Origin of the sequence: Lactiplantibacillus dongliensis, from assembly GCF_005405105.1 — a bacterium.
GTDB lineage: Bacteria > Bacillota > Bacilli > Lactobacillales > Lactobacillaceae > Lactiplantibacillus > Lactiplantibacillus dongliensis.
In genome coordinates, this window is sequence record NZ_BJDK01000022.1 from 1 (window position 1) to 57,671 (window position 57,671).

A 57,671-nucleotide genomic window follows, 5' to 3' on the forward strand; every position below is an offset into this window, starting at 1 on the left:
TTCATGTCTATTTTTATACAGTAAAGTCCCGGCAAGCCGGGGCTTTACTGTACATTATTAACTTTCAACCTTTAGTTGGGTAATATGATCTACTAGCACCATCAGAATTGCGCTTTCAACACTGACAACAATGGCCACTTTTAGATTCATAATGCATTTCTGTACTAAATAGATCAAGATAATCGTAGTGGGCAACATCACCCAAAACCCGATTATTTTAAACAATATTCCCGCCAGTAATCCCCAAATAACTATCGCTAATGCTGACACTGAGATAGAAACATCTTGAACAATAATTTTAGCTGTGACGAATAAGAACACAATTTGGACAAAAATGATTATATTAATCATTACGCTTTAAATCTTCCGGTATTTTGGGTTCAAATGCGAGCCCCACACAATTCATCACCAATTGCTTACGACCAATACGCCTAAAAAAACTGATGAAAAATTTAACTAGTTTCGCTTTCATGTTAACTCCTCCTCCTTTTTAATGGCATTACCAATAAAAACACCATTAGTAGTGCTGCAAGTACAATACTTCCTAACTGATTGGTCAGGAGCCACTGAGTCATCAAAATACCTATTATTGTAACCCCAGTTCCAAACTTCAGCCGCTGACGCAACTGCCTGTTCGTAATCGGATGTTTACGCGTATCGGCTGGCGCAAAACAAACAATTACCGCCCCCAATATCATCGTGGCTACCAACCTGATCATTAATGATAAGCCTGCCGTCATCACCACCAGCTTGGGTACCATTAGGCCAACTACCAAAGTAATAACAGTACACCACCAATCCGATTGTAAGTGTCGACCATATGCAAAGAAACGTACCAATAAAACCGTACCGATAAAAATCACCACCGGAACAACAATCTTGAACCAATTGGCTAATAATAGTAAAAAGAACAATTTGGGAATCAAAATATAAAATGTCGTAATCCCCAATTGAACCAACAATTTATCGCGATGAGCAATTTGCGTATGACGTGTCAAAACTTTAAAAGTCCAATTACCCAGCTTTGAAAACAGATAGTTATTTTCCATAACATTATTCTAACGAAGATTACCGTCTTTTTGGTCAATTTTCGTAAACGGGTTGTTTTTCAGCATAATCTAATTAAAAAGCACCTTAAAATTAGGCCCAACCTAATTTAAGATGCTTAACAGAGTCACTATTCAGCTGTAAACGTCGCAATAATCTTATAAATCGGCCCAAATTGACTAAACTTCTGTTCATATTCCGTCTCAACATTATCTTCTGGTGTCGCGACTGCATGTAAATCCAGCCAAACTTGTTCAAACGTCATCCCAAAGTTATTCATACTCGTTAATGAGAATTCGAACAAGCCACGATTATCCGTCTTAAATTCAATCTGACCATTGGGCTTCAAGACTTCCTGATAACCGGCTAAAAACGATTTATACGTTAAGCGGCGTTTGGCATGTCGGGTTTTAGGCCAAGGATCCGAAAAGTTTAAATACAAACGATCAATTTCATTAGGTTCAAAAAACGCCGTCACTGCTTGGCCATCCGCATGGGCCAGCTGTAAGTTCGGTAAAGGTTCTTCGACTAACTTTCGTAAAATGATCGCAATCACGGAAGTTTGAATCTCAATCGCAATATAATTAATCTCTGGGTGCCGTTTGGCCATCTCGATGATGAATTGGCCCTTACCACTCCCGACTTCAATCTGCAGCGGCTGAGGGGTCTTAAAACGACTCTGCCACTTTCCCCGAAAATCAGTGGGGGTCTCGGTAATCAATTCCGGATGAGCATTAATTAATTTTGGTGCCCAGGGTTTATTTCTAACACGCATAAGTAAAGGGTACTCCTCTTCATTTTTTAAGTTAATCTGATTCAATCTCACAAAAACAGCCTCGAATTCCAACCGGAACTCAAGGCTATCGGTTTAGAGCTGATATTGACTCAACTCTTCTAAGAAAATAATTTCGTCATTCATATTATGGTACTGATTACGATAATAGTTATCTTTAATATTCAGCAACAAGTTGATCTTGGCATACCAGACGACCCGCCGCTGCATATCAGGCGTCATCGTCTCACCATATTCACTGAACCAACCTTGCCAGTCCGTTAACGGCACGTACTCACAGAGCAACATGCTAATATCTGAAGCCGGATCAGCAAACCGTGCTGAATCCCAGTCCACCAAGTATAATTGATGCTGGTCAGACAGTAACCAGTTCTTATGGTTCAAATCGCCATGACAAACGCGGTAATCGGCAGTTGGCAACGTCGGTAACGTGCCTTGCAAGTCCGTTAAGACCCTCGCCATCAATGGATGCTGCCGTAAATCATCTGGTAATTCACTCAAATACTGCTGAATAAACTCGTGTGGCCGGACAGTTTGGCCGCCGACCTTAGTTAACATGCGATGAAGCAACTTGGAATTGTGCACCCGTGCCAATAAATGCGCCACTTCAGGCGTGCGCATTTGTTGCTTCGTTAAAGTTTGACCATTCAGCCACTCTTGAGCAGTTAAAGTATCCCCGCTCGATATTCGTTTTGTCCAGATTAACCGCGGGGTAATTTCTTCCATTGAGAGCGCCGCTAGAAACGGCGATGCGTTCCGTTTTAAAAACAATCGCTGTTGATTTTTTTTGCCCATGAAAGCTTTATCGGTATTGCCGTAAATCGGATAGACATGCCAGCCGTCATCAAGTTCGAAATCCATCAGCCCCACTCCTCTCAAAATATTAATCATTTTATTGGCTTAATTATTATTGACCTAACAAACACATTCTAAAGACCAAACTGCGTCCCGTCAAGTCCTTTTTATCCGTTGTGCCACAAGCGTTTCAGGCTAATCTCATTTTGGCATACCATGCAACTAAGAGATAGATTTCAATGGCATTAACAACCAGCAAAATCCCGACTTGCGCTAACGGGGCGTTACTTAACCAAACGGCAATTAAAAAGATGATCCCGGTCGTACTTAAGATCACCGTTAACAAACGCTGGAAGTTTTTAAACTTCAATGGCGCGGCCAACGGATAAATGTGCGTAAAAACTATATTATCGTATCGCTTATAAAACGGCAACAATTGAAAACCAATCAGATAGATAAAAATCACATCTAGACCAATCGCCAACCAGCCATGACCGATAAAGTATAACAAGATGGCGCCAATCACCGTCAACCGCGTCACTAAACCACTGAACTCCGTGCCTCGCAACATGCCACGGGTAAACAAGTACCCGAAAGCATGGGTTTGATCGCGTGGTAACCATCGTAATAACCAATCCAAATATTTACGCCGTTTAACACTACCTTGCACCATTGGCACATCGGTAAATAAGTTAAAGAAGCGATAAATACCCAGCATCCGATTCGCTTCACTTTTAATATCTGCCTGCCAAGCGACGACCGTGTGGGGCCAAACTTGATTGTGCCACCAACGTTGACCACCGGCTAAGATTAAGGCTAATACGGCACCCAACCACGGTGATACTAATAAGCTAAGCGCCAAGATAACCAGTGCTAAACCAGCGTTCGCCATGCCTAACCAGCGGGCTGGCGCTTGCGGCAACCGATAAAGCCGGGTTACCCGGACAGTCAGTTCGCTATCTTTTAAGGCCAGCTGGGTAACTAATAACGCCAACAAGCTCACCCCTGACAACTGATCGACTAACATTAAGATGGGCACCGTCAAGCCAACAACAATTACTTGCACGGCTTGCGCCAACCACCAGCTATAATGCCAAGCATGCACCAAATAAGCGTGCAAATCATGCTCCCGTGGCAACAAAAAGACCGTGTCCGCTGGCTCCAGTAAAGTCGCAATCCGGCCAATCGCTAACCCCAGCCACAAGATCAGTCCCACCACTAAGATAATCCAAGTATCTCGTGGGCTCACTGTTTTCAGCCAGTTAGAATAGGCTAAGCCCAACCCACCGACGAAAAACATCAAAGCAATCACAAAATGATCGTTAAAAACTAACCGCAAGTAATGCAACATCTGCCGTAAATGGCGTTGTCGCCGTTGCCGATATAACTCATTCATCACGGGTCACCCCAGTCAAAGTGAGGTAAATATCGTTCAAGGAGTCCCCCGCATCCGGATAGTGCGCTTTAATTTCGTCAAACGTGCCTTGCGTCTGAATCTCGCCGGCATGTAGCAAGACGAAGCGGTCACAGAATTTTTCCGCAGTGTCCAACACATGGGTCGACATCAAGACAGACGCCCCTTGTTTTTTGACGGTTTCAATCAAATGCAATAAATCATGTACCGCTAAGGGGTCTAAACCTAGAAAGGGTTCATCAATAATGAATAACTTAGCGTTGGTCAGAAAAGCACAGACAATCATGACCTTTTGCTTCATCCCTTTAGAGAAGTTAGCTGGGAACCAATCTAGCTTGTTATCCAAACGGAAGATCGTCAATAATTCATGCGCCCGCTTCCAAGCGGCGGTTTGATCCAAACCATACGCCAGCATCGTCATTTCTAAATGTTCTTTTAAAGTTAATTCTTCATATAAAATCGGAGTTTCTGGAATATAAGCCAACTGTTGCTTATATTGTTGGGGGTCACTGGCTAACGTTACCCCATTCAACTTAATGGACCCTTTCATCGGCGTCAATAACCCAATAATATGGTTAATCGTAGTTGACTTACCGGCACCGTTTAGGCCGATCAACCCAACTAATTCACCTGGTTGTACGTCAAAACTAATATCTTTTAAAACGGGGATTTGGGAATAACCCCCAACTAAATGGCTAACTGCCAATGCCATAGTGCTAACCTCTTTCTGTTTCTAAATAAATTGTCCTTTACCACCCTGCCCGCATCGCCTGGCGTTAATTAGCGGCTGATAAATTAGTAAACATTCATTAACCCACTAACCTTTAGCCGAAAGGATGGTTGCTAAAACGCTTAGCCGTATCGTTGGCCTTAGTGCGTTTTAGCAACTAACCAGTAGGCGGCAAAGCCAACTGGTTTTCAACCGATTACCTTATTTTTTAAGTATAAATCGATCACGCGATTAAAATTAATTATAGCATAGCGCATTATCAGGCGTGACTTCTGGGCATGCAAAAACGGTCAACTAACTAAAGCGGCCAACCGTCATCATCTGATAAAGCGCCCTCATTTCCAATTTGAGTAGTGTATAATAGAACTAAATTTTAGAAAAGAAGGTTATCACATGACAGCTTTTGAACCTAAACTCGACGACGATTGTATTTTCTGCAAGATTATCAAAGGTGATATTCCGAGCTACACCGTTTATGAAGACGACATGGTTAAAGCCTTTTTAGATATTTCACAAGGCACTCCTGGTCATACCTTAGTTATTCCTAAGACCCATGTGCCAGATATCTTCGCCTATGACACTGATTTAGCCAGCGCAGTTTTTGCGCGCATTCCTAAGATTGCACGCGCAGTTAAGGCGTCCGATGATAAGATTATCGGGATGAATATCGTGAATAACAATGGTTCTGTGGCGTATCAATCCGTCTTCCATTCTCATTTCCACTTGATTCCGCGTTACAGTGACAAAGACGATTTTCGGATGATTTTTAAAGATAACTCTAAGAATTATGACGAAACCGACTACACTAAGTTACAAAACGCCATCAAAACCCATTTAACGGATTAGGAGGTTGCCGATGAAATTCATGCGTAAAACGCTGATTGGCTTGGGTTTGAGTGCCGCAGCGTATATGATTATCAATCGTAAGACCCCACAAGCCATGTATCATGATGCTAAAAGTTATGTACAAGACGTGTTAGATGCGGCCGACGATTTACAAACGGCGCGCGAAGACTTTAGTGATGCGCAAAGTAACTTGAGTGTCCAATTCAGTAACGCTGCCAAAGTCATCGATGAGATTCAAACCGAAGTCGATAAGTTTCAGTTTAAAATTGAACCCCACGTTAAGATTATGCAAGCACGCGCTGAACATTTACAGAAAACTTTAGACGATCTCGCACCTAAAGATTAAGCACCCTATCGTCGGGCTCATGACAGCTCGACGATTTTTTTGTGAGTTAATAAACCAACACCTTTCGTTTATTAAGGCATTAGTTTGGCGCTAGACTTTGTGAAGACCGTGTGAATTATCTGAAAATTTTGTAAAGATTCCAGTCACCATGCAGAACCCCGCTAACTTATGTTATAGTTATCTGGTAAGTCTGCTAGAGCAGAACTATTTTAGGAATAGGATGTGTTACAAGAATGAAAAAATGGCTTATTGCACTTGCCGGTATTTTATTAACGTTTACGCTTGCCGGTTGCGGTAGCAAGACAGTTGCATCGACTAACGGTGGTAAGATCACCGAAAGTCAGTATTACAGTAGTATGAAGGGCACTTCATCTGGGAAACAAGTTTTACAACAGATGATCTTGAACAAAGTGCTTGAAAAGGACTACGGTTCAAAAGTCTCAAAGAAAGCCGTTACGAAGCAATATAACACCTACAAGCAACAATACGGGACTTCATTCTCAACTGTATTGTCACAAAATGGGTTGACTACGGGAACATTCAAGGAACAAATCCGTTCGAACTTATTACTAAAAGAAGCGGTTAAAGACAAGGCTAAGATTACCAACGCTGATTTGAAGAAGCAATGGAAATCATACGAACCTAAAGTAACTGTTCAACATATCTTGGTTGCTAAGAAGGACACTTCAGACACTGTTTTGAAAGCTTTGAAGAAAGATTCTAGTGAATCAAACTTCTCCAAGCTAGCTAAGAAATACTCAACTGATACGACTTCTAAGAGCAACGGTGGTAAGTTAGCTGCCTTCGATAACACGAATACGAGCTATTCATCTAAATTCTTGAAGGCTGCTTTCGCATTGAAGAACGGTGCTTACACCACGTCTGCTGTGAAGACCTCTAACGGTTACGAAATCATCCGGATGGTCAAGAACCCTGGTAAAGGGAACATGTCTGATCACACTGCTGATTTGAAGAAACAAATTTGGGACAACGATATGAGCGACTCAACGGTCTTGCATAACGTGGTTGCCAAAGTCTTAAAGGCTGGGAATGTTAAGATCAAGGATAACGACTTGAAGAACATCTTATCTTCATACTTATCAACCTCATCTTCATCATCTAGCGCAAAATAATTTCTGTTATTAAAAGGACGACCAATTACTGGTCGTCCTTTTTTTGTTGGATTTAGAATGCCACTTTGGTTGGGTCAGCATCGGCTGGAACCAACCGGCAGGCGACAACTAGCACCAAACGTATATCCCTACTGATGATCAGTCGGCTTCACATCAGCTTTAGTCCCATCATGTTCTGGTCGGTAGAAGTTACGACCATCCATGGCGAAAATGCGTTCCGTATACGTCCCTGGTTCCGCATGCCCAATCGACGTCTGCATCATCTGAATTGAGGCATCCAGTTCATCTAAGTCATGTAAAATCTCAGCTTCCATGATATGTGGCCGCACCGGTGAACCATATTCTAATAAGCCGTGATGAGCTAAAATCATGTGTCGCAATACTAAAACCGCTTCGGATTGATCATCAATTTTTAATTGTTGGCAAGCTTTTACGATTTGTTCATCAATCAAGACAATGTGCCCAATTAAATTACCGGCTAATGTATACGTCGTAGAAACGGGGCCCGACATTTCAATCGTCTTCCCCATGTCATGCAAAATAGCGCCCGCATATAATAAAGCACGGTTAACATGTGGGTATTCATCAGCGACCGCTTTCGCTAGCCGTAAGATTGAGAGCGTATGGAATGCCAACCCACCAGCAAAAGCATGATGATTCTTTTTAGCGGCTGGGTAACTAAAGAAATCATCATGAAATTGCGTTAATAAATGCCGGACGATTCGATTCCAATTCGGTTCGGTAATCTCAAAAACAAACGTATTGAGTTCTTCTTCCATGGCCCCCGTGTTCATTGGCGCATGTTCGACAAATTGTTGCACATCTTGGGGTTCCCCTTGATGGGTCAACCGCATCTGAAGAATCTTAATCTGCGGGTTACCTTGATAATTTTCCCGCTTCCCTTTTAAATGAATGACTCGACCAGCTTGAAAATGGTCCACGTCTTGGTCACTGGCATCCCAGAACTTACCCGAAATTTCACCAGACGTATCTTGAAAATTAATCGCTAAGAATTTCTTACCATTCTTGGCAATGCGAACTTCGGAATCCTTTAATAGAAAATACCCTTCAACGGGTTCATCGACTTGATAATCAAATAATTTTTTTGCCATGTTGTTACCCCCAAATTAGGTTAAGTGGTGAACCGTGGCCGCTGGCATCTCAGTCAGAGCGGCTGATTCATTCGTAAAGTATAAAATCTGATGCTTGGCAGCGACCGTTGCCAGCAGCTGCCAAGCTTGTTGCCGACGATGGGTATCAAAATTAACGAAGCCATCGTCAATCATTAATGGCAGCTGTGCCTGCGGACCGAGCTGGGTGATCAATGTCAACCGTAATGCCAGATACAATTGCTCTTTAGTCGCCGTCGATAATTCAGCCACACTAAATTGTGGTCCGTTAACCGCTTGCACGACCAGCGTATCGCCGTTTAACTTAATCTCATTATACCGCGACCCGGTCAGTTGTGCGAAAGTCGTACCAGCCGCCGTCAGAATGGCTGGTAACTGCTGACTCGTTAACTGTTGCAAGGCAGTCTCAATCCAAGTTGCCCCTAATTGTCGGGTCACCCACTGCCGTGCCATCACCGTTAATTTGGTCTGCGCATCCGCCTGTTGCTGACGCAGGTCGGCATACCGACCATCGGCCACCAGTGCCTGTAACTGGGTTTGGGTGGTTGCCAATTGTTGGGTTTGCTCGGTAAGCTGTTGTTGCGTCGTTTGAATCGTAGCCCGATTCGTTTGAATCGCAGCCTGCAAAGCTGACAGCGTTGGATAAGCTTGTAACGCCGTTTGTTCTACAGGGGTTAACCGCGTCGTCAATTGATCGACACTCGTTTGGGTGGCCGTTCGCTGACTTTGTGTCGCCAACGCATCGGCCAAGGCCTCAACATCCGCTAAGCCATTTTGAGTAGCCAGTGCTTGCAACTGATCCGCGGTCGTTTGCAGTTGCGCGGTTAATTGTTTAACTTGGCGCTGAACATAGGCGAAGTCCGTCGATGCCAAGCTTTGATGTTGCATGGCCTGATGAACCTGGTCATAGAAGCCCGTGACTTTTTGAACACTGACGACTAACCGTTGCTCATCTAACAGTAGCCAATCACTGGCGAACTGATACGCTTGTAGTGCTTGCCAGACCGTCGCCGCTTGGGCCGCTGTCTGTTGTGATAAGGCCGTCACCTGTGCTTGACGACGTTGTAGCGCAGCTAGTTGATCCAGCTTAGTCAAAATTGCCGCTGAATCCAGATCTGGCGACCAACCTACCGCTGTTAGTAACGGCGCTAAAGTCCGGTCGGCCGTAGTTGGTCCCGCTGGTGCTAGTTGCTCCCAACCAAACCAACCTAACAGCCCCAATCCCACTAACATTAAGACCCATTTCAGCCCGCCAAGTGGTAGTACTACCCCGGCAACTAATCCAATCCCTCCGGCAATTAGCCGCCAATCGGCCCTAAATGCTGGTGTTGACTGGGATTGCCGGGATTGCCGCGACCCGGTCGTTGCCGTTGTTAATACCGCCGCTTTTAAGCTAGCCACGGCTGATTGTTTGGCCGGTGATAACGCCGCCATTAATTCTGGCTGAGCCGTTTGTTGTTGCTGATAGGATTGCTGTGCAGCCGTTGTCTGACTGGTTAAAGCTTGATACTGGCCCAATGCCTGCTGTAGCTCTGGCAGCTTGGGTTCTAAAGCATCAAACTGATTTTGGTGCGCCACATAGAAGCCAACTAATGACGTTGAATTCGCATCAACTGGTTGTTGCGTCAATTGTTCACGCGCACTAGCTAACGTGTGTCGTAACTCTGTTTGCGTCGTCGTCAATTGCTCATATTGTTGATTAACCGCCGCTGGTAGCGTAGTCGTTGCTGCTGACAGCTGCGTCTGCAACTGCTGTAATTGCTGATAAACTGGCCATTGATTACGTAGATTGGCTAACTTTGGTTGTGCGTCGTTAGCCTGGCTCAATTGCTGTTGTAATTGGGTTTGTTGCGTTTGTAACTGTTGAACCGTTACCTGTAAGTGTTCATACGTCGCATAGTGATCACGCGCCGTTTGAAGATTCTGTTTTAAGGTCTGATACTGCTGTAAGGCTTGATTCAATGCAGGTTTACGCCCACGCGGTTTATATAACTCATCGGCGCTAGCCCGCAAATCAGCCGCTGTCGACCGCCACTGACTACTATCGAGGGTCCCAATCTGCTGTAATTGGGTATTCAGGTCAGTCGCACTCAATGTTTTTAAAGCGGTCAATTCCGCTTGATTAAAAGTAAATAATTGCTTGTAACGGTTCTCGTCATATGGTGCCAGCCAACGTTCTAGTAATGTTAACGGCTGCGGATCACCCGTGGCCACATTAATTAATTCCGCTGGCTGATCACCTAGTCGCGTCAATCGATACGTCTGCCCCGCAACGAATAAATCCAGTGAACCGCCGTACTGACTCGTCGCCTTAGGTTCATACCGGTCAATTAAGTGCCGGCGGGTTGGAAAACCAAATAGCATACCTAAGATAAACGCCCGCAACGTTGACTTACCGCTTTCATTGTCCCCGTAAATGACTTGTAGGCCAGCCGACAACTCGTAGACCTGCTGACTGAACTTACCAAAGCCCGCAATTTCAATGCGCCTAATCTCCATCGGCTGCCCCGCCTTCCGTTGTTAAATGATATTGCTCTTGTAGCAAGCCCAGTACCCGTTGTCGCCATTGGGCGGGTGTTAAGTCTTCTAATAAAGTTTGGTTTAAGAAGGGCTCCGCTAACAAATGATCCGCTAAAGCCGCAATCTGTTCAGTTGTCACCACCCGTTGACCAGCTTGCTGCCACACCGCTTGGTCAAGACCACCTAGTACCGGTTGCGACTTATCAGCAGCGAGTTGCAAGTCAACCGGCCAACAGGCAGTGGTGGTCAATTGACCTTGTAATTGGGTCAATAAGGCGCCCTGCGTGAGGGCCAACATGGCGGTCGCGCTTAATTCGACGGTCGTCGGTAAGGTAATGAGCACTAATTCAGTCCCATCTTCAGCAGTCGTTGAAAACTGGTCAACAAGTTGTTTCAACAACGTTGGTCGATCCACAGGCCCCTGCAATTTTGGGGTCCAGGTCGTCCAGGTAATCGGCGCTAACGCGTGGAAAACGGGCCGTAACGTCTGGTCGGCTTGACTTTCGACAATCAAGCAACCTTTTTGACCGGTTTCATCACGGTACCGGCCTTGCAAATTTCCAGGATAAACGACGGGTGGCACGGTATTCAACGTTTGCCGCTGATGGATATGGCCAAGTGCCCAGTAATCATAATGCTTGGCCAGTAACTCGCCCACACTAAACGGCGCGTAATGATCGCCCGCAGTCCCTAATTGCCCATGCAGCATGCCAATATGGTAATCGACCGTTGGCAGTTTGGCGGGATAGTCAGCGATTTTCGGCGTTGTCACCCACCGCTGGTCATAGCTAAACCCACTGATGGCGACTTGCGTCTGATCCGCCGTCGTTAGCGTAACCGTCTTAACGGATGGCCCAAATGCATGCACATTCGCCGGAAAATGCCACTGACTACCCGCTGGCTGATAATCGTGATTACCAAATGATAAGACGACGGGAATCCGCGCGACGTTCAAACGTTCAAGCGCTGCCATCAAACCGGCCTGAGCCGCGACACTTTGTGCTTGTTGATCAAACAAATCGCCCACTAGTAACACAAAATCAACTTGTTCGGTGATTGCTAGATTCACTAACCGGGTCAATGCGGTTAACGGGGCTGCAATCAACTGTGACCGTAGCGCTGACGGGACCCCCGTCAAGCCTTGAAACGGCGTATCTAAATGTAAATCAGCCGCATGCAAAAATTTCATGCTGGTTGTCACCCCTTGTCTTGAAATTTGATTAGTTGTACTTGTCGCTCTGGCTGGCCTGGATTGACGCTGGAACGTGGTGGCCACGTTTGCGAGCCAAAGTACAGTTTCGCCAGCCGGGCTTTGACTAATCCGAGTAAAATCACTCGGCTAAGTCAAACGACACCACTGAGCGGCATCCAGTCCGCCCTGTGCTAGTAAAACTCATTCTTGAATGCTTGATGCCAGTTAAAATTGCTGCCTGCCGGTTGCTGAAAGGCCATGAGCCATTGTCCCAGCCGATGCTGGACCAACCAGAGTGGCAATTTAAACCAACTAACACCAAGCGTATTCTTGAAACTTATTTTATTAAGGTTTCGTTGATAACTGCGATTAACCTGCGACCGGTATCGCCACCTACCTGCTCTCAAAAAAAGAGGCAATCACGAAATATCGTCATTGCCTCTTAGTTACCTTAAACTTTAGTCTTGGTATAATTCTTGAACGGGCTTAGTGATGATTTGGTTTAAATCATTCATTAATTGGTTCAAGCCACGTTCCTTAGTCATTAAGGCTTTAATTTCATCGACATTGCCAACTTTATCAGCTAATTCATGTGCTTTTTGAACTTCATCGTCGCCTAATTCTTCGCCATTCATTTGCTTTTGTGACAATTGCATTTGAATTTCTTGGAATTCTTTGAACAGGCTAAACGCACTCTCATTTGCATGCATTGCTTGATAAGCAGCTTGCAACTCTTTAAATTCCTTAGTGCCACGTAATTCTTGTTCTAATTGGTTCGCAGTATCGTAAATGTTTACAGCCATCGTCGCGTTCCTCCTCAAAGTATGTGTCAGCTATAGTTTATCATTTTTGAAAGGGCTTGAATAGCTGTTAACACTAGTTCCCGATTAATTTTTTCGCCGATGAGAACCAGTTCTTAGCCGCATCAGAAACGGTCTTGCCGACCTTATTTGCACCCTTTTGAGCATCGTCCCAAACGGAACTACCACTGGCTGAATTATCCGTTGAACTCTGGTTAGCCAAGGTAGCAGCATCTTTGGTGCCAAAGCTGGTTTGTTTCGTGTTTGGCAAGATGTTTTCCATCTCATTCTTATATAACGCTGATAATTGGTTTTCAGATAAACTCTTCAAATAATGTGTACTATTCGTCGAATCAAACCCAATCCAAGTTGTTACGACAACATCTGGCGTATATCCAATCATCCACTGATCCTTTGTCCCGGAACCAGTCTTATAATCGGCTTGCGTACTCCCAGTCTTACCGGCAATAGCATAGCCATAAGGTTTCGCAGCCGCCCCCGTCCCGCTGTTATAGACCCCCAGCATCATACTGGTCATCTCTTTAGCGACACTGGCCGACATCAGCTTTTTACTCTTAGTTGCCGTGTTATCGACGATCGTCTTGCCACTCGCATCAACAATCTTGGTGATATAGTGCGCAGTGGTCTTCTTGCCGCTATTGGCAAACGCCGTATAGGCACTAGCCATTTGCTGCGGCGAGACCCCTGTCGTCAAACCACCTAAAGCCAACGCTAGGTTATCATCGTCCTTGGTAACTGGTAAGCCAAATTTCTTAACGGAAGCATAACCTTTATTGACACCGACTTTGTTCAGCAACCAAACAGCCGGAATGTTAATACTTTGCGCCAAAGCTTCGTACATCGGGACTGATTTAGCATAAACATTATCATAGTTTTTCGGCGCGTATTTATTAGCGCCAAACGTTTGCTTCTTATTAGAGAGATCCGAATCATACGTATAGCCATTCTCAAGCGCGGGTGTGTAGACCGCTAGCGGCTTGATAGTCGATCCTGGTTGCCGTTTAATCTGCGTTGCACGGTTAAAGCCCCGAAAGACGTGTTTACCACGGCCACCAACGACAGCCATTACGCCACCGGTTGATGGATTAACCGCAATCGACGCCCCTTGAACCTTGGTGCCGTCCGCCGCATTTTCTGGGAATAAGGTACTATTCTTAAAGGACGCCTGCATCGAGCTTTGATCTTTTTGATCCAAAGAGGTATAGATCTTATACCCCCGATTCATAATATCGGACTCACTTAAGCCATACTTATTAATCGCTTCATTAATCACCGCATCAAAATAATAAGGATATTTATAGCCACTATAATAATGATAGTTATCATTCAGCGTAATCGTCTTCTGTGAATAGAACGTATACTGGCTTTTAGTTAACTTATCATTATTAACCATATTATTTAAGACCACATTACGCCGTTTTTTAGCTGCGCTCGGATGATCAATCGGGTTATAGCCACTCGGTGAACTCAACATTCCGGCTAAGACAGCTGCTTGATCCACGCTGAGTTCGGCCGCATGAACCCCAAAATACTTCTCAGCAGCATCCTCGGCGCCCCAGACGCCATGACCAAAGTAAGCATTATTCAAATACATCGCTAAAATTTGATTTTTCGAATAAACGTTTTCCGTTTCAATCGATAAGAAAATTTCGCGCAGCTTTCGAGTAAACGTTTGTTGCTGCGTTAAGTAGGCATTTTTGACCAATTGTTGCGTCAACGTACTCCCACCGCCACTAATGTAATTGCGGCCGAGAAGCTTATTAACGACTAACAGCATAAAAGCCCGACCAATCCCCTTTACAGAAAACCCATGTTCCTTGTAAAAATTCCGATCTTCAGTCGAAATGACGGCATTTTGCAAGTTCGTCGAAATCTTATCTAGATGGACATAGGTCCCCTTTTGGGAATAGAGTGACCCCGCCTTTTGTTTACTGGCATCATAAATAACGGTCGTCTTCTCTAACTCCGCTTGTAAATTACCAATCTTCGCCGTTTTGGCTTCAAAAGTTAAATAAGTGCTGACCACTAAAATCATCGTTAAAATCATGACAATTAGCCAACGGGTTAGTTGTCGTCGATGCCATTGGTAGCCGACGATCGCCCAGAAGCGTTGCCAATACGGTTTTAACCAGTGGCCTATGACCCGTAATCCATCTTTGATGGTGGACCAAAAACCATTATTTTGCATAATCTTCCCCTTGTTCAAAAGGCCGTTAAGTCGTTAGTTGAAAACCGCCGTTCCAACTAACTAACGGCACTCGTTACTTTTTTAAACTCCGATAATTGTATCATAAATCCGATTTTCCTTGGCATCGGGGTCAAAGCTTGACTAAATCTTCAAAAACTTAAAGCTTTGTGAACTAACTGGCTGATAATTGCCACTCTGGTTGAGCCAGAATCAGCTGGAACGTGGTGACCACGTTTTTGAGCCATAGGTCGGCCTCAAAAGCCGGGCTTTGACTAAGTCGGAAGAATCACCGGCTTAGTCAAACGACACCACTGAGCCAATCCTGACCCGCCCGGCGTTAATAAGTCCGTTGCATATAAATTTACGCTTTAATTATTGAATTCAGTTATTTTAGTGACACCGTTTTGATACGGACTAGTCTTTCGGATACTGAATCATTTAGTCTCAATTAAATTCGATGAAACAAAAAAGGCTTGAGACCTTGTTTGTCCCAAGCTTTTATTTCCGGCGCACACCGCGGCGGTTGGCATTTAATTCATTTTGTTGCTTGCGGAACTTTTCGAAAGTGGCATCACGCTTATCTTGATTCTTGCGCGGACTGCGTTTTTTCGTATATTTCATTTGATTCACCGCCTTTGTTAACCTAATTAGATAGGTCAACTATACCGTGAATAACTGCAGAATGCAAAAAAGTCCCCCAAAAGGGCGGGATTTTCATAACTGTTAAAGCTCATCATCATCACGAATGTGGCTGGCAAACAAATCATGTAATTCAGTCGCCACTGCAGTGCTAGGGCTAATGATAAAGATCGTATCATGGCCTGCTAAAGTGCCGCTCACTTCCGGTAACTTCAGATCATCGATAATTGCCGCCAACAAATTCCCGTTACTCGGCAAGGTATGAATGATGTTCATGAATTCAACCCGGTCAATTCCGGTCACCACTTCGTGTAAACTATCAAATAAGCGATCAGTTTCGTTCTTACTACTTTCTTTAAAGATCGTGTAGCGCGCGCGCCCACTGTCGTCAGGTGACTTCACGATTTGCATCTCTCGGATATCCCGCGAAATGGTCGCTTGCGTTGCGGCAATCCCTTCCGCCTTTAAACGGGCCATCAAGTCTTCTTGGGTGGCAATCGGGTATTCAGTAATCAACTGTTCAATGGCAGCTTGCCGATCAGTCTTCTTCATTCTGCGGGACCTCCCCTGATAAATTATGAATACATTATAGCAAATATTCACCCTGCAAACTACTACACCAACAAAAAAAGCCTGTTTTCGCGGTTTTAAGTCCGGAAAACAAGCTAACAAATGCATAACTATCCGTTCAGCTTCTGATTAATCATCATACCGCCGCAAAAATTGACCCAATAGTTTCAAACCACGTTTCAACGTTTCAGTATCGGTACAATAGCCTAATCGAACATGACCTGGAATATCAAACCGCGACCCAGGAACTAGCAATACGCCAGTCTCATCAAGCAACGCTTTACAGAAGGTCTCATCATCAACCGGCAAGTTCAACTTTAAGCACGATACAGAAATACCGTGCGGCGCAATCAGGCTAGCCCGTGGTTCTTGGGCGACCCAAGCCGTATAGAGGGCTAGATTACGGTCAACCAACGCCCGGTTACGGGCTAAGACTTCGTCACGATGCTGTAAAATCTGCACCGCTAGCTGATCATTAAAGACGCCGCCACAAATCATCGTGTAATCGCGATACTTTCGAAAGATATCCGCCAGTTCACTTGATTGGGTCGCCGTCCAGCCAATCCGGGCTCCCGGTACTGAGTATGTTTTCGATAAACTATTCACCGCAATCCCTAATTCATATAAATCAGCAATCGACGTGAACGGGGTGCCATCTAATGGTTCATAGACTTCATCGGCCAAGACATAGGCACCCACGGACCGTGCTAATGCAACGACTTGGCGTAATAACCCCTCATCTAATAAACTGCCGGTCGGATTAACCGCATTATTTAATAGAATCATTTTAGTCTCTGGTCGAATCAACGCTTTCAATTCTTCAATATCTGGTAGCCAGTTGTTGGCTTCTTCGATATGCCAATAATCAACTGTCGCTCCTAACGATTTGGGAATATCGTAAAGCTGCTGATAACTAGGATATAGTGCAATCACATGGTCGTTAGGTTCGATCAAGCTATAAATCGCCAATTGATTCGCCCCAGTCGCACCATTCGTCTGCAGCACATTGGCCGCGGGCACTTGTGTATACAGGCCACTAACCAAACGTTTAAATTCCGGTGACCCTTCAATCCAGCCATAATTCAACCGCAAGGCGCTCAAATGTTGATAGAATTGTTGGCCATCATGACCATCTAAGGCCGCGACCTCGCCAATCGTCAGAGCGGCAATCGAGCTTTGACTAATATCGGTCGTTGCGATGGTCTCGTACTGATTCAACCATGCTTCCACCCCAAAACCGGCAATCTTCATAATGCAAATCGTTCCTCTCTCTAAAAAAGTCCAATACGTTTAGCATACCGATGATTGTAGGCTTCCGCAAGCTTATTATCACTCATTAATTTATTTTCGCACTATTAATAGATGGGAATAAAATTAAATTTTTAATTGATTTATCATAAAAATGACGTTATTCTAAAATTACTGTTCTAATGATAGGTTTCAAACGTGGCTACCACGTTCCAGCCGATGCTTTGCCAACCAGAGCAGCAAAAAAGCCCACCGTTACCAGTGAGCTACCGACTATATTTTAGTGATAAACGTCGCCAAAAGTTTAACGCCGTATAAGATAATCACCACGCCGCAAATCCGGTTGATCCAGAGTAACACGCGCGGCTGCATTAAATGTTTGAATTTACTAATTAGACCGGTCAAGCCGAAGAACCAGACGATTGAGGCCAAGATGACCCCAATCATAAAGAAATGTGCGAGTTCATCTGGAATCGATACGCGAAAAGCCGCTAACAACACGGACCCATCAATAATGGCTTGTGGATTCAGCCATGCCACCGAAAAGGCCGTCACAATCGCCGCCTTATACGAAAAACTAGTAGCCATCGTCCCCATTTCGGCGGATTTTTGTTTCACTAACCCCCAACCAATATAAAAGACGAGTAAACTACCAACAAGTAGCACGGCTAATTCTAACCACGGGGTGCTTTGTAAGAGCTTGCCGACCCCATAAAAACAAGCTAATGATAGCGATGTATCAAAGAAAATCACGATTAGGGCGACTTGAAAGGCCCGCTTGATTGGTTGCTCAATAGCGGTCGACACGACAAATAAATTTTGCATGCCAATCGGGGCGATGTAGGCAAACCCAAATAATAACCCTTGTAAAAAAACTTGCATCAATTTCACGACTCCTATCCAACCGGTTAGCCACCGAAAATACCGTTGTAAGCTTAACTGGCTTTAATTCATGAACTGATTATAATAAAAAGGGGTAAGCTTGTAACCAACCAATCACTCGCTTTATACCCAACCACTAAGGAGACTTTTTCAATGAACGCATTACATATCGACTGGCAACCAGATAAAACACTGGCGCTACCAGTCTACCAACAAATTACCGATTACTTTCAGCGGGCCATTGCAAGTGGCGACTGGCCAATGGGAGCTAAAATTCCCTCACAACGTAAGCTTGCTGCCCAATTCGGCGTCAACCGCAGTACTCTGATCACCGCCTTAGATGAATTGGTGGCGGTCGGTCTTATTACGAGTACGCCCGGTTCCGGCATGACTGTTTCTGGGAACCACTGGTCAAGCTTACTAGCCGAACACGTTAACTGGGCCCAATACGTTCAAGCTGGGCAATTCAAGCCGAACGGCCACGCCATTCAAAAAATCAATCAATTTGAAACCAACGATGTCATTCGTTTAAGTACTGGTGAACCCGCGCCAGATCAATTTCCCCGGGCACTCTTTCAGAAAGCCTTTGATCATTTAGGTCAGCAACTCACCAGCTTAAACTACACGGAGCCTGCGGGTATCTTAGCGTTGCGGCAACAGATTGCCCGGCATTTAGCGAAAGTCGGCATCCATACCAGTGCCGATAATATTTTAATTACATCGGGATCATTACAGGCGCTACAGCTTGTTTCGATGTCACTGTTCCCTAAAGACGCCACAATTTATACTGAAGCCCCAACCTACGTTAAATCACTGCACGTCTTTCAATCGGCTCATACCCATCTCGCGGGCGTCCCCATGGATAATCAAGGCATGGCTTACTGGCAATTAACACCACCGGCCAAAGATCGTCATGCCATTATGTATACGATTCCGACCTTCAATAACCCGACCGGTATCGTGATGAGTGCTGAACGCCGCCAGCAAGTCTTAGCCTACGCGCAAGACCATCGGATTCCAATCCTAGAAGATGCCGCCTATCAAGATGTTTGGTTCGACCAGCAACCACCCCAGCCGTTAAAAGCCCTCGACGAGACTGGCAACGTCATCTACTTCGGCAGTATCTCCAAATCGCTCGCTCCTGGTCTGCGAATCGGCTGGACTGTCGCAACCAAACCCGTTATTGACCGTTTAACAGATGTGCGGATGCAGACTGATTACGGGGCTAGTTCGCTCTCACAACTCGTGCTCGCAGAAATCTTGGCCGATCCCGAATACGACACTTATCAAGCTCACTTTCGGGACGTCTTGTCCCGTAAGGCTGAGGCCGCACAGTCCATTCTACATCGCTATTGGGATGATTTTGCGACTTGGGACGCGCCTCAAGGTGGCTTCTACTTATGGGTCCGGCTGGATGACCGGATCAATATTCAGAAGTTGTTTGACTTAGCAACGGCGCAAAACGTGCTCTTTAACCCTGGTAGCATTTATGATTTTCAACCGAACCAATATATTCGCTTGAGTTTCTCATATGAATCCACCGAACGCTTTGAACAAGGTATCCGGATTCTGACCAACTTAATTAAAGAAAACTTCTAGCAACATTGGTTATCCCGATGTATTTTGGTATAATTACTAGTAAATTATGAGAAATTGGTGATATCTAGTACCGGCCAGTGGGGGGTCAAGGTGTTTGAATAGGTGTCCCAGTTCAAAGGGAGTTTCTGACAATGTTGAAAGCCATGCAACGCAATCTCCACCTTGGCTATCTCTATACCGCATTTGCCTACTTCGGTATCGCTGGTCTCTGGGTCATGTTTTTACAACAACGTGGCTTATCACTCGTCCAAATCGGCTTATGTGAAAGCATTTATCATTTGACCAGTTTTTTATTTCAAGTACCGGCCGGGGCGCTTGCTGACCGGTTTAGCTACCGAACGATGTTAATTACTGGGCGCATTGCGGCGATTGGTCATGCGTTGATCATGCTGCTGGCGCCGGTACACAGTTTCTGGTGGTTTGCGAGTGCCTTTGTCTTACTTGGCTGGGCGTATAATTTACAGTCTGGCACGCTAGAAGCCTTGCTCTACGAGACTTTGGCGGATAATCACCAGACCGAACGTTATCCGCAAGTCACCAGTACGATGAACACGATTCTAAAAGTTGCCGGAATGAGCGGCTTAATTATTGCCGGTTGGCTCATCCACGATTACACACTGGTGACCTATCAACTTTACCTATTCGGCGCAATTGGCGCTTTAATTGCAGCAATCGTCTTACATGAACCCGCTCGTCATACCCAAAATGGGCAATTCTTAACGATTTGGCAAATTTTTCGTGCGACGGCGGCCTGTCTGCATCAGATGCCCAAGCTTAGTTATTTGATGATTTTTAACGCTATTTTCTCAGTTATTGGCGCAGCTTATTATAACTACTTTCAAGCCGTATTAACGGCCCATGGTTTTAAAGGTGGCCTGCTGTCAGGCGTACTAGTCATCGTGACCGCGCTAAATGTGCTTAGCGTTCAATTGACCCCCCGGCTGCAACAACGCTGGTCGCCAATCAAATTATTGAGCGGCCTAACCGGGTTGTTAATTTTGACATTACTAATCACCGGTGTTAACCAGCTGGGACTGATGTTAGGCGGCTATTTCTTCGTCAATATGTTAATGGCAGGGATTGCGCCAATTATGTCCAGTTACTACAATGCCCTAATTCCTAGCAGTCAACGGGCAACGCTCTTGAGTGTCAGCAGTATGCTCTATAGTATCATGACCAGTATTTCCTTCCCGTTGATTGGCTGGTTAATTGAACACTTAGGGTTTGCACTCAGTTTTACTTGGATCGGCAGTGGCCTTTTAATCTTAGGCTTACTGAGTCTAGGCCTGATCAAACAAATCAACAATTAATTCTTAGAAAGTGGTGACCCTGGTGCAATCTGATCTATTAACTTGGATAAGTCTTAAACAGGCAATTATTACCGTTTTAGCCCGTTAAGGGGGCAGTCTGCCCTTTTTTCCAAGTTGAAGATTAACTGCACTCATAATGGCACCGCAATTAGGCGACTCATTAGAGGCGTCTTTTTTGCAGCCATTTTAACCTTAACGGAGGGTTAACACCATGTTCAAGCATAAATTTTGGTCTTTACCACGGGGCTATGCCTACACTGCCCTGTCTTATTTCGGCATCGATAGTCTGTGGGTCATTTTCCTACAACAACACGGCCTGTCACTAGTTCAAATCGGCCTGTGTGAAAGCATTTTTCATCTCACTAGTCTCCTATCAGAAGTCCCTTCTGGTATCTTGGCCGACCATTTTAGCTACCGCACCAACCTGATTAGTAGTCGCGTAGCCGCGGCGCTACATGCCATCATCATGCTCACCGCAACCAACTTCTGGTGGTTTGTCTTTGGTTTTGTCCTGCAAGCTTGGGCTTATAACTTACAATCCGGGACGTTGGAAGCCTGGTTCTATGAAACGCTCGCTGACGATCAGGCAACCGAACGTTACCCGCAAGTCACGAGCAATATGAATACCCTGATTGAACTCGCCAATGCCCTCGGTGTTTTAATTGCGGGCTGGCTAATTCATGGCTATTTAGCAGCTACTTACTGGAGTGACTTAGTTATCGCCATCGTCACCATTGCGGTTATCTGGCGGCTGCCAGAACCACAACACCGTGGCACCAGTGCCAATCGTTTAAGCTTATGGCAGCTCTTAACTACCGCATTAACTTGGCTGCGCAAGTTACCGAAACTGACCTATTTGATGAGCTTTCACGCGGTATTCAGCGCAATTGGCATGACCTATTATTACTATTTTCAAGCTGTCATGACTAACCACGGCTTTAAAGGGCCACTCATTGCCGGTATCTTGATTACCGTAGCCGTACTCAACGTCTTCGGCGTCCAACTAACCCCGCATTTACAACGTCGCTGGCCACCAACTAAATTATTGTTGGGACTGACCGGCTGCCTACTAGTAACACTGCTACTAATGGGCTGGGGCCAACTGACGTTATTAGTCGGCGGTTATTTACTGGTCAACATGTTGAACGCGATGGTAGAGCCCTTAATGTCGACTTACTACAATACTTTGATGCCAAGTGCACAACGGGCAACGTTGCTAAGTATCAGCAGTATGATTTTTAGCCTCGTCATGATTGTGATGTTTCCCGCAATTGGTTGGCTAATTGAGCAGCTTGGCTTTGCGACGACCTTTAGCTGGTTAGGTGATCTATTGCTAACTAGCGGTCTTATATTAAGCCTACGCGTTGTGCTAGTTAATTAACCAAAATCTTTAAAGCATAAAAACAGCCTAAACAGGCTACACTTCAAGCATTCTAAGACTTAGAGGTGTTAGCTATGTTAGGCCAACTAAATTCTACCCAACTTAATGTTCAATTACAATCTGAACTTGAAAAATAGCTTCAAATTATTCAACCTTTATACTTGTCGTTTGTTCCGCAATCTATCCAACACCGCCGCAATATCAAGCAGGCCAAGCTTTCAGACCAATTGATCATTGCCCTAATGTGCTGGCAAGTCGATCTTAAAATAACCGTTCAAACTCGCTTTTATCATTTCTTGGAAACCTGTGTTTTTCCCAAAGGAACCTTACCAGAACGCTCAAGATTCAATCGCTTATGTCATTTGGCAGGTAAGATTATTCAGTTTATTCGTGTTGGCTTAACCAAGACCGCAATTGGTGAACTAACCTATACGATAATTGATAGCTTACCAATGCCGGTTTGTGAACCGATTAGAAATCTTCGGGCTAAAGCATTTCGAGATACTGCTAATATTGGTTATAACGCTACTAAGAGAATGCATTATTACGGTTTTAAAGGCCACTTTGAAATTAATGATGACGGGCTTATCTTAGCTTACGCAATCACTAAAGATTCAATTCATGACATTAAATTGGTTAAAACTCTTTTGAATGAATATCCAAGCCCACAAGTCTTGGCAGATGTTGGTTATTTAAGTAAAGCACTAAAACAAGACTTGGCAAATCAAGGAATTGACTTCTGGACACCAGTTCGGCGAAACATGCGACAACCTAAGCAAGACCAGCGTTTTCTAGTCCAAAAGCGCCGAAAAATTGAAACAGTGTTCGCACAATTAGTTGATCTATTTGATATTGAACAGTTTCGAGTTTGGTCTTTGAGCGGATTCCAATCGCGATTTGAATAATGTCTGTTGGTGCATAATCTGAGAATATTGGGGATTAACTAGCACAACGCGTTAAGCCTATATTTTAAACGAATCACACAATAGTAATAAAGAAGTAATAAAAAATGGTCATCTGCGGATGGCCATTTTTTATTAGACATTAAGCTATGATTTGAATCGTTGATCCAACAGTCATTGACGGATAATTGCTAGCGGCCACATATAATGTTCCGGGCAACTCAGCCGTGGTTTTCCCTGTAAAGCTAACCGCAATGTGACCCAAATTCGTCAGATTACGTTGCACCTCATCACCAACGGCCGTAATTTGAAAGACTTGATCATCAATTTTAAGCTGCATCGCCGTCGTAATCGGAGCTGCAACTGGCTTTACGTTAATAATGTAACACGATGATCGTAGCGCATCCGGCGCTTCTTGACCAAATAGAATTAACATGTCAATTGCACTAAAATCCTGGGCTTCTTGGCCTACTTCAACAACTTGGGTTTCAAAAATTGCTTGTCCTGTTTGACTCATCATTTCACTTTACCTCACTTTTTTACTTGCCTGGATACAGCCCAAAGCTGGCAATCCAAGCGACAAAGACCCGGGGAACCCCGTTAATAAACCGAGAATATAAGACGGACGGCACCCCAACTTCAACTGTTCTAGCATCGGCTTCTTCTAGTCCTAAGCCAACTGGAATAAAGTCACAACCATTTTGCGTATTAATTGCAAACAACGCTGGTAAGGCAAATTGTGGTGAAATATTGCCTTTACCAATTTCGACCCCAATTAGCGTCCCAATAACTTGCCCAATGACCCCACCGGGTCCGAGTAATGGTGATAAGAATGGCAACGAACAAATAAAACCGAGTATCATCAGCCCCCAGATATTACCTGCTAACGGTGACATCAACTTGGCGAAGGCTTTACCTAAACCAGAACCATTGATAATCCCGATTAACAAGGACACAAAGGCCATAAATGGAATAATGGTATTAATCACTGTTTGTACTGAGTCCTTAGCCGCCTGATTAAAGGTTGCCACAATGCGACCAACGCCAACGCCAATCTTAGCGATAAACCCCGTTTTATTAGGTGTCGGCGGCGTTGCTGGCGTTGATTCACTAGCTTCAGTCGCTGCCGTTATCGGTCGTTGTCACTTTACTGCCATCACTAGCAGTAATTTGATCAACATCAACGTTTGACACATACAACTCCGGCGTAATGAATTGAGCAAGTGGCCCACTCTTCCCAGTTGGCAACACGTTGACGGTTAGAATACCTTTCTTCGGGTAAATCCCACAACGCAACGTCCCGCCACAATCAATCACAGCTAAAGCGGTTTCATCATCGGGAATCGACGTTTTAAACCCATCAACGGCTTCCATCCCAGTTAATTTAGCAATTTTATCCACGATGGCGGGCCGATTGCCGCCGGTGACATAAATAAACTTATGTTTTTGTTCAGTCGGGGTGACAATGAGTGGTCCCCCAAAGCCGCCAGTGCCCTTTTCAATCCGAATACTTTTCCATGCCATGGTAAAACCCTCCTTACACGGTCTTTTGACGAGCCGTTAAATCAACGGTCTTCGATAATTTCACACCAGATGTACGACAGACATAGGCCGTGGTAAAATCTGTGATCCAACCACCGATAAAGTTCATCACCAGGCCAACCAATAAATAACGCACGGCCAAATCCATCGTATCCAAACCTAACTTTTGCACCCCTTGCGCAATCCCCATCCAAATGAATAGTTCACCCGGATTAATATGGGGAAACACACCGTTACTGGTATGGCAGAATTGGGCTTGGGCTGCATAGTAACTTGGCTTATAATATTCTGGTAAAAAGCGACCTAACGAGAACGCCATCGGATTACCTAACATAAATGCGGCTAAAAATGGCAAAATCATATAGCGAGTCACCACATTTTTAGATGACGCTTGCGCAAGGCGCGTCATCCGTTTTTCACCTAAAAAGGCAATAATCGTATTCATTAACACTAACAGTAGTAAGACAACTGGAATGATGGTCGTCATCCAACTAATAAACGTCTTACCCCCACTTTGAAATAAGCCCATAAATCCTGAAGCAAAATCCGTAATTAACTTCATCGTTACTGATCCTCCCTATCCACGTGCAAAATGTTGCTTTAAAGTGCCTAATAATCGGCCGCTCTGATGCTTAATCTGATCAACCAGTGGCAAAGCCAAAACATTAACTTTCGTATCAAAAGCTTCGGCACTTAAATGTCCAGTCCGATAATTAATAAAGTTCTGATAAGCATTTAAAATACATTGGCGCGTTAAGCGGTTAAAGTGACGTAATTGATCATAGTCAGCTCCTAAAACCGCAATGTTTTGCCCAACCAGTTGCTTAACCGGTTTAAAATGGGCAAACACCGTCACGCCTTGTAATAATTGCGCGGCTTTAATATTGCCATCCGTATCAATTGCCATTAGCATTAAGCTGCCAGATTGAATTTTGCGCGGGTTCTTCCCAATCAAAACTTTCCCCTGGCGACGCATCTGTCGAAAGTGTTGCGAAAAGCTCCGAATTTGAAAGAATCCCAATAATCCTTGTAATAAAAACGCTGAGACCAAGACGATCCCAATTAATAGCATAGGTGTCATTTTAGATTCCCTCCGTAATTTGGATTAACGACCGCTGGGGGTCAAAGTTCAACAGGTTACTATAAATGCCTTGATTCTTCGCTACTGAAAAGATAAAATCGTACACTTCCGACAACACCCGACTTAGCTGATTATCAACGGTCGCCGGAATGCCAACTAAGAAAACGAGGCGTACCTTTCGATCTTGATACTTAATTTCGTGATCAAAGACGCCAACACTGATCAAGATCCGCTTATGGTCAGAATGATCAATGACGTGTGGAATCGCCACCCCGCCTTCAAACACACACGACGACTTTTGTTCACGTAACTGCCAATCATGCAAGAAGGCTTGGTTCAATTCACCAACAGCAATCTTTTGTTCAATCATTTGCTGGGTCGCCTTCAGATACCCAGCTTGACTATCTAAAGCTTGATAAGTGAAGTGACACTGTTGCTTCTTGATCGCATCTTCTACTAACGAGACTTGTAACTTACTCTGCAATTCACTCTCACGAAAAACCGTACTAATCCTGACAATTGACGAGACCCCATCATCATAATTGATGGGTCCGTTGGTGAAGATTAACAAGAAATGCTGCGATTGGGCTTTTAAAGCGCTAACATCTTTAAAAGACGTCATCGTAATCGAACCGTTAAAAATTTCTTTTAACCGCCGTTCAATAAACCGGGTCACATTCTCACCAATCGCCCCGACCATCGCGACTGCGACCGTATTCGTCTCATGACTCTGCTTTTCTTCCAATTCCGTCTCAAAATAAATCGTCAAGTAGCTGACCTCAATGTCACTGATGGTCGTTGCTAATGCGTGTTCTAACGTCTTAACTGTCAAAACTGCTAAATCGTTGGCCACTGGATATTGTTCGGCCACATTTTCCGGTAATAGCGCCGTCGAACTCACATGGAAGATCGCCCGATTAATTAAGAACAACAAATGCGTCTTAATCTGTTGATAGAAATGATCAAAGTCAAATTGAACATTTAAAGTTGCCGACTTAGCCACCTGTGCAAACAAGGGTTGATTAGCCTTAACCCGCGCATCGATACAGTCAGTTGACAGTAAATCATTCATCTGAAAAGTTAACGGTGATAATAAGTAAGTTTCTTCAGCAGGCGTCACAGCCGTATCTAAAACAAATTCAATCGTTTCCGTTAATTCTCGCACCGCCTCACTTGGCTCCCAGAGCGGATAAAAGTGCGGGATTGACTGTTGAATATGATAGCCGGCCGCCAGCGCTAAATATAGTGAAATCACTTTACGCTCAATTTGCGCAATCAAATGACTGCTTAAATGTAATTCTTGACAGCTATTGGTCAATTCAGTCATCCGCCCCTTAATGGGCAAAGTCTGAACGGGATAGTAAGCATAAACAAAATTTTCAATCATGATGGGGACGTCATAATCAACCGCCGTCACCAAGCGAATTCCATTATTCGTCATCGATACAATCTCGGCGTGATAGGGCAGCAACTTGTGCCGTAAACTGGTCATATCACGCGTTAAAGTCGGTTTGCTAATCAATAACTGTTCCGCCAGATCATCTAAAGTCACAAAATCATCCGCTTGCAATAACTGCATGATAATGAATGACTGCCGTTTATCAGGATCATTAAAATCTAATTCTCGCTTGAGCTGACCCGTCTGCAATTTTGCCAATTTTTGATAATCATTGACTTGCAAGAAGAGTCGTTGTTGCTTTTGTTGCACAATCGCAACATGATCAAGATCATCATTTAAATTTTGGATGTATTTAAGCAGGGTTCGCTTAGAGACATGCTCGTTTGCCGCTAACTCGTCAATCATGACCGAATCATTAGCAATCAAGTCGTTTAGTAAACGAAAATCTTGATTGTCCAATCAAACCAATTCCTTTCATCCGCGTGACTTGCCACCAGCCACGTTTGTTGTGACACCAGTAATGTAACTGGCCCGATCTGATAAGAAGTAACTGACTAGGTCGGCGACTTCATATAAATGACCGCTACGACCTAATGGCGTCGTTGTCGTACTCTTGTAACCGGCCCCGTAAATCTGCCACGGTCTTGTGCCGCGTGTAAGCCAAAGCTTCTTCATATGCTGGTGTCCGTAGACCCGTAGCTTCCATAATACCAGGTGCGACCCCGACAACGCGAATGTTAAATTCGCCAAGCTCTTTAGCCCACGACCGCGTCAACCCATTAATCGCGCCTTTGGTCCCTGAATAAACGCTCTGACCTTGTGACCCTTCTAGCCCGGCTTCAGATGACATGTTGACGATCACCCCATGTCGTTGTTGCGCCATGTAATGTCCAACAGCCTGAGCCATTAAGAACACACTCTTTACATTAACCGCAAACATCTTATTAAAAGCCGCTTCACTCAATTCATACTTCCCAGCTGGCTGCTGATTATCAACTAACAAGCGTGGCAAGTTAATCCCAGCGTTATTGACTAACCCATCAATACGGCCAAACTGATCAGCAACTTGTTGAACCAACTGATCAACGGCCGCTTTATCGGTGACATCCGTCTTAATAAAGCTTAACTGATCAGCTTCAAATTCACCAGGCTTCAAATCAGCGTTGATAACATTGGCCCCATGACCAACTAATTCTTGAACAATCGCCGCACCAATTCCTGATGACCCGCCAGTAACAATCATGACCCGATCTGTTAATCCTAACCAATCTTCTGACATAATTTATGCACTCCTATCAAATTTTTTGTTTTTTTCCTTTTCAACAATTACATCGTACAGCAAGCGCTTACAACAATTAAGAAAGATAATTTCACCCCTTGTTGCAAAGACCTTGGTTAATTTTGATAGCTGTCACAATTGCCCCACATCTGACGCTAATGACCAGTAAGCGGACAACAGCTGTTCATTGAGGCAATGACAGAAAAAGGCAGCCGTGATGGATAGCGGCTGCCGGCGTGGTACACTCAATTAGCACCAAACGGATATGCTATAATTCAAGTAAGTTCTAATCAACCAGGATCACCAGATGCTGGTTGATGCTTGGTGCCCAACACCAACGATGCGGTTGAGGTTAACTGACGAAGACTAATCACGCACTAGCATTAGGATATGGGGTCAACTCTGTTTCGACATAATAGTCTTGTTGGTTACCACTGAATCGGACTAAATATCTGGTGTGCTTCACGTCCTTGTAGACGACTACACCAACTAATGGGACCGTCCCTAATTTCGCTAAAACCAAGTCACCAAGCTTGAATTTCTACTCACCGGTATGATTGCCTTGGTAGCTAAACCGGGATTAGTCAACCGTCACGACCCACGATGCACTGATTTTACCGTCAAGCTAGTCAGTGGCATGATTGAACAAGCTTTTCCAGCATTTTACCCACCAAAAAAGTGAGGCTTGTTGAGACAGACCTCACTTTTTTGATCATCAGCCAACCGACTAAGCAATCACGTTGTCGGCATTTAAAAGAGCCGAATCAACGCAACGCCCGCAATCATAATCACCAAACCAACTACTTGAACCAACGTCATCGGATGCCGTTTAGCACCCAGCCAACCGAACTGATCAATTAACAAACTACCGGCCATCAGACCAACTAGCACGATCACCACAGCTAAGCCAGTCCCTACTAGTGGCACCAGTACCACATTGCCTAACACGTACAGCGCACCAAGCAAGCCACCAATCCACATCCACCATGGATTATGCTGACCAGTTGGGGTGGTCACTTGCAACTTGGTTCGTGATAATAAAACGATTAACATTAAGGCGACCATCCCAACGAAAAATGACACCAACGCCGCCTTTAATGACGACTGCAACACGGTTCCTAGATGCCCATTAATCGCCGTTTGCGTTGCACTGAGCATCCCAGTGAAGACCCCGGCTAACCGCCAGAACCATAAGCCCGCGGTAACTGGCGTCTCAGCATTGGCATGATGGTTAGCCAGCCACGTACTCAACGCAACGGTACAAATCACCCCTAATAAGACCAATAACGCGCCGAACCCCCGCACCCAAGTCAACGGATTACGTTGCGATCCGAACCAGCCAAAGTCATCGACTAACAAGCCCATCAGAATTTGGCCAAGCACCGGCATGATCACGGTTTGAACACTACCTAACTTTGGAAACAGTAAGATGTTCCCAGTTAAGTAGATCACCCCAAAGAGCCCGCCGAGCCAAATCCAAACTGGCTGCGAACTGAATAACTGTGGCGAAAACCACAAGCTGTGTTCTAACAGTAGCGTCATGACGGCTAAGAACAGCGTCCCAACCGTAAAGGAAACCCCCGAGGCGACAAAAGGTGACCCGACCGAATCGCGTAATCGTGAATTAATACTTGTCTGAATGGGCAAGCCAACCCCAATCGTCAAACCAATCAAAATTGCTAACATCTCAAAAACTCCCAACACTCAAAATTTGAAGATGAAATCAGCTTACAACCTGCAATAAAGGTCCCGACAAGTTAAAGGTTCCGAATTCTTTTCCAATCTATTTTAGCGCAACTAGTCATTAGTTGGCTAGGCCAAATAAAAACGGTGCCAGCATGATCGCGTGGCACCGTTTTTATTAGCACTTATTTCAGTTTACCAGTCGTTTGACCCGCAATCCAACCAAACGTAATAATATCGGCAATGGCGTTCCCACCCAAGCGGTTCGATCCTTGGATGACACCGGTTAATTCACCGGCCGCGTATAAACCGGGAATTGCTTTCCCATGCTGATTCAAAACTTCAGTCTTTTCGTTGATGACTAACCCACCCATCGTATGATGCACGGATGGCACGGCCTTTTCAATGTAGTAAGGACCTTTAGCTAAGGAAACTAGGCCGGCACGATGATGGAAATCCTTATCTTTACCAGTCTTGGCATAACGATTGACTTTTTTAATCGTTGCTTTCAAAGCCGCGGGATCAATCTTGAAGTCTTTCGCCAATTCATCAATCGAATCAGCCTTGTATAACAAGCCTTCCTTGATTAATTCATTATATTCCGCTTTGTGCGCAGCTTTCGTCTTCGAAATCCCATCGATCTTGTCATTCCAGATCTGATATGTGTAGCCGCCGGTTTGTTTCAAAATAGCTTTAGAAATCACATCGCGGCGTTCCAGTTCTTCAACAAACCGGTTACCTTCTTGATTAACTAAGATGGCACCATCAAAACGAGTATCTGCTAATAATGAGATCATCCCGGTCTTCGGATTAGCGATTGGATACGTCTGAATATACTTCATATTCGTCAACTTAGCGCCAACATTCTGCGCCATCACAATCCCGTCACCTTGCGTCCCAGCAGTATCGGTTGATTTATAACGTTTATCATACTCTTGATTATATTTCGTCCGCATCTTCACGTTCGAACCAAAACCACCAGTCGTTAAGATAACGGCATTTTTAGCCTTAAACGTCACATTCTTTTTACCCTGATAACGTGCCTTAACACCCACGATGCGGCCATTTTGCTTAATTAATGATTTAGCCTTCGTATTAGTATAGATTGGAATCTTCAAGGCCGTGGCCTTCTTATCCAGCTTCGTCACCAGTTCTTGCCCCGTATGACCGACTGGAATTAGTGCCCGTTTATAACTATGACCCCCAAATTGGAAGAGTTGATCCTTGATGAAGTTAACATGAATGTCATCGCGCAACCACTTTGCTGACCCTAGGGCATTGTTCGCTAAAATATGCACCATCTTCGGATCACCGAGATTGTCGCCGCCCTTCATCGTATCTTGATAATAACTCTTGACGGAATCGCCTTTAATTTTCAGTTTCTTTTGAACCCAGTTGCCCGGCGCGTTCATTTCACCACCAGAGATTAAGGTATTCCCACCAACTGTTGGCATCTTTTCAATGATGGCCACTTTCTTACCCGCTTCTTTGGCTTCAATCGCCGCACTAAAGCCACCACCGCCAGAGCCAACCACTACAACGTCAAAGTTATTGGTCTTACCCACTTTCGGTTCATCCGATGTTGCGGTCTGCTTAGTGGACTTCAACGTGACGCCAGCCTTTTTAACCGCGGCATTAATCGCTGCCAAATATCCTTTACTCGTAGCCGTAGACCCACTGATCACATCAACATCCGTCGAATTCTTTGCGACAATGGTATCCTTTAATTGGCTATAGACCGGCTTGGATAAGACTGAATTTTCTTGTTGCTTTAAAACTTTGATTTTTTCAATCTTATTCCCCTTAAACGTCACGGCCACCTTAATATCACCGTGTTTCCCCGTCCCAGTACCTTCTACCGTTTGCGTCTTGCTACCGGCTGAACAAGCCGTGAGTAAGATAGCGGCCGACAACGTTGTGACGAGACTCAAAAATCCTTTTTTCATCTGAAACCCTCCTCCGATATCGATTAACAATGTTAGTATACCGATTAATGAAAGGGCTTTCGTTGGACTTTTTTGAGATTAGGTGGACATTTCCGTCACTTTCGTGAAATAATGTACAAAATGGAGGAAACTTTCGATGCGATCATTAAAGAAGCAAACCGTAGCCTTATTTTTACTGACCTCGTTAAGCTTGATTGGCTTAATCTACGGGGCCATGCGGATTGAACTGGCCCGCAATATTTTGCCGCTGAATACCTCGATTACCCAACGAGCGGTCGATAATCAGACGAATCAGATGGATAGTTGGTTTGGTGAGCGTTTAGCTGAACTGCGACTGCTGGCAGATTTACCAGCGCGGCATACTTACAGTCGCCAAGCCATGTTTGCCGAAACGGCGGCAGTCACGAACTTTGATCAGCACAACTACGTCTCGATTCGGCTGGTTGATAAAGACGGGATTTCCCGGTCAGCCACATATCCTGACTTTTCAGTTCGTAATCGAAATTATTATCGCGAAATGGTCCAACATCCCCGCCGACACTATACCGTCAGTAACCTCTTAACCTCGCGCGAAGATCATCGGGCCATCGTAATTATTTTGTATCGTTTGGCGAAACCACTCACGGATGGCACGACTTATTTAGCAGCGGCCATTCCGCTCACTAAAGTCGAAAAGCTCGCGCGGCACCTAACCTTATATGATGGCAAAGGCGTCATCTTAGGGGCGAACAATCAGTCGCCGCAAATTGACCCGCAGCGGGAATTGTTACTGACATCGTCTTTAAAACGACTCCCCAAGTGGAAAGTGAACTATATCGTTCAGAAAAAAGGGTTAGGTGAAAATACACAACAGTTATTGCGATTATTATTAGTCATTGCGTTAGTTGTGATTGGCTTATTAGGCTTACTGCTCTTATTATTGCTTCGCCAAATTATTCACCCAATCCTCGGCTTAACCCGAACGATGACTGCAGTTCAACAAGGTAACCGCCAGATTCGTGCGGCGGAAACCGGTCCTGAAGAGATTGCTAGCTTGGCAACTACCTTTAATCAAATGTTGGCAGATGTTTATACAAGTGAGGCTAAATATCGCGAGGCGTCAATTCAGGTGTTGCAAGCACAAATTCAACCGCACTTTTTATATAACACACTGGATACGATCCAATGGCAGATTCTGGGTGGTGAGCCCGATGCGGCCGTTAACATGTTGGAAAATCTCAGTATCTTTTTCCGCAAAGGCTTAAACCATGGCCAAGAATTGATAACCTTGGGCGATGAATTAGCACACGTGGAAAGTTACCTGAAGATTCAAGCCGTCCGTCATCCGCAATTAGCGCAATTCAACGTCGAGGTCGCACCTGAGCTTAAAACAGTGTCTGTCATGCACTTTGTCTTACAACCTTTAGTTGAAAATGCGATCAACCACGGTTTACGCCCCGCTGATCGCACTGATGGTCACCTAGTCATTCGCGCCCAGCAGTTGACGACAACTGCCTTACAACTCACCATTAGTAATAATGGCGTCCCGATTGCCCCCGCAACTTTGCTGGCTTTGAATCAAGGTACTTATACCGCTGGCAAAGATGGCTACGGGATTTATAACATTCGCCATCGGTTGCATTTGTTTTACAACGGACAAGCACAGTTACGGTTTACTAGCACCCCAACTGTCACGACCGTTACCCTAATTTTACCTATTATCCAGGAGGCTGAGCCACATGCCAAGTCTATTAATCGTTGATGATGAACAAGCGCTACGTCATGGTCTCGCCCACTATCTGGCCCACTTAGAAAGCCCGTTTGAGACCATTGTGACAGCCGAAAATGGGCAAACGGCGCTCGCAAAATTAGAACAACAACCGTTTGCCGCTGCGTTGGTCGATATCAATCTCGGTGATATTAACGGGCTAGACCTGATTAGTCTCATTAATCAACGCTACCCGCAAACTTTAGTCGTTATTATTAGTGGTTATGACGATTTTGATTTTGCGCGCCGGGCCATTAAATTAAAAGTTTTAGATTATCTGCTTAAACCGATTCCGCGCTCGGATTTAAAACAGCTCATGGCGACCTTGGCTCAAAAGCTCGCTACAGTCCCGCCAGTTAAACCGGTGGCTAACGACCTGGCAACGAGCGGTCAGACTTACATTGAAGCCCATTATTCTGACAAAAACTTGTCGCTGACTCGCTGTGCCCAGGCGCTATTCGTCAGTGAAACTCACTTAAGTAAACAACTTAAGCAAATGACCGGTATGACTTTTTTGGAATATCTCACGACTTATCGGTTAAAAAAGGCTCAAGAACTATTACGTAATCCCCAGTTGCAATATACAATTACTGATATTGCGACTAAAGTCGGCTACGAAGACGCCCATTACTTTAGCCGCGTCTTTCGTAAGAAACTGGGGCAATCGCCCTTGCAATATCGACAACACTAGAAAAACGATCGGGTTGACCTCACTTCAAATTTGGTTAGGTCAACCCGATCGTTTTTTAGGCCATATTCAATTTTGCTTAACTCAAGTATGACTATTTACCTAATACTTTATAGAGTTCTTCTGCCATCCCAGTTGTATTATCCATTAAAACATCACGTAATGGTTCAGTCCGCAACAGTTGCTGTGTACGCTCAGAAAGGGCCCCAACCGACAATGCAATTGCTACTGTTTGATCAACTAATTTCTGATCGCTAAGCAAACGTTCTAAACGAGCACCAGAAAGACCATCAATATCCATATTCTCAACTCCTCGTATTAACATATTGCCCAACTGCTACTAAAACTGTTAAATAATTATTGATATGCGTTCGTTCTTGCAACAATGAAAAAGACGCAATAATACCACGATGTTTATAATATCCCTGAACCCGGTAACCAATAATACTTAGCACCTGCTTTTGATTCACCTTATCAAAATAAAAATATCCTGACAATCGACTTAAACGTCCCATTAGATTAACTTGATTTTCAATAAAATCATTTATGTCTGGATCAAACTTAGTCAATAGGTCACTAATCACCAAATACTCCAAAAGTTCACGATTATTTGCATTATAATGACTCATATATTTAGCCATTTCAACTTTCATTTTAGCATCGAAAGCGGCTAAATCATAATCTAACAATGGTATAATCTCGTGAACATAATAGTCCAGCGCTTGTTTGGTATAATCAAACCGTTTATTATTCAAATCTTCTTGCCGATTTCGGTTTGTCCACTGAAATTGGACCAGTGCAATCACGATGCCCATAATTGTCGCAATCGATACCAACGTATTGAGCCAAATCATCGCAACTGCATTATCTATCCCAATTAATCCCAATATAACTAATACAACGCCTAATCCTAAGAACCACAACCTAAATTTGGAACCTCTCATCATGCGCTTTCTTACTTGTCCCCAAATTTGTGCCATTACCAACCGCCCCCAACCTTTTAACCAGCATACCAGAACACACGTTCAAAAGTCTATTAAGAACCAGTAGCTTTTAAGTAAAACTTGTGTAAACCAAAAAGCCAGCAGATTACCTCCACTGGCTGATAGTTAAAATGTGATTTCATATTCAAACCGGAGCTTCTTATAATAGTCCAACTCAATAAAGTCAGTCGGTCGGACTTCACCGGGCTGCTTATCAAAATAAGCGACGCCGGCTAAACGCAACATCGTATAGACGAACTGTGAGCAAAACATAATATTCGGTCGAAACGAATGCTTAGCTACTAGTCCCACCAAATTATAGGCACTACCTTCGTGATTAATCGACGTTAGTTTGTCTAAGACGAAAGCTTTTTGTGCTTGGGTGACTGGCAAGCTATAAACCAACACCGAGGCATCGTCCTTTTGGTGGAAGAAGGCTAAATTCTCCGCATTTAATCCTGGTGGATAAACATTGTCGCCACCATTATACGAAATGATGGTCTTCAGATCCCGGTCAAAGGCCAATGAGACGTGATTATACTGCTTTTGCGTAAAAGCCGAAATAATCTCACTGGCCGGACTCCCCGTATTCGACACCACCAAGTACAAATTCAAATCGGTTAACGACGCTTGCGCCTGCTCAAAATAAGCCGACGTCAGCGTCCCATGATTGATATACTTAGTTGCACTATGCCGCGGCAAATCAGTCAAAACGGTTTTTAAATGATCAACTGACATACTCTGGTGCACTTGTGAGAGCTGTTGCAAAGCGATCTGGACCCGTTCCCAATTACGATGGACTTCATCAAAGCTGACGGCACTAACATCGGCCGCCGAGGGCATATAAAACTCATCTTGATGTTGAACCATCACGAACCGCTCAACCACTAATGGCAGCAGTAACAAGCCTAGCGCCACGATTTTAGTTGGGTAATACAAGGCCGTCCAGCCGCGCATTGGAAACAAGACCAGCGCATTAAAGACCAGCTGAAAGATCATGACGCCGATGTACGCGGCACTTAAGCCCAATTTGACCGACCGCCGCGATGCCGTTAACCATGTCCGGACCACCAAACCACCCGCTAATCCCACACTAGCCAGGGTCATCAACGGCATCTTTGCAAACAAATATAAGCCAACTAATATGGCAATCACAATCCCCCGATCGAACCTAACTCGATGTAAAATATCGTTCATCTGTCAATTACACCGCTTTCCATGACTTAGTCAATGTTAGTCCACTATACGAAAACGGTGTCACTTTGTCAATTTACCCTCACAATTAGTCATTATCATTAACAACTGCCATAGCTATCAGCTACGCTTGGTATTGTGCCAAAGTTTGGCTGAGCGCCTGTTTCACCTTTTCAACTAATGAAGCCGGCTCTAAAACTTTAATCGTTGTGCCTTGACTTAAGACCCATAACAACGTCCCTTGTTCAAACGCATGGGCTTCAATCACCACCCCACCGCCATTGGCAGTCGCCGCCGTTTTTGTTTCTGGCACCAGATGCGAATGCGGTAAGCGATCCAAAGCCGTTTTCGGTAAACCCCAGTAACGAAACCGATAAGTCGTTTCATTACCACCATGCAACAAATAAGTCTTGTTCACAAAAGCCCCTTCATCAAGTTTTTTGGCTAATTCTACTTTTAACTTCAATTCTTTTTCTGGCTGAATCGCGGTAAAGCGATCTAATCGATAAACGCGACGGGAATCTTGACCATCAAACATCATGACATAAAAATAATAGTCTGAAAAATAGAGACTAATTGGTAACCCCACCTCCGACTGGAAATGGCGCCCGTCACTATGTTCATAATTGAAGGCTAACGTTGTCTGCGAGGCAATCCATTCTGAAAACTGCTCTAAACGCGGCAATAAGTCTTTGTCACCCGCACTAACAGGAACGTATTGTGAGCGGGTGGTCACACATAACTTCCGCACTTGACTAGCTGCCGCCGGTTCAATCAAATCCAACAATTCATTAGCAATTTGGTCTAATTCCCGTTTACCAAAGGCCCGTGTTCCAATCAGCTGTTTAAGAAGCGCAAGAACGGTGACTGGGGCGAGTTGGTTCATTGCCCTTAAAGCATACGTCTTCGTCTTCGCATCGTGTTGATAGACGTATTTCAAGTCACTCTTCTGGAGTAAGTCACGCAAGCTGCCTAAATCACGTTGCACCGTTCGCGTCGTCACTTGATATTTCGTCGCCAAGGCTTCCGCCGTTAATTCATCGCCATGTAAGAGATCAATAAAAACATTAATAATTCGTTCCGTATTTGTCATCAGAAAACCTCACTTAAACTGCTCAAATTAGCATTGTGTTACAATCACAGATTCATCCTACCATAAAGGTGCGACACCACTTGTCGTTTGTTATGTGATACCCAAAAAAGTTCAAAAAAAAGCCGTTGCCAGCAAACCTGCTGAAACAACGACTTCTTTCCTATTCATGGGCTTACATTTCGTCTGGGGCTTTAACGCCTAATAAGCGCAAAGCTTCTTTCAAGACGATGCTGACACTCTTAACCAAGGCTAAACGTGCTTTCAGTTCATCATCCTCGACTAAAATCTTCGTATTACCATAATACTTGTTAAAGGCTTTCGCTAAATGAATCGCGTACTTGGCGACAACGGATGGTTCGTATTCGTCACTCGCCCGCACCACGATGGTTGGAAATTCGCTCAATAACTTCAACGTATCCCAAGCAGCCGGATCGCTTAACGCTTGACCGTCAGCTGCAATGACTGGGCTACCAGCTTTACGCAAGATACTTTCAGCCCGCGCATGTGCATACTGAACATATGGCCCAGTTTCGCCTTCAAAACGCACAACTTCTTCCAAGTTAAAGTCAAAATTGTTCATCCGTTCATTCTTCAAATCATGGAAGACCACGGCACCAATCCCAACGGCATCGGCCACCGCGTCTTTATCAGCTAAATCTGGATTCTTGGCTTCGATTTGTTTGTGTGCCAAAGCAACCGCGTCATCTAAGACCTTATCTAACAAGATCACACGACCACTCCGCGTTGACAACTTCTTACCACCCTGGGTAATCAAGCCGAATGGAATATGGTGGATCTGGTCAGACCAGTCAAAGCCCATTTCCTTTAAAACCGCCTTTAATTGCTTGAAATGGTTCGTTTGTTCGTTCCCAACAACGTATAAGGATTGAACAAAATCATACGTCCGCTTCCGATATAAAGCAGCGGCTAAGTCCCGCGTGATATAAAGGGTCGCGCCATCAGACTTCTTAATCAACGCTGGATTCAAGTCGTATTTGCTTAAGTCAACCACTTCGGCGCCTTGACTTTCATGCAACAATCCTTTACTTTCCAAGATGTCGACGATTTCATCCATCTTGTCATTGTAGAACGCTTCCCCTTTGAAAGAATCAAAGTCGATGTCCAACCGCTTGTAAATCTTCTTGAACGCCTTCAAAGATTCAGAACGGAACCATTTCCACAAGGCTAAGGCTTCTTCATCGCCATTTTCTAGCTTCTTGAACCAGTCCCGAGCCACATCGTCCATTTCAGGATGGTCGACGTCTTCTTTATGGAAACGCACGTAATATTTTAGTAAATTATTGATGGGGTCCGCCTTAACTTCAGCTTCGCTCCCCCACATTTTGTAAGCCGTAATTAACTTACCAAATTGGGTTCCCCAGTCACCTAAATGATTGATTTTAACTGGTTTGTAGTCAATCTTGGTTAAAATGTTAGCCAAAGCGTTCCCAATCACGGTTGAGCGTAAATGCCCCATTGAGATGGGCTTAGCAATGTTTGGTGACGACATGTCAATCGGTACTTGACCTTGTTCCCCAATCTTGGCATTCCCAAAATCGGCACCATCAGTTAAGACTTGACCTAAAATATCAGCGGAGAAAGCGGCTTTTTTGAAGAAAAAGTTCACGTATGGACCCATTGCAACAACTTTTTCAAAGTTGCTTTGGTCAATTCTTTCAACGATCTCGCCCGCAATCATTTGCGGCGCTTTGTGCATGATTTTAGCTAACGTAAACGTTGGAAACGCTAAGTCCCCTTGTTTTGACGTCTTCGGTTGTTCAATCTTAGCCTTGATCTCATCGGGCGTTAAGTCCGTTAAGGTTGGGGCTAAAGCATCCGTTACTTGTTGTTTGTAATCCATTCTTTTGGTCTCCTTCTTTGTTTGGGTGGGGCGGAAACGTGTTCAGGTGGACTGGGACTTCCGGTTGCTACGCCAGTCAGCCAATGCCAAAACCGCATTCACTGACTGGCTAGGCAATCCTCAATCCCAACCCGTCCACCTTCGCACTCTACAAAAAAAGCCCCTTACACATTAAACTAAACATGTAAGAGACGAGAACTTCCCGCGGTACCACTCTAATTGATATTGCATCCACTTATTATCGAATTGTCGTCTTCAAAAGCGCGCTTCGCTGCTTGACCTGATCCGGCTTCCATCACCCCGGACTCGCTGTGCAAGTTTTGTCAGTTACTATTCTTTCTCATTAGACGTTGTGCATTTTTACCATGCGTAAGTATAACAGAATTTATGGGCTTTGACTAGCGCTAACTGGCTGAGTCGTCAGTTTTCGGGATAAACGCCGCATATTGTGCCCCAAATTCCGCTTGAAAGGCTGCCATTAACGCCGGGTCCTGATCTAAAACCGTGGTCCCCGCTGGCAACCAATCGTCTACGTCAACTACTCGCCCCGTTGCTAAAGGCTGATACTCGGCAATTGTCGCTGGATCGGCCTTTAATTGCGCGAGAAATTGTGTCAGCTTAGCCGGATCCGCCCTGAAGGCCCGCGATTCCGCCAAGGCCGCATCTAACTCATCACGACCAGCTTGCCGATCAGCAGGGTCAATGCCATAAAAAGAGATTTCCCATAACAGGGCCGCCATCCCAGCCCAAAAGTCACCCGTGGTTGCAATCTGGACCGGCATTGCTAAAATCTCAGGATAGGACAGGTATTCAATGCCACCAAAGACGTGCTCATCACCAGTGGGCTCATAAATAATCGGGTCCCACTCAACTTGACCAGCAACCAGTCGGGCAACCACCCGCAAACTGGAGGCAGTCGCTGCACCGGTTGGCATTTGTTGCATCGTCGTTAGTTGCCGGCTCAAATACGTCGTATAATCTAACGACTCAGCCTTGCCGTCCGCCAGCGCCCGCGCCATTGTCGTCAAATGTGACGTTTGCAACGCTACCGGCAGTATCGCCGACCACTCAAATTGACGGGGCCACTGCGCCATCAGCCGTAAGTGTCCGGCTGCCTGTTCCACCACTTGATTGGCATTAGCACGAAAATCAGTCGTCACTGGTGACCACCAAACTTGATAACGGGTCACTTGATGAACCGTCACTACGGTCAAGCCAGTGATATCGTTAGTCGCTATCAAGCGTTGCCGCGTCCTGGAACTTAAATTTGCCAGCGCTAGCCGTAAGTCAAACCCAACTAGTGCTAACGGATCAGTCGCATTCCTTGCCGGCACAATCGTCAGCCCAATCACCGCACGACCGGTTAAAGCAACCTGGTCACCACTTGCAAAAGTTAGCTTAAGTCCCGTGACCAAGTCTAAGGCAATTGCCACCCCCAACTCAGCTAGTTGCGGCGCCTGCTGCTGCGTTAATCCACGTTTGTTTATCATCATTGAACCCTCTCTCCATGCCTGGTTAGTGCCAACTAAGTTAAGTGTAGCTTAGTCCAGCCGGGATTCAATTGATTGAACTTACAGTTTTAAGACCATATCGCGATGCGGAATACCATCTTCTAAATAAGCCGGTGAAACGGCGACAAACCCAAACGATCGGTAAAAGGCATCTAAATAGACTTGTGCCTGCAGGTTAATCGTCGTTGTGGCCGGCCACAACTGTTGAATACGCGCAATCGCGGATTGAACGAGTTCACGGCCAGCACCTTGTCCCCGCATCGCCGGATTAACGATGACGCGACCAATCCGGGCCATCTGATTAGCTTCTGGAATCAACCGGGCATATGCCATTAACTGACCAGTCACGTCAGTTCCCAATAAATGTTGGGCGGTTAAGTCGGTGGCGTCAACTTCTTGGTAAGCACAAGCTTGTTCCACCACAAAGATTGCCACCCGCAAGTGATATATCGCATAGAGTTGCCGTGGCGTTAAATCATCAAAAGCACTCACTTCATAGTTCATTTTTCAGCCTCATTTCTTTTAATCATCAGCGCGATTCCTAAAAAACTACATAAAAAAACTAGTAACCTGACATTCAGATTACTAGTTCGCCGATTTGTAAGTTAAGCGGGTGACGAGAATCGGACTCGCGACTCAAGCTTGGGAAGCTTGTATTTTACCACTAAACTACACCCGCAATTGACAACAGAAAATAGTATAGCATATATTTTCGATGTTGTCATATAAAATTTTAAATTTTTCGCGATTTAGACTTAAGCTTCTGGTTCCGGCGTCTTCGCAACTTTAGGGCCCGCCTTGATTAACTTGGCATCCCCTTTGCGAACGACGGCACGATGGTTGTATTCATCAACAACTGGTTTATCGGATTTCGTAAATTCCTTAATTAAGATCAAAACCGAATTTTCATAAACCTTTTCAATTTCACCCTTAAAATCATGTTCAAGTGAAGCAAACTTTTTACCTTGGACGTAATCGCCAATTTTTAATTCTACCGCCATTTAGAAAACTCCCTCATTCAAATTGATAACAAATATTATCAAATCCTAGTCAGACTTGCAAGCCTTAAATTTCATTTTTAATTATTGGATTGGGTCTTTCTTCAGCAACTACCGGTTCTGCTTGCGCCCGTTGCCGTAACTCCCGGACGGCGCGAATGTACGCTGGTAGTAACACTGCTACTGATCCCAGCCAAGCGAGTGGTTCTGATGAGCAAGCGCCCGGATAACCCAAGAGACGCACCATAATCAATGCCGCAAAGACCCGCATGAATAGTTCCGCCGCCCCTGCTAACGTTGGAATCGCACTCCGACCTAAGCCTTGCAACGTATTACGCATGATGAACAGCATCGATAATAAGAGATACGTACTACCGATCACATTAAAGTACGTTTGCGACAAGTTTAAAACGGCCATATCTTGATGACCAACAAATAACCCAACTAACTGTTTGCCCCAAATAATTTCGATTAAGCCCGCGGCCACACTAAAGCCACCGGACAACCACATCGTTTGTTTGACCCCTTTGATAATTCGGTCATACTGATGAGCCCCGAAATTTTGCGCGGCAAACGTCGCCATCGTCACCCCAAAAGACATCAACGGCTGGGTGGCCAGTTGGTCAATCTTTTGTGCTGCCGTGGTCGCGGCTACCGAATCAGTTCCCAGACTATTCAAGGCCGACTGCAATACAATCGTACCAATCGCAATAATCGACATCTGAAAGGCCATTGGTAACCCCACCCGTAAGTGCCCGGTAACTTCTGGCCGCCGAAACTTAAAGTGGCGCCGACCGATATGCAACACTGGAACTTTGACGACGATATAAACCACACACATCAATGAAGCAATCAGCTGTGCCAAGATTGTTGCCCAACCGGCACCCGCAATCCCCCAGTGAAAACCGAGGATAAAGAGTAGTTCCAAGCCAATGTTAATCAACGAACTGATAATCAAAAACCATAACGGCGTCCGGCTATCACCCAGCGCGCGAATAATGTTCGATAACAAGTTAAAGGCAATTGGCGCTAGCATCCCGCCCAGCATAATCTGCAAGAACGTACGGGCATCGTTGATAATGTCACTTGGTGTCTGCATTAACACTAAAATATGATCCACAAAGATTAGTGACAAAATCGTCAACACAATCCCTACCACCAGACTGACCGCGATACTAATTGCAAAACTACGGCGAACACCTTTAAAATCTTTGGCACCATAATGTTGCGCCGTCAAAATAGCTAAGCCGGCGGTCAACCCTTGGGCGAACCCAATAATTAAAAACTGGACACTTCCAGTTGATCCGACGGCGGCTAAAGCTTTAACCCCTAGCGTTTGGCCGACGATCAACGTATCCGACAAACTGTAAAACTGCTGAAAAATATTACCGATCAATAATGGAATCGTAAACCAAAAAATCAGCTTTAACGGGTTCCCCTTTGTTAAATCGCTCATTTTCGCACTCCTTTCGTTAAATGACTTAGTCCCTGTTATCATGCGGATTTGGGGACAGTACCTCAAGCAAACTTTGGTAGTATACCAGCTTTAGTTCGTTAATACTAGTTATTAATCCGCAATTATAAATTAAATTATTATTACAGCGATTAATGATTTTCAGTTCAGTCATTGACCTTATTGCGCGTGTTTTTTTCGGATTTAGGCCAAGGCCAGTTTCGAAGATCGTTCTTTGGCTTCAAGATAACCCATGGCGCTCCAACATTTTAGAATCCAATCAGCAGGTGGCAATTTCAATCAACACCAGGTGCATTATAGATACAATATTGTATTAGTCTTCAATCCACCTGAGCATCAGGATAAATCGCTTGTATTCTACAATTACTGATTGTTTATGATTCAGTCTACCTTTGATACTGACTAAAGTTACCGCCTAACAGTTACTTCTAAAACGCTGAAATATCAGCAACCATTTCAAAATATATAGTTCTCCGAAACCAACTTGAACCCCTGTTTGAAAGAAATGCTTACAACCAAGTTCAGCAACACTTCAGCATCGTTCAAGAATCAACTTCTCGACTAAAATAACCGTTTGAACGGTTTTACAAGTCCGGATCAACTAACGCCGGGCGGACTAGAATCGGTTCAGTGGTGTCGTTTATCTTTGCCGGTGTCTTTCCGGCTTAGATAAAGCCCGGCTTGTGAGACCGCCCTTCGGCTCACAAACGCGGCCACCACGTTCCAGCCGATTCTAGTCCACCCAGAGTGGCAACCCCAAGCTCATCCCAGCTCAACAGTTAGATTGTTCAATTCGCCGAACTACCACTGTCATGAAATTGTTAAGTGTTTGAAATATAACGCCAAAAGTTCGGTTTTAACCAACTTTTTCCAGTAAAACTGAATATTTAAGGCTGGATTTCGAACAATTATTCAACTTAGTCTTATATTTATCCGCAACTTCTAAAATAAGGCCAGATAAACCTGGCGAAAGATGGTACCTTTTTTCAGAAAAACTCGTTATAATCAATAGGAATAGTATGGCGTGGGTCGACAAAAAAGGAGACATTTATATTATGAAGACTTGGAAAGCCACCTTGCTTTTAGGGATGGCCGCAACCACCATGGGATTGGTTGCCTTGAATACCAACGGAACTAGCGCACAAGCTGCGGATTCCGTCGTGAACAATTACATTAACAGTAGTAACTTGCAACATGCCCCAATTACAAGCAGCATCTGGAACGGGTTCCCAAAGAATGCTTACCGTAACGGGGTCGGTAAACCAGAAGGCGTGGTCGTTCATGAAACGGCCAACCCGAACTCGACGATCTACAATGAAATTGCTTATATGAAGAACAACTATCAAAATGCCTTCGTCCACTCTTTCGTGGATGCCAGCAAGATCATTAATATTGCCAATACCAACTATCTGGCTTGGGGTTCTGGCTACTACGGTAATCAGCGTTTCGTGCAGTTTGAACAAGTCGAAGTGCACTCAAAAGCCGCCTTTGCTAGCGAAATCAACAATGCCGCTTACTATACGGCCGCAATTTTGAAGCAATACAACTTGAAGCCTAACGATGCCGCTTATGATGGTAAGGGGACGGTCTGGTCACACGAAGCTGTCTCAAAATATCTCGGCGGGACTGATCATGCTGATCCGAAAGCCTATTACGCTAGCGCTGGCCGGACTTACTTTGGCCAAGCTTATACGTTTGCGATGTTCTACCAACTGGTCAAACAACGCTATAACGAGCTGGTACCAAGTACTGAAATTCCAGCCGTCGATAATAGTAGCTCTAGCAGCGTTGTCAGCAGCAGTAGCAGTTCGGCGACAACGACCGCTCCTGATACCGATTCTTCAACTGCCACGACGACCGTTAAACCAGCGGTGACTTATCACAAAGGTAACGGTAATGACTGGGCCACGTTGAGTAACACTTATCGAAAATATCGGGCTTACAATCACGTCAAGGGCAGTCAATATACGGCTAAGAATCTTGGCTGGAATTATGGGTCTTACGTTGGCCGCAAAGTTTATCTAGATAATCGCGGCGTCAAGAAGTCTGGCAGTACTTGGTATCGGATTCGCTATAGCAAATCTAAGCATGCGAAACGTTACTGGGTCTACAGCAAAGCGCTGCAATTCGCTAAGGTCAGCTATACCACTGATTTAGACCAAACTAATACGGTCAAATCAACCAGTAAAGCCCCATTGCGTAACCACGTCTTAAGTTCCAGCTACTTGTCTAAGAACACGGGCTCAGTCACCGACTTAGCTGGTCAAAATGTGACCGTTAATGCTAAAGCGGTCAAAGTCCAAGCTGGCAAGACGACCGTTTGGTATCGGATTAAAGATAATAATAAAACTTATTGGGTTTATCAATCAGCCTTACAATAAGTCCCAAAAGCAAGTCAACCATCGCGTTGGCTTGCTTTTTTATTTATCAATAAATTAATATCTCATAATAAAAGTGGCATTTTAATTAAAACATCCTTTGACTTTATCATTTTGTAGTGGTACTTTTTAAGCATTCACAAAAACGAAAACGTCCCGATGAGGAAAGTAAGTTGTTAGCTCCTGTTCAGTGAGTCTGGAACAATGGAAACCAGGCCAGCGCACGACAACCGAAAATGGCCTCTAAACGGCACCACTGAGCTTTTGCCAGGTGATGACAGTCAGCTCCTGTTACCCAGCTACCGTATGACATGTACGGGTTAAGATCAATATCGCGAGGTATTGATGAATTAAGGTGGTACCGCGAACGGCAACTTCGTCCTTTTATTAGGATTGAGGTTGCCGTTTTTTATTTCAACAAAAATAATTGAGGAGTGGTTAAGATGACGATTATTAATAGCAATTTAGGATACCCCCGTTTAGGTGAACATCGGGAATGGAAGCATTTACTGGAACATTATTGGCGACAACAACTTAGCGCGGATGACTTTCATGCCGCTGCTAAGCGGCTACGACTCGCTAATTTAAAGAAGCAACAAGCATTAGGCATCGATCTAATTCCCGTGGCTGATAATTCTGACTATGACCATGTCTTAGATACTTTGGCGGCCTTTGGTGCCGTACCGACCCGCTTTGGCCATTTTGACCATCAATTAGGCTTAGATGATTACTATGCCATCGCCCGGGGAACCGATTCAGCGACTGCCGCTGAAATGACCAAGTGGTTCAACATCAACTACCACTACATCGTCCCGGAATTCGATGACGTTCACTTTCAATTACTGGATAATCGCTGGCTGCGCTACTACCAAGAAGCTAAGCACGAACTGGGCATCGACGGCAAACCAGTAATCTTAGGCCCCGTTTCCTTCTTAAAACTGGGCAAACGCCACGGCCAATACTTGGACGATGCCGCAGTCGCTGAACTCTTACCACAACTACTGCCCCTCTACCAACAAGTCTTCAGTGAGCTTGCGGCCGCTGGAGCCCAGTGGGTGCAATTAGATGAACCAACGCTGGTTAAAGCTACTGATCCCGCTGAAATCGCTCCCTACCAACAAGCTTTGACGGCGCTACATGGCGCGGTTCCGGCTTTAAATATCGAATTACAAACTTACTTTGACAGCCTAGATTTATACGACCAAGTGATCCAACTTCCCGTACAAGCGATTGGCTTAGACTTAGTTCACGACCATGGTGAAAATCTAGCACACTTGCAGACCACGGGCTTCCCGGCCGACAAGATTCTCGCGGCCGGCCTGATCGACGGTCACAACGTCTGGGCCAGTGACTTAGCAACTAAATTCGACTTGGTTCAACAATTGCGTACCATCGTCACTAACGACCAGTTATGGCTGCAACCAGCGAATTCGTTATTGCACGTCCCAATTACGACTAAGAATGAACCAAAAGCCGATCCAATTCTGTTAGGCGGCTTGGCCTTTGCTGATCAAAAGTTGCAAGAATTAGCCACTTTAACTACCGCCGCCAATCAAGGGGTGGCCGCAGTTCAAGCTGAATTCGATGAAAACCAGACTAAGTTGGCAGCCTTAAATGCGTCCAGCCACCGGAACAATCCAACTGTCCGGCAAGCCGAAGCGCACTTAGCTGATCAGACTTTTGAACGACAAGCGCCATTTGCCACCCGCATCAAATTGCAACACGACCGGCTACACTTACCATTACTACCCACGACCACGATTGGCAGTTTTCCCCAAAGTCGAACCGTTCGGGCCAAACGTGCAGCTTGGCGGCACGGCGACTTATCAGATGCAGCTTACCAAGCTTTCCTGAAAGCCGAAACGAAACGCTGGATCGATTATCAAAACGAAATTGGCTTAGACGTCCTCGTTCATGGCGAATTCGAACGGACGGACATGGTCGAATACTTCGGCCAAAAGCTGACCGGCTTCTACGCCACCCAAAATGGCTGGGTCCAATCTTATGGTTCACGCGGGGTGCGGCCACCAGTCATTTTCGGTGATGTGGCGTATACCGAACCGATTACCGTCGCGGCTTCCGTTTATGCCCAAAGTCTCACCGACAAACCGGTCAAAGGCATGTTAACCGCGCCACTCACGATTATCAACTGGAGCTTTGTTCGTGATGATATTCCGACCGCCCAAGTTCAAAATCAAATTGCCCTCGCTTTACGTCAAGAAGTGCAAAACCTAGAAAAAGCTGGCATTAAGATCATTCAAGTTGACGAACCAGCACTCCGGGAAGGGTTGCCCCTAAAGCAGCGACATTGGCAAGCCTATTTGGACGAAGCGGTTTATTCATTTAAAATCACGACGACCGGAGTCGCAAATGAGACGCAGATTCATACCCATATGTGCTACTCGAACTTCGCCGACATTATCGACACCATCAAAGCCTTAGATGCCGATGTGATTTCGATTGAAACGTCGCGCAGTCATGGCGAGATCATCAGTGCCTTTGAACAGACCGGTTACGACCAAGAAATCGGCCTGGGTGTGTACGATATTCACAGTCCACGAGTACCTAGTGTCGCCGAAATCGAGGCCAATATCCAACGGGCCCTACGCGTGATTGACGTCCATCAATTCTGGATCAATCCGGATTGCGGTTTAAAGACGCGGCAAAAGCCCGAAACCATTGCGGCCTTAACGAATATGGTTGCCGCCCGCGATGCGATTCAAGCTCAATTGAGTACCCCAACTAAGTAAGGAGGAGCTTGCCAATGGATTTACGTCAAGCCTTACAACGGCGCGTCTTAGTCGCCGATGGTGCAATGGGCACCTTACTTTATGGTAATTATGGGATTGCCTCCGCGTTTGAAGCGCTCAACTTGACCCATCCCGATACGATTCGCCGGGTGCATGAATCTTACATTAGTGCTGGTGCCGATCTGATTCAGACCAACACTTACGCTGCCAATCGCTTGAAGCTCGCACGCTACGACTTACAAGATCAAGTCACGGCCATTAACCAAGCGGCAGTCAAGCTAGCGGTACAGGCCCGTCAAACTGCCGACCATCCCGTTTATCTATTAGGCACAATTGGCGGGCTCGCGGGTGACACCGAACAACGTGTCCAACAAGCAACTCCCGCCGAAATTGAGGCTAGTCTAACAGAACAATTAACTGCGCTCCTAGCCACGAAACAATTAGACGGGATTTTGTTAGAGACCTACTATGAGCTCCCCGAATTATTGGCCGCTTTAAAGCTGGTTAAGGCCCACACGACGCTACCCGTTATCACCAATGTGTCAATGCTAGCCCCGGGCGTCTTGCGCGATGGGACGACCTTTGCCGATGCGATTATTCAGCTAGCCGCAGCGGGTGCTGACGTGATTGGCGCCAACTGCCGCTTAGGACCATACTACCTAGCGCAATCTTTTGAACACTTAGCGATTCCAGCAACGGTGAAATTAGCGGTTTATCCCAATTCCGGCTTACCTGGAACCGATACTGACGGCCAGGTCGTCTATGATGGTGATCCAAGTTATTTTCAAGATTACGCCGAACGTTTTCGTCAGTTAGGCCTCAATATCATCGGCGGCTGTTGCGGGACAACCCCGTTGCACACGGCCGCTTTAGTCCGCGGGTTGACGAGTCGGACACTAGTCGCCCAGACTGTCCAGCCCCAGCCGCGCCAGACACCGACCTTAACGCCAACACCGGGCCAGCACCTCTTCCTACAAAAAGTGGCGACACAAAAAACCGCGTTGGTCGAATTAGACCCGCCTAAAGACTTTGAAACGCAAAAGTTTTTCAAAGGGGCCCAGCGTTTAAAGGCTGCTGGGGTTGACGGCATTACGTTATCTGACAATTCCTTGGCCAGTGTCCGCATCGCTAACACCACCATTGCGGCGCAACTCAAGCTCACCTATGGGATTACACCAATCGTTCATCTGACGACGCGTGATCACAACTTGATCGGCTTGCAATCCGAGATCATGGGCCTACACAGTCTCGGCATTGAAGATATTCTCGCCGTAACGGGTGATCCCGCCAAGTTAGGTGACTTCCCGGGCGCATCGTCGGTAGGCGACGTCCGTTCGGTGGAACTGATCAAGCTAATCAAACAGTTCAACAGCGGCATTGGTCCCACTGGGAAATCACTAAAACAAGCGACCGACTTTCGCGTCGCCGCGGCCTTTAATCCGAATGCTTACCGTACAACGGTTTCAACCAAGTCAATCGCCCGCAAGCTCAGTTACGGCTGCGACTACTTGATTACACAACCGGTCTTCGATATTCAAAACGTGATTGCACTCGCAGAAGCGCTCAAAGCGGACCATTTACACGTTCCCGTCTTTATTGGGGTCATGCCGCTAGTCTCGCGCCGTAACGCTGAATTTCTACACCATGAAGTCCATGGCATCCGCTTGCCAGCCACCGTTTTAGACCGAATGGCGCAAGCCGAACAGGATGGTAATGAACGCGCCGTGGGGATCCAAATTGCTAAAGAATTAATCGATGGTATTTGCAAGTATTTTAATGGGGTTCACCTGGTCACCCCATTCAATCGCTTCAAAACTGTGATTGAATTGGCTGAATATGTCCAACAGAAAAATTTAACCCCGACTGCATAAAAATAACGTCGCCAAACTAGACTTTCATGCTAAAATTAGACATGACAGGTTGTTTGGAGGCGTTATTTTTTTATGCTATTAACGATTCATTTAATTAGCTGGGTTTGGCTCATCATCATGGTGAGTTGCGGGCTGACCCGGCAATCCATCAAAGCCGCCAATCGCTACTTGATTTTAAGTCGGCTCGGCTATTTAGCCTTGATTATCACTGGCGTGTATCTCAGTACCAAAACGTTTCAAGCCGCACCCTTACTAACAATCGTCAAAGCGGTGTGTGGTGTCGGAACAATTGGTCTCATTGAAATCGCCTTTGCCCGCTGGCAGGAAAGCCACTTGACCGGCAAGCTTGTCAGCTTACTAGTCGGTGGCGTCGTCCTGACCGTGATGCTTGGGTTTGGCTTGCATGTCATGCTCACCGGTCATTGGCTATAAAGATCGCAAAAAAGGCGCCCAGCCAGTCGCTGGCAACGCCCTATTTACTAAATCGTTTCATAATTTGTCGGCGCATTCGCATCTTTTGATTATGCTCCATAAAAATCAACCGCGATGTGCCGTAGTTAAACAAGCCCACCAATACTTGGTCCAAGATTTTAACCAGTAGCGGCATCCAGAACAAGACGGAAATTCCAACGAACATTAAAAACGTATCAAAAAAGTACGAGAGTCCCCGCGTCAGCATAAAGCCGACAAACTCACGAATGCTGTGACTCAGACTTGAAGACCGGGATTGAAAGACCACTGCTTTGTTCGTGATAAAGCTGAACAGCGTGGCTAAGATCCATGCAATCGTATTTGAGAATAAATAATGTTCCAGCATGACGGAATGTAAGACCCAAAAGGCCAAGACATTCACAGCCGCTGCTAGGAACCCAAAAATGGCATATTTCCAGAAGTATTGATACCGACGATAAAGTCGCTTTAACATCTGCACTACCGTTCGCCGCCGTTTCTTATATAATCTAATAACGTGAAGTCATTTACGACTTATCATACCTTATTTTTAGGTAACCTGACAAGTTTCATCAAATAAATTAATCGTCTTAGCCTTGGAGTGAATACTTATGACTGCTTATATCGTCTTAGGATTAGCCCTCATCAGTTTAATCCTGTTTATTATTTTAATCGTCAGTCGCGTGACCGTGCATCGTCTAAAACGGGCCGCAACTGATCAAACCGAGTTATTAAAAACCATTCGTAGTCGCCTCGTTAAACAAACGCTGGTCAATCAAGACCAAGCAGCCACTTTAACGGACCTACAAACACAAAATGACAGCTTTAAAACCAAGTTGCGCAAATCCGTCCCTCACCCGGTCACGGCGCCGCAACATCACCGCATCGACGCTAACTCACGCGCCATCTTTCGTTCGTATGTCGTTGGTTTAGACTACTACCAAAAAGAATTTGACGCTGCACTGGCCGATGCCATTAAACGTGGTTATTTTAAACCGTATGACAATTACAACGATTCTGGGTTAAAAGCCGATTACTTATACGCGAAGAAATACCAAGTTGACGCTGACGCTAATATTGGGGAAATCCAACTAGTCGAAGAAGTCGATGGTGCCAAACGGGCCGTTCGAATTGAGTTAAAAGTGGCGGATCATGGTTATGTCATTGGCTATCTACCGAAAAAACAAGTTAATGAAGCTTTTAACGTTATTGATATTTACGCCAACTCCGTCATGACCTTATCGTCCAAGACCCGGATTACGGGCGGTCAATGGAAGATGGCCATCGATGCTGTCAACGATATGCAATACATGAACGATCCCAATGCCCAGCAACGGGCTTTGCCTGACTATGGGTCGACCGATACGCCGCTACAAATTAAAACCGGCCGCAAGTCTTATTTTCTACAGTTTACATTGTATGAACTCGAAATCGCGACCAACCAGATTCCACTGTATAGTTTAATCGATACCACCGCTGGTCAACGGGGCTCAATCGTAACGATTGAAGCCCAGCCTACGACGTATCAAGTCGATGTTGAAGCGGGTCCCCAGACTGGTGAGCGGATTGCGGTCACCCCAAATGACATTGCCCGCGTTATCTGGGTACCAAACTGGAAATAAACGAGGTCCTAAATCTATGAAAAATCTAATTATCGCTGCTCTACTAATCTTATCGATTGGCGGAATGGCTTACGTTGACCTGCAAATTATCAACCGCGCGCCCTACCCAACCTTAGCTCAGGAGCAACCCCAATGAGGGCGCGCTGGCTAATCAGTTGCGGGATGAGTCTGGTACTGTTACTGAGTGGTTGCGCGGCTAGTAGTCAACCTCGAATTACGCCGAAGAAAACACAAGAAATCGCTGCGGCGAATCGCCAAAGTGACACCAATGCCGCCGCAAAAGCACAAGACGCCAGTGCCCAAAAAGCTACTGGCACCCAACTGCAAGCAACGAATGACCACTTGACCAGTCCAACAATGGCCGCCGCGGCGGTCAAACAAGTCTTGAAGGCGCCAGTAGGACAACTATTTCAGCCGGTTCCAGCCATTAATAGTGATGCGCGCGGTCATCACTATTATCAAGTTGATGCCTTTCAGCGCAAAGCCAATGGTCAACGGGGACACTTGCTAAAAACTTATTTTGTCTATCCTAATGGCACTATTACCACTAAACAAGCTGATTAAACGGTTAGCCCAGGCTAACCGTTTTTTGCATGGTATAATTAAGCCATGCTTAATTTGGAGGAGATTATTTTGAAATTAGCAAAATCAGTTCTGACGGTGACGCTCGGGTTGGGGCTAGTTGGCCTCGCCCAACCGGTTCAAGCCGCCAAACGCAGCCACACCGTTCCCACGACCTTTCGCCATACCTGGTATGCTTACGATCACGGGACTTACGATCGGTTAACCCTAACCAAACATTCCTTGAAAGGCATCATGCGTTATGAGGGTGGCGCCCGCCAAATCTGGGCCAGTGCTAAGGGTAATCAGCTCGGCGTCTGGTCACATGGTAAAAACAAACTCAATATTTACAAAACCACTAGGGGTTACCATCTGGCTAGCCAACCGATTAACTTAACACACGGCAGCAAAGCTGGTCATGCCCGACTTTACGTTCACAGTGATGGCTATCAAGCTAACTACTACCGAACCAAATCAGTCGCTTACCGCTACCGATAACAAAAAAACGCCCCGACTAAATAACTAGTCAGGACGTTTTATTTTAGGGCGGTATGTGGGAATCGAACCCACGCGTGCCGGAGCCACAATCCGGTGCGTTAACCACTTCGCCAATACCGCCATCACGTTTAGTTCGTTTGAACCAACATGTAATAGTATACACTTATTTGGCCGATGTGGTTAGGGGTTATTTAAAAAAGTTGATATTGGCCTTCATTCACCCTATTTTCAAAAAAAGCGCCCCACTTTTAAGCGAGGCGCCTTTATATGCTGATAAATAAGTAATTGCCACTACGACTTTTTCTTTTTACTAATCAACCATGGCCGTATAATCCCAGCCAAGGCTAATAATACCCAACCCCAAATCGAAGTCGCTTGCGTCGCTGTATCGTCAGTTTGTGGTAATTTAGCTGTCACTACTAAACCATCCGCTTGTGACTGAGCTACTTTGACCAGTTGTTGATTAGTTGGTACATTCGATTTTGATGAACTAGCTAACATCATGGCACCTGACATCGATTTAGAGTCCGGTTTGACGACCTTCTGGCTCAATTTGACCGGCTGCTTAGGTGTCGACTTTTTGATTGGTTGCTGTGGCCGAACAGTCGGCTTCGTTGCCGGTAACTTCTTAACTGGTTGCGGCTCAGGCATTTCACTAGTCCCATAATTCCCGTTATCATCTGTAGTTTGCTGGCCATCATTACCATCAGGTGTGACCACTGGTGCCGCTTCAATTATAACTTGTCCCTTAGCCATATGAATCACACCTAGCTGATCGGTAAATTGATACGTGACTACATAGGTTCCAGGCGTATTTAACACAACTGGGTTATCGATTTGCAGTTTCTTTGAATCAATCGCAGTTCCATCAACATCCGTTGCCTGCTCTAGATTGCTAAGTGCGGTCCATTGATCACCCACTGTCAAATGAACAACCGGATGCTTAACCGCTAGCTTGGCAAGATTGGCTAACACTTGTACCACGCTAGTCGCGGTGTGCAAGCTACTTTGACTATCTGTAAACCGATAGACAACTAAATAATGACCCGGCCGCGTTAAATCAACTGGATTACTAATGGTCACCCGATCAGCAGTAACCTCACGACCATCAACATCTTTAACCGCCGCAAGGTTGTCGATTGGTGACCACTTGTTACCAACGTAAAGCACCACAGTCTCGTGATTCAATGTTAACTGTGCCTGACTGGGTTTGATCGTCACGACTGCTGTCTTCTCATGTACAACACCAAATGTATCGGTAAATTGATAAGTAACGTGATACTCGCCTGGTTGAGCCAGCTTCACTTGGTTATCAACTTTCAAGTATTGTGGCCAATCAGTAACATTAATTTGTTCACTATCCGAATCAACCAGGCTCTCGACGTTACTCATTGGATTCCACGTATCGTGTTCATATAATATCACTTGGTCAGTTTTTAATTGTAGGGCCGCATGATTCTCACCGGTGAGGATGGTCACCAGTGCCGTTTGAAGATGGTCACCATGACCATCTTTGAAACTATAAACCAGCTGGTAATTGCCCGGTCGCTTAAGTGAGTTTACCACCTGACCCACAGCATCTGTTAGCCGCAATGACAACGAACTCGGCGCAACTTCATGACCATTATCATCGATAGCAGTCACAACATTGGTCAGGGGGTCCCAACGATCATCTGTTGAAAAATTGCCAGTAGTTTGTTTAAGCGTTAAGCCATTCACGATAACATGTACGTTCTTAGTGACTGGCACCCCAAATTGGTCGACAAATTGATACGTAATCGTATAGACTCCGGGAATTTGACTATTAACTGTCCCTTTAGTTGTGACATCTGTGACCGGACTCCCATCAGCGTTAATGGCAGTGACAAAATTATCGGCCGGCCACGACTCGTTTAACTGAACGACCGAATCATGCGCATTGATCATACTTTTTGCCGCCACAATCTCTAGCTTAACTGGTCCTGAAGTTTGGTTAACATTATCCTTACCCATATAGCTGTAGGTCACGGTGTAACTACCGACCTTGGTTGGGTCAACGTCAGCAACCGGGACAATAACGTTGGTTTTAGTATCGCGCACGACTACGTTCAACTTATCAAGGGCTAAATTATTGCCCGCTTCATCAACACTCAGTTTCTCATCGTAATTATCCACCGGCAACCACTTTGTCTTAGGACTAGCAATGAGCTGGACATCTTTTCCAACCACGCTTTGCCAAGTCCAGGTACCAGCAGTTGCTTGGTCACCACTATAGCGTTCCATCAATGCCGGTGCAGTTAACCGTTCACCAGTGTCGACGTTGACCCATAATCCCGTGGATTTATTGGCAGCAGGTTGTAAATTGGCTGAAAACAATTGTTTTAGTTCGCTTATACGACTATAGCCTACTACTTGAGCAACATCCTCCAAGCTAATACTACCTTCCAATTCTGCTGGCAGTTCAATAATATCACTAGCTTTTTCTACCGGATAATCAAAAACCAGTCTCGTATGTGCACCTAAAACTAGCACTCGTGGATTAGTAGTCAAGTATCCAAACCCTTCAGTATACATTGCCGGTAAGTTAATAAGCGAATAGTTTTTTATATTAAGCGTACCAAGTGGTTGATAATCCAATACTAAGTCACGCATATCAAATGACGAGAGATTCAAATTCTGAAGAGCCTCATCATTTACAAACATTCCCATCATATTGGTCACATTACGAGTATCAAAATTAGTGAGATTCAAATCGGCTAATGTAGTATCACTAGAAAACATATACCGCATGTCGGTCACGTTTGACGTATCAAAATTCGCAAGTTTTAGATTAGTTAATGCGGTATCTCCCAAAAACATATAACTCATATCATCCACATTATGCGTCTCAAAGTTTGAAAATTTGGAAAAATCTAAATCAGTCAATTGCGTAATATTAGCAAACATTCGTGACATATTAACTACAGAGCTGGTATCTAAGTTAGCGAGTTTCAATGTGGTCAGTTCACCACCCGGATCCGTTGCATCTCTACTGATACCTTCAAACATGGATTGCATATTTGTCACGTGGCTAGTGTCAAACTTCGCAATATAGTCATCGACAAAATGCTTAGCATCCCCAAACATCAATGACATGTCGGTAACTGCGCTTGTATCAAAGTGACTTAAATCCAGTTGTGCACTGACCGGCAAATTTATTCTATAAAACATACCAGACATATCAGTGACTTTACTAGTATTAAAACGATCCAGTCCCTTGATGGGATTAACAAACTTTTCGTACCCTATTCCAGCAAACATTCTCGACATATTTGTCACTTTACTGGTATCAAATGAGGAGAGATCTAACGCCGACAAAGATGTCCCCATAAACATGCCAGACATATCGGTGACAGAACTCGTATCAAATGAAGAAATGTTAAGCGAACTCAATGATGATTCAGAACTAAACATCGAGGCCATCGATGTTACTTTACTTGTATTAAACATCGACAAGTCTAAACTCTCTAAGCTGGTGCAAGTCTCAAACATATGTGACATATTTGTCACTTGACTAGTATCAAAGTTTTTTAAATTCAAACTTTCTGTATCAAATAA

The 57,671-nt window shown here is 45.1% G+C and carries 47 protein-coding genes, 2 tRNA genes and 4 pseudogenes (1 of these 53 running past the window's edge); 16 read left to right on the top strand and 37 right to left on the bottom strand.

Annotated elements, in window-relative coordinates:
• Positions 1–343 precede the first annotated feature (343 nt).
• The 6 genes from FFM80_RS09200 to FFM80_RS09225 all read right to left on the bottom strand — a co-directional run bounded on the left by FFM80_RS09200 (position 344) and on the right by FFM80_RS09225 (position 4,761).
• Positions 344–472 carry a cyclic lactone autoinducer peptide gene (locus tag FFM80_RS09200; protein WP_137640517.1) on the bottom strand — a complete coding sequence of 43 codons (129 nt, stop codon included), beginning with the start codon at positions 470–472 and terminating at the stop codon, positions 344–346.
• Position 473: 1 nt separating this feature from the next.
• Entirely contained in the window at positions 474–1,049 is a 576-nt protein-coding gene (locus FFM80_RS09205; protein WP_137640518.1) for an accessory gene regulator ArgB-like protein, read from the bottom strand.
• A gap of 128 nt (positions 1,050–1,177) precedes the next feature.
• Entirely contained in the window at positions 1,178–1,822 is a 645-nt protein-coding gene (trmB, locus tag FFM80_RS09210) for a tRNA (guanosine(46)-N7)-methyltransferase TrmB (protein ID WP_137640519.1), read from the bottom strand.
• 93 nt (positions 1,823–1,915) lie between these two features.
• Positions 1,916–2,701 carry a phosphotransferase family protein gene (locus FFM80_RS09215; protein ID WP_137640520.1) on the bottom strand — a complete coding sequence of 262 codons (786 nt, stop codon included), beginning with the start codon at positions 2,699–2,701 and terminating at the stop codon, positions 1,916–1,918.
• A gap of 124 nt (positions 2,702–2,825) precedes the next feature.
• Positions 2,826–4,031 (bottom strand): ABC transporter permease, encoded by a 1,206-nt coding sequence (locus tag FFM80_RS09220; protein WP_137640521.1) that lies wholly within the window; start codon positions 4,029–4,031, stop codon positions 2,826–2,828.
• Entirely contained in the window at positions 4,024–4,761 is a 738-nt protein-coding gene (locus FFM80_RS09225; RefSeq protein ID WP_137640522.1) for an ABC transporter ATP-binding protein, read from the bottom strand. The genes FFM80_RS09220 and FFM80_RS09225 overlap by 8 nt, the downstream gene beginning before the upstream one ends.
• A gap of 411 nt (positions 4,762–5,172) precedes the next feature.
• Between FFM80_RS09225 and FFM80_RS09230 the strand changes: the two genes are divergently transcribed.
• The 3 genes from FFM80_RS09230 to FFM80_RS09240 all read left to right on the top strand — a co-directional run bounded on the left by FFM80_RS09230 (position 5,173) and on the right by FFM80_RS09240 (position 7,104).
• Positions 5,173–5,625: an HIT family protein gene (locus FFM80_RS09230; protein ID WP_137640523.1), complete on the top strand. Its 453-nt coding sequence runs from the start codon at positions 5,173–5,175 to the stop codon at positions 5,623–5,625.
• A gap of 10 nt (positions 5,626–5,635) precedes the next feature.
• Positions 5,636–5,971: a hypothetical protein gene (locus FFM80_RS09235; RefSeq protein ID WP_137634199.1), complete on the top strand. Its 336-nt coding sequence runs from the start codon at positions 5,636–5,638 to the stop codon at positions 5,969–5,971.
• Positions 5,972–6,204: 233 nt separating this feature from the next.
• Positions 6,205–7,104: a peptidylprolyl isomerase PrsA gene (locus FFM80_RS09240; RefSeq protein WP_137640524.1), complete on the top strand. Its 900-nt coding sequence runs from the start codon at positions 6,205–6,207 to the stop codon at positions 7,102–7,104.
• Positions 7,105–7,232: 128 nt separating this feature from the next.
• Here FFM80_RS09240 and FFM80_RS09245 read toward each other — a convergent pair whose 3' ends face one another.
• From FFM80_RS09245 to FFM80_RS09285, 9 genes are all read right to left on the bottom strand, one after another.
• On the bottom strand, positions 7,233–8,216 hold the full coding sequence (locus FFM80_RS09245) for a 3'-5' exoribonuclease YhaM family protein (protein WP_137640525.1): 984 nt from the start codon (positions 8,214–8,216) through the stop codon (positions 7,233–7,235).
• A gap of 15 nt (positions 8,217–8,231) precedes the next feature.
• Complete coding sequence (locus tag FFM80_RS09250; RefSeq protein ID WP_137640526.1) at positions 8,232–10,733, bottom strand: ATP-binding protein; 2,502 nt, start codon at positions 10,731–10,733, stop codon at positions 8,232–8,234.
• A complete protein-coding gene (locus FFM80_RS09255; protein ID WP_137640527.1) occupies positions 10,723–11,943 on the bottom strand; it encodes a metallophosphoesterase family protein in 1,221 nt (406 codons plus the stop codon). The genes FFM80_RS09250 and FFM80_RS09255 overlap by 11 nt, the downstream gene beginning before the upstream one ends.
• Before the next feature lie 461 nt (positions 11,944–12,404).
• Positions 12,405–12,749 carry a YlbF/YmcA family competence regulator gene (locus FFM80_RS09260; RefSeq protein ID WP_137640528.1) on the bottom strand — a complete coding sequence of 115 codons (345 nt, stop codon included), beginning with the start codon at positions 12,747–12,749 and terminating at the stop codon, positions 12,405–12,407.
• 73 nt (positions 12,750–12,822) lie between these two features.
• Complete coding sequence (locus FFM80_RS09265) at positions 12,823–14,955, bottom strand: PBP1A family penicillin-binding protein (RefSeq protein WP_137640529.1); 2,133 nt, start codon at positions 14,953–14,955, stop codon at positions 12,823–12,825.
• 498 nt (positions 14,956–15,453) lie between these two features.
• Positions 15,454–15,576, bottom strand: a complete 123-nt coding sequence (locus FFM80_RS14720; protein WP_137634192.1) for a hypothetical protein — start codon at positions 15,574–15,576, stop codon at positions 15,454–15,456.
• A gap of 102 nt (positions 15,577–15,678) precedes the next feature.
• Positions 15,679–16,146, bottom strand: coding sequence for an arginine repressor (gene argR / locus FFM80_RS09275; RefSeq protein ID WP_137640530.1), 468 nt, complete (start codon positions 16,144–16,146; stop codon positions 15,679–15,681).
• Positions 16,147–16,293: 147 nt separating this feature from the next.
• A complete protein-coding gene (locus FFM80_RS09280; protein WP_137640531.1) occupies positions 16,294–17,415 on the bottom strand; it encodes an aminotransferase in 1,122 nt (373 codons plus the stop codon).
• Positions 17,416–17,685: 270 nt separating this feature from the next.
• Complete coding sequence (locus FFM80_RS09285; RefSeq protein WP_137640532.1) at positions 17,686–18,294, bottom strand: LysE/ArgO family amino acid transporter; 609 nt, start codon at positions 18,292–18,294, stop codon at positions 17,686–17,688.
• A gap of 153 nt (positions 18,295–18,447) precedes the next feature.
• Between FFM80_RS09285 and FFM80_RS09290 the strand changes: the two genes are divergently transcribed.
• The 4 genes and pseudogenes from FFM80_RS09290 to FFM80_RS09305 all read left to right on the top strand — a co-directional run bounded on the left by FFM80_RS09290 (position 18,448) and on the right by FFM80_RS09305 (position 23,489).
• Positions 18,448–19,893 carry an aminotransferase-like domain-containing protein gene (locus tag FFM80_RS09290; protein WP_137640533.1) on the top strand — a complete coding sequence of 482 codons (1,446 nt, stop codon included), beginning with the start codon at positions 18,448–18,450 and terminating at the stop codon, positions 19,891–19,893.
• A 131-nt stretch (positions 19,894–20,024) separates the two neighbouring features.
• Positions 20,025–21,203, top strand: a complete 1,179-nt coding sequence (locus FFM80_RS09295; protein WP_137640534.1) for an MFS transporter — start codon at positions 20,025–20,027, stop codon at positions 21,201–21,203.
• A gap of 211 nt (positions 21,204–21,414) precedes the next feature.
• Positions 21,415–22,584 (top strand): MFS transporter, encoded by a 1,170-nt coding sequence (locus FFM80_RS09300; RefSeq protein ID WP_137640535.1) that lies wholly within the window; start codon positions 21,415–21,417, stop codon positions 22,582–22,584.
• 74 nt (positions 22,585–22,658) lie between these two features.
• A pseudogene (locus FFM80_RS09305) lies at positions 22,659–23,489 on the top strand (IS982 family transposase).
• A 139-nt stretch (positions 23,490–23,628) separates the two neighbouring features.
• On the opposite strand, the gene FFM80_RS09310 reads toward FFM80_RS09305, so the two are convergent.
• From FFM80_RS09310 to FFM80_RS09345, 9 genes and pseudogenes are all read right to left on the bottom strand, one after another.
• Positions 23,629–24,003 carry a PTS glucitol/sorbitol transporter subunit IIA gene (locus tag FFM80_RS09310; protein ID WP_137640559.1) on the bottom strand — a complete coding sequence of 125 codons (375 nt, stop codon included), beginning with the start codon at positions 24,001–24,003 and terminating at the stop codon, positions 23,629–23,631.
• Between the two features lie 22 nt (positions 24,004–24,025).
• Positions 24,026–24,553 (bottom strand): annotated as a pseudogene (locus FFM80_RS14810) (PTS glucitol/sorbitol transporter subunit IIB); the annotation flags it as partial.
• A 100-nt stretch (positions 24,554–24,653) separates the two neighbouring features.
• Positions 24,654–25,010, bottom strand: a pseudogene (locus FFM80_RS14815) (PTS glucitol/sorbitol transporter subunit IIB); the annotation flags it as partial.
• Between the two features lie 13 nt (positions 25,011–25,023).
• On the bottom strand, positions 25,024–25,590 hold the full coding sequence (srlA, locus tag FFM80_RS09320) for a PTS glucitol/sorbitol transporter subunit IIC (protein ID WP_137640537.1): 567 nt from the start codon (positions 25,588–25,590) through the stop codon (positions 25,024–25,026).
• 15 nt (positions 25,591–25,605) lie between these two features.
• Positions 25,606–26,109 (bottom strand): transcriptional regulator GutM, encoded by a 504-nt coding sequence (locus tag FFM80_RS09325; RefSeq protein ID WP_223877329.1) that lies wholly within the window; start codon positions 26,107–26,109, stop codon positions 25,606–25,608.
• 1 nt (position 26,110) lies between these two features.
• Positions 26,111–27,967: a BglG family transcription antiterminator gene (locus FFM80_RS09330; protein WP_137640538.1), complete on the bottom strand. Its 1,857-nt coding sequence runs from the start codon at positions 27,965–27,967 to the stop codon at positions 26,111–26,113.
• 15 nt (positions 27,968–27,982) lie between these two features.
• A pseudogene (locus tag FFM80_RS09335) lies at positions 27,983–28,787 on the bottom strand (SDR family oxidoreductase).
• A gap of 750 nt (positions 28,788–29,537) precedes the next feature.
• Entirely contained in the window at positions 29,538–30,473 is a 936-nt protein-coding gene (locus FFM80_RS09340) for a DMT family transporter (RefSeq protein ID WP_137640539.1), read from the bottom strand.
• A gap of 182 nt (positions 30,474–30,655) precedes the next feature.
• A complete protein-coding gene (locus tag FFM80_RS09345; RefSeq protein WP_137640540.1) occupies positions 30,656–32,416 on the bottom strand; it encodes a flavocytochrome c in 1,761 nt (586 codons plus the stop codon).
• Positions 32,417–32,552: 136 nt separating this feature from the next.
• On the opposite strand from FFM80_RS09345, the gene FFM80_RS09350 reads away from it, so the two are divergent.
• Together FFM80_RS09350 and FFM80_RS09355 are read left to right on the top strand one after the other, a co-directional pair.
• Complete coding sequence (locus FFM80_RS09350) at positions 32,553–34,157, top strand: histidine kinase (RefSeq protein ID WP_137640541.1); 1,605 nt, start codon at positions 32,553–32,555, stop codon at positions 34,155–34,157.
• On the top strand, positions 34,135–34,854 hold the full coding sequence (locus FFM80_RS09355) for a response regulator transcription factor (protein WP_137640542.1): 720 nt from the start codon (positions 34,135–34,137) through the stop codon (positions 34,852–34,854). Before FFM80_RS09350 ends, FFM80_RS09355 begins: the two co-directional genes overlap by 23 nt.
• Before the next feature lie 91 nt (positions 34,855–34,945).
• Here FFM80_RS09355 and FFM80_RS09360 read toward each other — a convergent pair whose 3' ends face one another.
• From FFM80_RS09360 to FFM80_RS09405, 10 genes are all read right to left on the bottom strand, one after another.
• On the bottom strand, positions 34,946–35,152 hold the full coding sequence (locus tag FFM80_RS09360) for a hypothetical protein (protein ID WP_137640543.1): 207 nt from the start codon (positions 35,150–35,152) through the stop codon (positions 34,946–34,948).
• Between the two features lie 4 nt (positions 35,153–35,156).
• Entirely contained in the window at positions 35,157–35,831 is a 675-nt protein-coding gene (locus tag FFM80_RS09365; protein WP_137640544.1) for a hypothetical protein, read from the bottom strand.
• Between the two features lie 129 nt (positions 35,832–35,960).
• A complete protein-coding gene (locus tag FFM80_RS09370) occupies positions 35,961–37,031 on the bottom strand; it encodes a hypothetical protein (protein ID WP_137640545.1) in 1,071 nt (356 codons plus the stop codon).
• A gap of 121 nt (positions 37,032–37,152) precedes the next feature.
• Positions 37,153–38,121, bottom strand: coding sequence for a helix-turn-helix transcriptional regulator (locus FFM80_RS09375; RefSeq protein ID WP_137640546.1), 969 nt, complete (start codon positions 38,119–38,121; stop codon positions 37,153–37,155).
• Between the two features lie 172 nt (positions 38,122–38,293).
• On the bottom strand, positions 38,294–39,982 hold the full coding sequence (argS, locus tag FFM80_RS09380) for an arginine--tRNA ligase (RefSeq protein ID WP_137640547.1): 1,689 nt from the start codon (positions 39,980–39,982) through the stop codon (positions 38,294–38,296).
• Between the two features lie 404 nt (positions 39,983–40,386).
• Entirely contained in the window at positions 40,387–41,472 is a 1,086-nt protein-coding gene (locus tag FFM80_RS09385; protein ID WP_137640548.1) for a hypothetical protein, read from the bottom strand.
• A gap of 81 nt (positions 41,473–41,553) precedes the next feature.
• Positions 41,554–41,997, bottom strand: a complete 444-nt coding sequence (locus tag FFM80_RS09390) for a GNAT family N-acetyltransferase (RefSeq protein WP_137640549.1) — start codon at positions 41,995–41,997, stop codon at positions 41,554–41,556.
• A gap of 104 nt (positions 41,998–42,101) precedes the next feature.
• Positions 42,102–42,172: transfer RNA gene (locus FFM80_RS09395), tRNA-Gly, on the bottom strand.
• A 76-nt stretch (positions 42,173–42,248) separates the two neighbouring features.
• Positions 42,249–42,494, bottom strand: coding sequence for a DUF2187 domain-containing protein (locus FFM80_RS09400; protein ID WP_137640550.1), 246 nt, complete (start codon positions 42,492–42,494; stop codon positions 42,249–42,251).
• A gap of 64 nt (positions 42,495–42,558) precedes the next feature.
• The gene (locus tag FFM80_RS09405) at positions 42,559–43,947 is read right to left on the bottom strand and encodes an MATE family efflux transporter (RefSeq protein WP_137640551.1); all 1,389 of its coding nucleotides are present in this window, start codon (positions 43,945–43,947) and stop codon (positions 42,559–42,561) included.
• A gap of 1,073 nt (positions 43,948–45,020) precedes the next feature.
• On the opposite strand from FFM80_RS09405, the gene FFM80_RS09410 reads away from it, so the two are divergent.
• From FFM80_RS09410 to FFM80_RS09425, 4 genes are all read left to right on the top strand, one after another.
• A complete protein-coding gene (locus FFM80_RS09410; protein ID WP_137640552.1) occupies positions 45,021–46,346 on the top strand; it encodes a peptidoglycan recognition protein family protein in 1,326 nt (441 codons plus the stop codon).
• Between the two features lie 440 nt (positions 46,347–46,786).
• A complete protein-coding gene (gene metE / locus FFM80_RS09415) occupies positions 46,787–49,093 on the top strand; it encodes a 5-methyltetrahydropteroyltriglutamate--homocysteine S-methyltransferase (RefSeq protein WP_137640553.1) in 2,307 nt (768 codons plus the stop codon).
• Positions 49,094–49,107: 14 nt separating this feature from the next.
• Complete coding sequence (locus tag FFM80_RS09420; protein WP_137640554.1) at positions 49,108–50,964, top strand: bifunctional homocysteine S-methyltransferase/methylenetetrahydrofolate reductase; 1,857 nt, start codon at positions 49,108–49,110, stop codon at positions 50,962–50,964.
• 72 nt (positions 50,965–51,036) lie between these two features.
• The gene (locus FFM80_RS09425; RefSeq protein ID WP_137640555.1) at positions 51,037–51,396 is read left to right on the top strand and encodes a DUF1516 family protein; all 360 of its coding nucleotides are present in this window, start codon (positions 51,037–51,039) and stop codon (positions 51,394–51,396) included.
• 40 nt (positions 51,397–51,436) lie between these two features.
• Here the strand turns inward: FFM80_RS09425 and FFM80_RS09430 are convergent, their stop codons facing one another.
• Positions 51,437–51,889, bottom strand: coding sequence for a GtrA family protein (locus tag FFM80_RS09430; RefSeq protein WP_137640561.1), 453 nt, complete (start codon positions 51,887–51,889; stop codon positions 51,437–51,439).
• A 136-nt stretch (positions 51,890–52,025) separates the two neighbouring features.
• Between FFM80_RS09430 and FFM80_RS09435 the strand changes: the two genes are divergently transcribed.
• The 3 genes from FFM80_RS09435 (at position 52,026) to FFM80_RS09445 (ending at position 54,095) form a co-directional block, all read left to right on the top strand.
• Positions 52,026–53,036, top strand: coding sequence for a hypothetical protein (locus FFM80_RS09435; RefSeq protein ID WP_137640556.1), 1,011 nt, complete (start codon positions 52,026–52,028; stop codon positions 53,034–53,036).
• Positions 53,037–53,168: 132 nt separating this feature from the next.
• Complete coding sequence (locus FFM80_RS09440) at positions 53,169–53,600, top strand: hypothetical protein (protein ID WP_223877330.1); 432 nt, start codon at positions 53,169–53,171, stop codon at positions 53,598–53,600.
• A 69-nt stretch (positions 53,601–53,669) separates the two neighbouring features.
• Positions 53,670–54,095 (top strand): hypothetical protein, encoded by a 426-nt coding sequence (locus FFM80_RS09445; protein ID WP_137640557.1) that lies wholly within the window; start codon positions 53,670–53,672, stop codon positions 54,093–54,095.
• 47 nt (positions 54,096–54,142) lie between these two features.
• Here FFM80_RS09445 and FFM80_RS09450 read toward each other — a convergent pair.
• Positions 54,143–54,215: transfer RNA gene (locus FFM80_RS09450), tRNA-His, on the bottom strand.
• Positions 54,216–54,386: 171 nt separating this feature from the next.
• A protein-coding gene (locus FFM80_RS09455; RefSeq protein ID WP_307722456.1) for a BspA family leucine-rich repeat surface protein crosses the window boundary here: on the bottom strand, positions 54,387–57,671 show its 3' portion. Its footprint extends 93 nt past the window's final position; 3,285 of the gene's 3,378 nt are visible here — the last part of the coding sequence; its start codon lies off the right edge, out of view; it ends in the stop codon at positions 54,387–54,389.

Coding starts and splice junctions, on each gene's coding strand:
- FFM80_RS09385 (WP_137640548.1), bottom strand. CDS start 41,472: ATGATAAACAAACGTGGATTAACGCAGCAGCAGGCGCCGCAACTAGCT.
- FFM80_RS09405 (WP_137640551.1), bottom strand. CDS start 43,947: ATGAGCGATTTAACAAAGGGGAACCCGTTAAAGCTGATTTTTTGGTTT.
- FFM80_RS09370 (WP_137640545.1), bottom strand. CDS start 37,031: ATGAACGATATTTTACATCGAGTTAGGTTCGATCGGGGGATTGTGATT.
- FFM80_RS09430 (WP_137640561.1), bottom strand. CDS start 51,889: ATGTTAAAGCGACTTTATCGTCGGTATCAATACTTCTGGAAATATGCC.
- FFM80_RS09440 (WP_223877330.1), top strand. CDS start 53,169: ATGAGGGCGCGCTGGCTAATCAGTTGCGGGATGAGTCTGGTACTGTTA.
- FFM80_RS09400 (WP_137640550.1), bottom strand. CDS start 42,494: ATGGCGGTAGAATTAAAAATTGGCGATTACGTCCAAGGTAAAAAGTTT.
- FFM80_RS09290 (WP_137640533.1), top strand. CDS start 18,448: ATGAACGCATTACATATCGACTGGCAACCAGATAAAACACTGGCGCTA.
- FFM80_RS09425 (WP_137640555.1), top strand. CDS start 51,037: ATGCTATTAACGATTCATTTAATTAGCTGGGTTTGGCTCATCATCATG.
- FFM80_RS09355 (WP_137640542.1), top strand. CDS start 34,135: ATGCCAAGTCTATTAATCGTTGATGATGAACAAGCGCTACGTCATGGT.
- FFM80_RS09325 (WP_223877329.1), bottom strand. CDS start 26,109: ATGACACCTATGCTATTAATTGGGATCGTCTTGGTCTCAGCGTTTTTA.
- FFM80_RS09365 (WP_137640544.1), bottom strand. CDS start 35,831: ATGGCACAAATTTGGGGACAAGTAAGAAAGCGCATGATGAGAGGTTCC.
- argR (WP_137640530.1), bottom strand. CDS start 16,146: ATGAAGAAGACTGATCGGCAAGCTGCCATTGAACAGTTGATTACTGAA.
- trmB (WP_137640519.1), bottom strand. CDS start 1,822: ATGCGTGTTAGAAATAAACCCTGGGCACCAAAATTAATTAATGCTCAT.
- FFM80_RS09265 (WP_137640529.1), bottom strand. CDS start 14,955: ATGCAAAATAATGGTTTTTGGTCCACCATCAAAGATGGATTACGGGTC.
- FFM80_RS09245 (WP_137640525.1), bottom strand. CDS start 8,216: ATGGCAAAAAAATTATTTGATTATCAAGTCGATGAACCCGTTGAAGGG.
- FFM80_RS09345 (WP_137640540.1), bottom strand. CDS start 32,416: ATGAAAAAAGGATTTTTGAGTCTCGTCACAACGTTGTCGGCCGCTATC.
- FFM80_RS09280 (WP_137640531.1), bottom strand. CDS start 17,415: ATGAAGATTGCCGGTTTTGGGGTGGAAGCATGGTTGAATCAGTACGAG.
- FFM80_RS09255 (WP_137640527.1), bottom strand. CDS start 11,943: ATGAAATTTTTGCATGCGGCTGATTTACATTTAGATACGCCGTTTCAA.
- FFM80_RS09360 (WP_137640543.1), bottom strand. CDS start 35,152: ATGGATATTGATGGTCTTTCTGGTGCTCGTTTAGAACGTTTGCTTAGC.
- FFM80_RS09285 (WP_137640532.1), bottom strand. CDS start 18,294: ATGCAAGTTTTTTTACAAGGGTTATTATTTGGGTTTGCCTACATCGCC.
- srlA (WP_137640537.1), bottom strand. CDS start 25,590: ATGAAGTTAATTACGGATTTTGCTTCAGGATTTATGGGCTTATTTCAA.
- FFM80_RS09375 (WP_137640546.1), bottom strand. CDS start 38,121: ATGACAAATACGGAACGAATTATTAATGTTTTTATTGATCTCTTACAT.
- FFM80_RS14720 (WP_137634192.1), bottom strand. CDS start 15,576: ATGAAATATACGAAAAAACGCAGTCCGCGCAAGAATCAAGATAAGCGT.
- FFM80_RS09260 (WP_137640528.1), bottom strand. CDS start 12,749: ATGGCTGTAAACATTTACGATACTGCGAACCAATTAGAACAAGAATTA.
- FFM80_RS09200 (WP_137640517.1), bottom strand. CDS start 472: ATGAAAGCGAAACTAGTTAAATTTTTCATCAGTTTTTTTAGGCGTATT.
- FFM80_RS09225 (WP_137640522.1), bottom strand. CDS start 4,761: ATGGCATTGGCAGTTAGCCATTTAGTTGGGGGTTATTCCCAAATCCCC.
- argS (WP_137640547.1), bottom strand. CDS start 39,982: ATGGATTACAAACAACAAGTAACGGATGCTTTAGCCCCAACCTTAACG.
- FFM80_RS09310 (WP_137640559.1), bottom strand. CDS start 24,003: ATGAGTCAAACAGGACAAGCAATTTTTGAAACCCAAGTTGTTGAAGTA.
- FFM80_RS09295 (WP_137640534.1), top strand. CDS start 20,025: ATGTTGAAAGCCATGCAACGCAATCTCCACCTTGGCTATCTCTATACC.
- FFM80_RS09350 (WP_137640541.1), top strand. CDS start 32,553: ATGCGATCATTAAAGAAGCAAACCGTAGCCTTATTTTTACTGACCTCG.
- FFM80_RS09220 (WP_137640521.1), bottom strand. CDS start 4,031: ATGAATGAGTTATATCGGCAACGGCGACAACGCCATTTACGGCAGATG.
- FFM80_RS09410 (WP_137640552.1), top strand. CDS start 45,021: ATGAAGACTTGGAAAGCCACCTTGCTTTTAGGGATGGCCGCAACCACC.
- FFM80_RS09340 (WP_137640539.1), bottom strand. CDS start 30,473: ATGTTAGCAATTTTGATTGGTTTGACGATTGGGGTTGGCTTGCCCATT.
- metE (WP_137640553.1), top strand. CDS start 46,787: ATGACGATTATTAATAGCAATTTAGGATACCCCCGTTTAGGTGAACAT.
- FFM80_RS09420 (WP_137640554.1), top strand. CDS start 49,108: ATGGATTTACGTCAAGCCTTACAACGGCGCGTCTTAGTCGCCGATGGT.
- FFM80_RS09230 (WP_137640523.1), top strand. CDS start 5,173: ATGACAGCTTTTGAACCTAAACTCGACGACGATTGTATTTTCTGCAAG.
- FFM80_RS09300 (WP_137640535.1), top strand. CDS start 21,415: ATGTTCAAGCATAAATTTTGGTCTTTACCACGGGGCTATGCCTACACT.
- FFM80_RS09205 (WP_137640518.1), bottom strand. CDS start 1,049: ATGGAAAATAACTATCTGTTTTCAAAGCTGGGTAATTGGACTTTTAAA.
- FFM80_RS09240 (WP_137640524.1), top strand. CDS start 6,205: ATGAAAAAATGGCTTATTGCACTTGCCGGTATTTTATTAACGTTTACG.
- FFM80_RS09250 (WP_137640526.1), bottom strand. CDS start 10,733: ATGGAGATTAGGCGCATTGAAATTGCGGGCTTTGGTAAGTTCAGTCAG.
- FFM80_RS09435 (WP_137640556.1), top strand. CDS start 52,026: ATGACTGCTTATATCGTCTTAGGATTAGCCCTCATCAGTTTAATCCTG.
- FFM80_RS09235 (WP_137634199.1), top strand. CDS start 5,636: ATGAAATTCATGCGTAAAACGCTGATTGGCTTGGGTTTGAGTGCCGCA.
- FFM80_RS09390 (WP_137640549.1), bottom strand. CDS start 41,997: ATGAACTATGAAGTGAGTGCTTTTGATGATTTAACGCCACGGCAACTC.
- FFM80_RS09215 (WP_137640520.1), bottom strand. CDS start 2,701: ATGGATTTCGAACTTGATGACGGCTGGCATGTCTATCCGATTTACGGC.